The sequence below is a fragment of the Pseudomonas sp. Irchel s3h9 genome (genome assembly GCF_900187475.1).
Taxonomy (GTDB): domain Bacteria; phylum Pseudomonadota; class Gammaproteobacteria; order Pseudomonadales; family Pseudomonadaceae; genus Aquipseudomonas; species Aquipseudomonas neuropathica.
In genome coordinates this window covers 115344-172859 of sequence record NZ_FYDH01000014.1, presented here as the reverse complement: position 1 = coordinate 172859, position 57516 = coordinate 115344, and the positions used below count along the sequence as shown (strand labels likewise).

General features: G+C 58.6%; 55 protein-coding genes (2 of these 55 running past the window's edge). 18 read left to right on the top strand and 37 right to left on the bottom strand.

Annotated features, from left to right (window positions below; genetic code table 11):
* The 11 genes from CKW26_RS22535 to sdhC all read right to left on the bottom strand — a co-directional run.
* Positions 1 to 511, bottom strand: the 5' portion of a protein-coding gene (locus CKW26_RS22535) for a DUF599 domain-containing protein (protein WP_095050220.1). The gene continues 227 nt to the left of window position 1, outside the view; the window shows 511 of its 738 coding nt (coding positions 1-511); it begins with the start codon at positions 509 to 511; its stop codon lies beyond the left edge, outside the window.
* A 271-nt stretch (positions 512 to 782) separates the two neighbouring features.
* Positions 783 to 2096, bottom strand: a complete 1314-nt coding sequence (brnQ, locus tag CKW26_RS22530; RefSeq protein ID WP_093439927.1) for a branched-chain amino acid transport system II carrier protein — start codon at positions 2094 to 2096, stop codon at positions 783 to 785.
* A gap of 320 nt (positions 2097 to 2416) precedes the next feature.
* A complete protein-coding gene (gene sucD / locus CKW26_RS22525; protein ID WP_008082972.1) occupies positions 2417 to 3298 on the bottom strand; it encodes a succinate--CoA ligase subunit alpha in 882 nt (293 codons plus the stop codon).
* Positions 3298 to 4464, bottom strand: coding sequence for an ADP-forming succinate--CoA ligase subunit beta (gene sucC, locus CKW26_RS22520; RefSeq protein WP_007919879.1), 1167 nt, complete (start codon positions 4462 to 4464; stop codon positions 3298 to 3300). The genes sucD and sucC overlap by 1 nt, the downstream gene beginning before the upstream one ends.
* Before the next feature lie 182 nt (positions 4465 to 4646).
* Positions 4647 to 6083, bottom strand: a complete 1437-nt coding sequence (lpdA, locus tag CKW26_RS22515) for a dihydrolipoyl dehydrogenase (RefSeq protein WP_007919881.1) — start codon at positions 6081 to 6083, stop codon at positions 4647 to 4649.
* 98 nt (positions 6084 to 6181) lie between these two features.
* On the bottom strand, positions 6182 to 7402 hold the full coding sequence (gene odhB / locus CKW26_RS22510) for a 2-oxoglutarate dehydrogenase complex dihydrolipoyllysine-residue succinyltransferase (RefSeq protein WP_095050219.1): 1221 nt from the start codon (positions 7400 to 7402) through the stop codon (positions 6182 to 6184).
* Between the two features lie 42 nt (positions 7403 to 7444).
* Positions 7445 to 10276 (bottom strand): 2-oxoglutarate dehydrogenase E1 component, encoded by a 2832-nt coding sequence (locus CKW26_RS22505; protein ID WP_093439917.1) that lies wholly within the window; start codon positions 10274 to 10276, stop codon positions 7445 to 7447.
* 251 nt (positions 10277 to 10527) lie between these two features.
* Positions 10528 to 11232, bottom strand: coding sequence for a succinate dehydrogenase iron-sulfur subunit (locus CKW26_RS22500; protein ID WP_095050238.1), 705 nt, complete (start codon positions 11230 to 11232; stop codon positions 10528 to 10530).
* Between the two features lie 11 nt (positions 11233 to 11243).
* The gene (sdhA, locus tag CKW26_RS22495) at positions 11244 to 13016 is read right to left on the bottom strand and encodes a succinate dehydrogenase flavoprotein subunit (protein ID WP_093439913.1); all 1773 of its coding nucleotides are present in this window, start codon (positions 13014 to 13016) and stop codon (positions 11244 to 11246) included.
* Positions 13017 to 13019: 3 nt separating this feature from the next.
* Positions 13020 to 13388, bottom strand: coding sequence for a succinate dehydrogenase, hydrophobic membrane anchor protein (gene sdhD, locus CKW26_RS22490; protein ID WP_003222999.1), 369 nt, complete (start codon positions 13386 to 13388; stop codon positions 13020 to 13022).
* Positions 13382 to 13756 (bottom strand): succinate dehydrogenase, cytochrome b556 subunit, encoded by a 375-nt coding sequence (gene sdhC, locus CKW26_RS22485; protein ID WP_016773673.1) that lies wholly within the window; start codon positions 13754 to 13756, stop codon positions 13382 to 13384. The genes sdhD and sdhC overlap by 7 nt, the downstream gene beginning before the upstream one ends.
* Before the next feature lie 363 nt (positions 13757 to 14119).
* Between sdhC and gltA the strand changes: the two genes are divergently transcribed.
* Complete coding sequence (gltA, locus tag CKW26_RS22480; RefSeq protein ID WP_007919904.1) at positions 14120 to 15409, top strand: citrate synthase; 1290 nt, start codon at positions 14120 to 14122, stop codon at positions 15407 to 15409.
* Positions 15410 to 16413: 1004 nt separating this feature from the next.
* Here the strand turns inward: gltA and CKW26_RS22475 are convergent.
* The 3 genes from CKW26_RS22475 to CKW26_RS22465 all read right to left on the bottom strand — a co-directional run bounded on the left by CKW26_RS22475 (position 16414) and on the right by CKW26_RS22465 (position 19474).
* Positions 16414 to 18072, bottom strand: coding sequence for a cation acetate symporter (locus tag CKW26_RS22475; protein ID WP_095050218.1), 1659 nt, complete (start codon positions 18070 to 18072; stop codon positions 16414 to 16416).
* Positions 18069 to 18380: a DUF485 domain-containing protein gene (locus CKW26_RS22470; RefSeq protein WP_007919908.1), complete on the bottom strand. Its 312-nt coding sequence runs from the start codon at positions 18378 to 18380 to the stop codon at positions 18069 to 18071. Before CKW26_RS22470 ends, CKW26_RS22475 begins: the two co-directional genes overlap by 4 nt.
* Before the next feature lie 242 nt (positions 18381 to 18622).
* Positions 18623 to 19474 carry a glycine betaine ABC transporter substrate-binding protein gene (locus tag CKW26_RS22465; RefSeq protein ID WP_095050217.1) on the bottom strand — a complete coding sequence of 284 codons (852 nt, stop codon included), beginning with the start codon at positions 19472 to 19474 and terminating at the stop codon, positions 18623 to 18625.
* 286 nt (positions 19475 to 19760) lie between these two features.
* Between CKW26_RS22465 and CKW26_RS22455 the strand changes: the two genes are divergently transcribed.
* Positions 19761 to 21356 carry a beta (1-6) glucans synthase gene (locus CKW26_RS22455; RefSeq protein ID WP_095050216.1) on the top strand — a complete coding sequence of 532 codons (1596 nt, stop codon included), beginning with the start codon at positions 19761 to 19763 and terminating at the stop codon, positions 21354 to 21356.
* A 95-nt stretch (positions 21357 to 21451) separates the two neighbouring features.
* On the opposite strand, the gene CKW26_RS22450 is transcribed toward CKW26_RS22455, so the two are convergent.
* Entirely contained in the window at positions 21452 to 21820 is a 369-nt protein-coding gene (locus tag CKW26_RS22450; RefSeq protein WP_095050215.1) for a hypothetical protein, read from the bottom strand.
* A gap of 224 nt (positions 21821 to 22044) precedes the next feature.
* Here CKW26_RS22450 and CKW26_RS22445 point away from each other — a divergent pair, with 224 nt between their 5' ends.
* Together CKW26_RS22445 and CKW26_RS22440 are read left to right on the top strand one after the other, a co-directional pair.
* Positions 22045 to 23343, top strand: a complete 1299-nt coding sequence (locus CKW26_RS22445) for a serine protein kinase PrkA (protein WP_007919928.1) — start codon at positions 22045 to 22047, stop codon at positions 23341 to 23343.
* A complete protein-coding gene (locus CKW26_RS22440; RefSeq protein WP_034151542.1) occupies positions 23336 to 24124 on the top strand; it encodes a VacJ family lipoprotein in 789 nt (262 codons plus the stop codon). Before CKW26_RS22445 ends, CKW26_RS22440 begins: the two co-directional genes overlap by 8 nt.
* Positions 24125 to 24305: 181 nt before the next feature.
* Here CKW26_RS22440 and CKW26_RS22435 read toward each other — a convergent pair whose 3' ends face one another.
* Positions 24306 to 25220 carry a DUF808 domain-containing protein gene (locus tag CKW26_RS22435; RefSeq protein ID WP_095050214.1) on the bottom strand — a complete coding sequence of 305 codons (915 nt, stop codon included), beginning with the start codon at positions 25218 to 25220 and terminating at the stop codon, positions 24306 to 24308.
* Positions 25221 to 25355: 135 nt separating this feature from the next.
* Here CKW26_RS22435 and CKW26_RS22430 point away from each other — a divergent pair, with 135 nt between their 5' ends.
* Complete coding sequence (locus CKW26_RS22430; protein WP_007919931.1) at positions 25356 to 25961, top strand: TetR/AcrR family transcriptional regulator; 606 nt, start codon at positions 25356 to 25358, stop codon at positions 25959 to 25961.
* Positions 25962 to 26092: 131 nt separating this feature from the next.
* On the opposite strand, the gene CKW26_RS22425 is transcribed toward CKW26_RS22430, so the two are convergent.
* Positions 26093 to 26551, bottom strand: coding sequence for a transposase (locus CKW26_RS22425; protein ID WP_095050213.1), 459 nt, complete (start codon positions 26549 to 26551; stop codon positions 26093 to 26095).
* Positions 26552 to 26762: 211 nt separating this feature from the next.
* Positions 26763 to 27203, bottom strand: coding sequence for a heme-binding protein (locus CKW26_RS22420; protein WP_095050212.1), 441 nt, complete (start codon positions 27201 to 27203; stop codon positions 26763 to 26765).
* A 268-nt stretch (positions 27204 to 27471) separates the two neighbouring features.
* On the opposite strand from CKW26_RS22420, the gene gcl reads away from it, so the two are divergent.
* From gcl to CKW26_RS22380, 8 genes are all read left to right on the top strand, one after another.
* A complete protein-coding gene (gcl, locus tag CKW26_RS22415) occupies positions 27472 to 29247 on the top strand; it encodes a glyoxylate carboligase (RefSeq protein ID WP_007919935.1) in 1776 nt (591 codons plus the stop codon).
* A gap of 138 nt (positions 29248 to 29385) precedes the next feature.
* Positions 29386 to 30168, top strand: a complete 783-nt coding sequence (gene hyi, locus CKW26_RS22410) for a hydroxypyruvate isomerase (RefSeq protein WP_095050211.1) — start codon at positions 29386 to 29388, stop codon at positions 30166 to 30168.
* A 152-nt stretch (positions 30169 to 30320) separates the two neighbouring features.
* Positions 30321 to 31214, top strand: a complete 894-nt coding sequence (locus CKW26_RS22405) for a 2-hydroxy-3-oxopropionate reductase (RefSeq protein WP_007919937.1) — start codon at positions 30321 to 30323, stop codon at positions 31212 to 31214.
* Between the two features lie 163 nt (positions 31215 to 31377).
* Positions 31378 to 32652, top strand: coding sequence for a glycerate kinase (locus tag CKW26_RS22400; protein WP_095050210.1), 1275 nt, complete (start codon positions 31378 to 31380; stop codon positions 32650 to 32652).
* Positions 32649 to 34064, top strand: a complete 1416-nt coding sequence (pyk, locus tag CKW26_RS22395) for a pyruvate kinase (RefSeq protein WP_095050209.1) — start codon at positions 32649 to 32651, stop codon at positions 34062 to 34064. Before CKW26_RS22400 ends, pyk begins: the two co-directional genes overlap by 4 nt.
* A gap of 136 nt (positions 34065 to 34200) precedes the next feature.
* Complete coding sequence (locus CKW26_RS22390; protein WP_095050208.1) at positions 34201 to 35115, top strand: urea transporter; 915 nt, start codon at positions 34201 to 34203, stop codon at positions 35113 to 35115.
* Positions 35116 to 35136: 21 nt separating this feature from the next.
* Positions 35137 to 35961: an ion transporter gene (locus CKW26_RS22385; RefSeq protein ID WP_007919942.1), complete on the top strand. Its 825-nt coding sequence runs from the start codon at positions 35137 to 35139 to the stop codon at positions 35959 to 35961.
* A gap of 201 nt (positions 35962 to 36162) precedes the next feature.
* Positions 36163 to 37161: a sulfate ABC transporter substrate-binding protein gene (locus CKW26_RS22380; protein WP_007950301.1), complete on the top strand. Its 999-nt coding sequence runs from the start codon at positions 36163 to 36165 to the stop codon at positions 37159 to 37161.
* A gap of 238 nt (positions 37162 to 37399) precedes the next feature.
* Here CKW26_RS22380 and CKW26_RS22375 read toward each other — a convergent pair whose 3' ends face one another.
* Positions 37400 to 38020, bottom strand: a complete 621-nt coding sequence (locus CKW26_RS22375) for a DUF5666 domain-containing protein (protein WP_095050207.1) — start codon at positions 38018 to 38020, stop codon at positions 37400 to 37402.
* A gap of 241 nt (positions 38021 to 38261) precedes the next feature.
* Here CKW26_RS22375 and CKW26_RS22370 point away from each other — a divergent pair, with 241 nt between their 5' ends.
* Complete coding sequence (locus CKW26_RS22370; RefSeq protein ID WP_095050206.1) at positions 38262 to 39449, top strand: MFS transporter; 1188 nt, start codon at positions 38262 to 38264, stop codon at positions 39447 to 39449.
* Positions 39450 to 39518: 69 nt separating this feature from the next.
* On the opposite strand, the gene CKW26_RS22365 is transcribed toward CKW26_RS22370, so the two are convergent.
* The 12 genes from CKW26_RS22365 to ccmA all read right to left on the bottom strand — a co-directional run bounded on the left by CKW26_RS22365 (position 39519) and on the right by ccmA (position 47723).
* Positions 39519 to 39923, bottom strand: coding sequence for a type II toxin-antitoxin system HicB family antitoxin (locus tag CKW26_RS22365; RefSeq protein ID WP_064390887.1), 405 nt, complete (start codon positions 39921 to 39923; stop codon positions 39519 to 39521).
* Positions 39923 to 40135, bottom strand: a complete 213-nt coding sequence (locus tag CKW26_RS22360) for a type II toxin-antitoxin system HicA family toxin (RefSeq protein WP_095050205.1) — start codon at positions 40133 to 40135, stop codon at positions 39923 to 39925. The genes CKW26_RS22365 and CKW26_RS22360 overlap by 1 nt, the downstream gene beginning before the upstream one ends.
* 207 nt (positions 40136 to 40342) lie before the next feature.
* On the bottom strand, positions 40343 to 40747 hold the full coding sequence (locus CKW26_RS22355) for a hypothetical protein (protein ID WP_016987493.1): 405 nt from the start codon (positions 40745 to 40747) through the stop codon (positions 40343 to 40345).
* 25 nt (positions 40748 to 40772) lie between these two features.
* Positions 40773 to 41975: a c-type cytochrome biogenesis protein CcmI gene (gene ccmI / locus CKW26_RS22350; protein ID WP_095050204.1), complete on the bottom strand. Its 1203-nt coding sequence runs from the start codon at positions 41973 to 41975 to the stop codon at positions 40773 to 40775.
* Positions 41972 to 42442, bottom strand: coding sequence for a cytochrome c-type biogenesis protein (locus CKW26_RS22345; RefSeq protein WP_095050203.1), 471 nt, complete (start codon positions 42440 to 42442; stop codon positions 41972 to 41974). Before CKW26_RS22345 ends, ccmI begins: the two co-directional genes overlap by 4 nt.
* On the bottom strand, positions 42439 to 42975 hold the full coding sequence (locus CKW26_RS22340; protein WP_093439831.1) for a DsbE family thiol:disulfide interchange protein: 537 nt from the start codon (positions 42973 to 42975) through the stop codon (positions 42439 to 42441). The genes CKW26_RS22345 and CKW26_RS22340 overlap by 4 nt, the downstream gene beginning before the upstream one ends.
* On the bottom strand, positions 42972 to 44960 hold the full coding sequence (locus CKW26_RS22335) for a heme lyase CcmF/NrfE family subunit (protein WP_095050202.1): 1989 nt from the start codon (positions 44958 to 44960) through the stop codon (positions 42972 to 42974). The genes CKW26_RS22340 and CKW26_RS22335 overlap by 4 nt, the downstream gene beginning before the upstream one ends.
* 3 nt (positions 44961 to 44963) lie before the next feature.
* Entirely contained in the window at positions 44964 to 45419 is a 456-nt protein-coding gene (gene ccmE, locus CKW26_RS22330; RefSeq protein WP_085699419.1) for a cytochrome c maturation protein CcmE, read from the bottom strand.
* Complete coding sequence (ccmD, locus tag CKW26_RS22325; protein WP_003222944.1) at positions 45416 to 45592, bottom strand: heme exporter protein CcmD; 177 nt, start codon at positions 45590 to 45592, stop codon at positions 45416 to 45418. Before ccmD ends, ccmE begins: the two co-directional genes overlap by 4 nt.
* On the bottom strand, positions 45589 to 46344 hold the full coding sequence (ccmC, locus tag CKW26_RS22320; protein WP_095050201.1) for a heme ABC transporter permease: 756 nt from the start codon (positions 46342 to 46344) through the stop codon (positions 45589 to 45591). Before ccmC ends, ccmD begins: the two co-directional genes overlap by 4 nt.
* Positions 46345 to 46422: 78 nt before the next feature.
* Positions 46423 to 47091, bottom strand: coding sequence for a heme exporter protein CcmB (gene ccmB, locus CKW26_RS22315; protein ID WP_008083427.1), 669 nt, complete (start codon positions 47089 to 47091; stop codon positions 46423 to 46425).
* Entirely contained in the window at positions 47088 to 47723 is a 636-nt protein-coding gene (ccmA, locus tag CKW26_RS22310; protein WP_095050200.1) for a cytochrome c biogenesis heme-transporting ATPase CcmA, read from the bottom strand. The genes ccmB and ccmA overlap by 4 nt, the downstream gene beginning before the upstream one ends.
* Before the next feature lie 197 nt (positions 47724 to 47920).
* On the opposite strand from ccmA, the gene CKW26_RS22305 reads away from it, so the two are divergent.
* The 4 genes from CKW26_RS22305 (at position 47921) to CKW26_RS22290 (ending at position 52523) form a co-directional block, all read left to right on the top strand.
* Positions 47921 to 49495, top strand: a complete 1575-nt coding sequence (locus CKW26_RS22305; RefSeq protein ID WP_095050199.1) for a flagellar hook-length control protein FliK — start codon at positions 47921 to 47923, stop codon at positions 49493 to 49495.
* On the top strand, positions 49492 to 49821 hold the full coding sequence (locus CKW26_RS22300) for an EscU/YscU/HrcU family type III secretion system export apparatus switch protein (RefSeq protein ID WP_095050198.1): 330 nt from the start codon (positions 49492 to 49494) through the stop codon (positions 49819 to 49821). Before CKW26_RS22305 ends, CKW26_RS22300 begins: the two co-directional genes overlap by 4 nt.
* A 277-nt stretch (positions 49822 to 50098) precedes the next feature.
* On the top strand, positions 50099 to 51823 hold the full coding sequence (locus CKW26_RS22295; RefSeq protein WP_095050197.1) for a hypothetical protein: 1725 nt from the start codon (positions 50099 to 50101) through the stop codon (positions 51821 to 51823).
* A gap of 52 nt (positions 51824 to 51875) precedes the next feature.
* Complete coding sequence (locus CKW26_RS22290; RefSeq protein ID WP_095050196.1) at positions 51876 to 52523, top strand: hypothetical protein; 648 nt, start codon at positions 51876 to 51878, stop codon at positions 52521 to 52523.
* 77 nt (positions 52524 to 52600) lie between these two features.
* Here CKW26_RS22290 and CKW26_RS22285 read toward each other — a convergent pair whose 3' ends face one another.
* The 6 genes from CKW26_RS22285 to motD form a co-directional block, all read right to left on the bottom strand.
* Positions 52601 to 54247, bottom strand: a complete 1647-nt coding sequence (locus CKW26_RS22285) for a hypothetical protein (protein ID WP_095050195.1) — start codon at positions 54245 to 54247, stop codon at positions 52601 to 52603.
* Positions 54248 to 54465: 218 nt separating this feature from the next.
* Positions 54466 to 54861, bottom strand: a complete 396-nt coding sequence (locus tag CKW26_RS22280) for a DUF2802 domain-containing protein (RefSeq protein ID WP_095050194.1) — start codon at positions 54859 to 54861, stop codon at positions 54466 to 54468.
* Complete coding sequence (locus CKW26_RS22275) at positions 54862 to 55347, bottom strand: chemotaxis protein CheW (protein ID WP_095050193.1); 486 nt, start codon at positions 55345 to 55347, stop codon at positions 54862 to 54864. It lies immediately after the preceding gene.
* Positions 55348 to 55437: 90 nt separating this feature from the next.
* Positions 55438 to 56388 (bottom strand): CheW domain-containing protein, encoded by a 951-nt coding sequence (locus CKW26_RS22270; protein WP_095050192.1) that lies wholly within the window; start codon positions 56386 to 56388, stop codon positions 55438 to 55440.
* 116 nt (positions 56389 to 56504) lie between these two features.
* The gene (locus CKW26_RS22265) at positions 56505 to 57293 is read right to left on the bottom strand and encodes a ParA family protein (RefSeq protein WP_008077691.1); all 789 of its coding nucleotides are present in this window, start codon (positions 57291 to 57293) and stop codon (positions 56505 to 56507) included.
* Positions 57294 to 57336: 43 nt separating this feature from the next.
* Positions 57337 to 57516, bottom strand: the 3' portion of a protein-coding gene (gene motD, locus CKW26_RS22260; protein WP_093439795.1) for a flagellar motor protein MotD. 711 nt of this gene lie beyond the right edge of the window; 180 of the gene's 891 nt are visible here — the last part of the coding sequence; the start codon falls outside the window, past its right edge; it ends in the stop codon at positions 57337 to 57339.

Below are 57516 nucleotides of genomic sequence, written 5' to 3'. Positions count from 1 at the left end.
CCGCCCGCAAGGCAAAGGCTTTACGCTCCTGCTCCGACACCTGCCGCTCGCCGATCATAGGCGCCGAACCCACCAGTACGGCAGCAAAGTTGTACTGACGCATGCACCAGCTAAAAGTGAAGAAGGCGTAAACGAACACCATCGCCAGACACAGCAACTTGATCTCCGACATGCCCTGCGACGCCTGTTGCACCATCGGGATGTCCGCCAGCAACGAAACCGCCCGCTCTGACGCGCCAAGCACGGTGAGAATGCCGGCGAGAATAATCAATGTGCTTGAGGCGAAGAACGAAGCGTTGCGTTCAAGATTGCCAATCACGCTGGCGTCGGCGATGCGGTTGTCACGCAGCAACATACGGCGCATCCAGTCCTCGCGGTACAGGTGCAGCACACTGGCCAGACACGCTGTGTCGCGGGCTTTCCAGCCGGCATAACGGGTGTAACCACCCCAGCAGATGACAAACCAGACGGCGGCGAGCAGGTGGATCAGGTTGGCTTGAATGAACGACATGCAATTCCCTGTGGAGTATGGATGCTACCTGTGGGAGCGAGCCTGCTCCGGGCGGCGTTCCGACGAAAGCGGCGTATCACGCAACAGTGATGGCGGCTGACACAACGCTTTCGCGAGCAGGCTCGCTCCCACATTAGGACTTCGGCAACTCTTCGACGTTAGCCTAGGGAAAAAGACACTGCCTGACGCGCATAAAAAATGCCCCGTATCGATTGATACGGGGCATTTCTGTTTAAGCGTTGAAGACCCGCTTATGGCGGGTCAGGCAACGTCAGGCAACCGCTTCGCTGCGCTTGCCCAGCATGCGATCGCAAACCACTGCAACCACCAGCGTCATCACACACGGCACCAACCAGGCCAGGCCCTGCTCGCTCAGCGGCAGGTGGGACAGCTGCGATGGCATCCAGTCGGCCAGACCCGCGCCTTTCAGCGCGTCGATGGTGCCAAACACAAACGATACCAGCATCACCGGACCAAGAATGCGGCCGTGCTCATGCCAGAAGTCTTTGCAGAAGCTCAGCGCTACCAGCACGATGCACGGCGGGTAGATCGCGGTCAGCACCGGGATCGAGAAGGCAATCAGCTTGGTCAGGCCCAGGTTGGACACCAGCAGCGAGAACGCCGCCAGAATGATCACCAGGGTCTTGTAGGACAGTGGCAACACACGGCTGAAGTACTCAGCGCAAGCACAGGTCAGGCCGACCGCTGTCACCAGGCACGCCAGCGAGATCAACACCGCGAGGAAACCGCTGCCCAGCGAACCGAAGGTGTGTTGCACGTAGGCATGCAGTACCGCCGCGCCGTTGGTCGCGCCCACCGCCACTTCGTGGCTGCCGGAACCGAGGCGGAACAGGCTGACATACACCAGCGCCAGACCGACACCGGCAATCAGCCCGGCGATGATCGCGTAACGGGTGATCAGCGCGGGCGACTCGACGCCACGGGAGCGGATCGCGTTAACGATGACGATGCCGAACACCAGCGCGCCCAAGGTATCCATGGTCAGGTAACCATTGATGAAACCCTGAGAGAACGGTGCCGCCACGTATTCCGGCGTGCCTTGGCCGATGTCACCCGCCGGCAAGGCGAATGCGGCGATACCGAGCACCGCCAGTGCGATGATCTTCAGCGGCGCGAGGAAACGGCCAACGGTGTCCAGCAACCGCCCAGGGTAGAGCGAGATGAAGAACACCAGCAGGAAGTACACCGAGCTGTAGAGGAACAGTGCCAGCGGGCTTTCGCCAGTGAGCGGCGCTAGACCGACTTCAAACGATACGGTTGCGGTACGCGGGGTGGCGAACAACGGGCCGACCGCCAGGTAGCACGCAGCCGCCAGAATGCCGCCGGCAATCTTGCCGATCGGGCTGCTCAGCGTATCCATCGCCCCACCAACCTTGGCCAGTGCAACGACGGTGATCACCGGCAGACCGACCGCAGTGATCAGGAAGCCCAGCGCGGCCATCCAGACATGAGGTCCGGCCTGCAAGCCCACGATCGGCGGGAAAATAATGTTGCCAGCCCCAACGAACAGGGCAAATGTCATAAAGCCAAGTGCCAGGATGTCCTGACCTTTCAAAACTTTCATTAAGGTAATACCACACTACTGAAATCGGAATTTAGAGGGGGATTGCCCTGTGTAATTAGGGAAATGCTGTCGATCCGTATGGGACTGACCCTTAAAGCGCGTTGCATGCCTTGTGGGCGGCAGACGCAAAAATGGCTGCTAGCCTAACGAATTTGGCGTGTAAACGCACTGTTAGAGGGCGAACTATCCGATACGCGACGTTTCCGTGTCGCGTTTTTGCATGTAATTGGGCGAAAGCCTATAAATCAGCGGATGTCAGAAACGACAAAGGCCACCCGAAGGTGGCCTTTGTTTGGTAAAGCGTCAGTTAAGCGCGAGGCTTACTTGACAGCCCAACCAGTCAGCTCGGCCAGGGCCTTGCCGATGTCTGCCAGCGAACGCACGGTTTTCACGCCTGCGTCTTGCAGAGCAGCGAATTTCTCGTCTGCAGTGCCTTTGCCGCCAGAGATGATTGCGCCAGCATGGCCCATGCGCTTGCCCGGAGGAGCAGTCACACCAGCGATGTAGGAAACAACCGGCTTGGTCACGTGTGCCTTGATGTAGGCAGCCGCTTCTTCTTCAGCCGAACCGCCGATCTCACCGATCATCACGATCGCTTCGGTCTTCGGGTCTTCCTGGAACAGCTTCAGGATGTCGATGAAGTTCGAACCCGGGATCGGGTCACCACCGATGCCGACGCAAGTCGACTGACCGAAACCGGCGTCAGTAGTCTGCTTAACAGCTTCGTAGGTCAGGGTGCCGGAACGCGAAACGATACCGACTTTGCCTGGCAAGTGAATGTGACCTGGCATGATGCCGATCTTGCACTCGCCCGGAGTGATAACGCCTGGGCAGTTAGGGCCGATCAGGACTACGCCCAGCTCGTCGCACTTAACTTTAGCGTCCAGCATGTCCAGGGTAGGAATGCCTTCGGTGATGCAGACGATCAGCTTGATGCCGCCGAATGCCGCTTCCAGGATCGAGTCTTTGCAGAAAGGAGCCGGAACGTAGATCACGCTGGCGGTAGCGCCAGTGGCTTCTACTGCGTCTTTAACGGTGTTGAACACTGGCAGACCCAGGTGCTCGGTGCCGCCTTTACCAGGAGTAACGCCACCTACCATCTTGGTGCCGTATTCGATGGCTTGCTGGGTGTGGAAACTACCTTGCGAACCGGTAATACCCTGGCAGATAACTTTGGTGTCTTTATTGATCAGGACGCTCATTATTTGCCCTCCGCAGCTTTGACAACTTGTTGAGCAGCGTCGGTCAGGCTGGTAGCAGCGATGATGTTCAAACCGCTTTCTGCCAGTACTTTAGCGCCCAGCTCAGCGTTGTTGCCTTCAAGGCGAACAACAACCGGGATTTTCACGCCGACTTCTTTCACAGCGCCGATGATGCCTTCGGCAATCATGTCGCAGCGAACGATGCCGCCGAAGATGTTGACCAGTACTGCAGCGACGTTGGTGTCGGACAGGATGATCTTGAACGCTTCAGTTACGCGTTCTTTGGTAGCGCCACCACCTACGTCGAGGAAGTTGGCTGGCTTGCCGCCATGCAGGTTGACGATGTCCATGGTACCCATGGCCAGGCCAGCACCGTTGACCATGCAACCGATGTTGCCTTCCAGTGCTACGTAGTTCAGTTCGAACTTGGCAGCGTGCGCTTCGCGCGGATCGTCTTGCGACGGATCGTGGAAAGTCTTCAGCTTAGGCTGACGGTACATGGCGTTGGCGTCGATGTTGATCTTGGCGTCCAGGCAGTGCAGATCGCCGTCAGCCTTGATCACCAGCGGGTTCACTTCCAGCAGAGCCAGGTCGTGATCCTTGAACAGTTTGGCCAGACCTACGAAGATCTTGGCGAACTGAGCAACCTGCTTGCCTTCCAGACCCAGCTGGAATGCCAGCTCGCGACCCTGGAATGGCTGAGCGCCAACCAGTGGATCGATAGTGGCCTTGAGAATTTTTTCTGGAGTGTCGTGAGCGATTTTCTCGATGTCCACGCCACCTTCGGTGGAAGCCATGAACACGATGCGACGGCTCGAACGGTCAACGACAGCGCCCAGGTACAGCTCTTTAGCGATATCAGTGCACGATTCAACCAGGATCTTGGTGACTGGCTGGCCATTGGCATCAGTCTGGTAAGTCACCAGACGCTTGCCCAGCCACTGCTGTGCGAAGGCTTTGGCGTCTTCTTTGCTGCGAACCAGCTTAACGCCGCCCGCTTTACCGCGACCACCGGCGTGGACCTGGGCTTTGACAACCCACTCGCTGCCGCCGATTTTGTCGCAAGCTTCTGCTGCTGCTTCCGGGGTGTCTACTGCGTAACCAGTGGAAACTGGCAGGCCGTATTCAGCGAACAGCTGCTTACCCTGATACTCGTGAAGATTCATGCTTTTTACCGTCTTCGTTAGGTACTGCGCATTCGGCGCTGCGCTCGTTTGAGTGCCGCGCCACCTGTGACTGCTGCTTGCGTAGCTGAGCTACGCAAGACTGCGTCCAGCGGACATTCCGCGGTGAGACTTGCTCGCAAGGCTCACGACGGGCCGTTACCGCCGTGGTTTCTTATTGTGTCTTAACGCTTCTTGCGGTTGGCAATGTGGATGGCACCGCCATTCACAGCCAGAGCAGCTTCGTGCAAGGCTTCAGACAGGGTCGGATGGGAGAAAACCATCATGCCCAGGTCTTCAGCGCTGGTGCCGAATTCCATACCGATCGCGCCCTGCTGAACCAGTTCTGCAGCGCTCGGGCCAATCACGTGCACGCCCAATACGCGGTCAGTCTTGGCATCAGCGATGACCTTGACGAAACCACCGGTATCGTTGGCGGCCATGGCACGGCCGGAAGCGGCGAACGGGAAGGTGCCGACGTTAACTTCAACGCCTTCAGCTTTCAAGGCCTGCTCGGTTTTGCCAACCCACGCGATTTCCGGGTGAGTATAAATAACCGAAGGGATCAGGTCATAGTTCATCTGGGCTTTGTGGCCCTTGATGCGCTCGACAACCATGATGCCTTCTTCCGAAGCTTTGTGAGCCAGCATCATGCCGCGAACCACGTCACCGATGGCGAAAACGCCCGGTACGGTGGTCGCGCAGTGATCGTCAACGTGCACGAAACCGCGCTCGTCGAGGGTCACGCCACTGTCGGCAGCCAGCAGATCAGTGGTCACCGGACGGCGACCAACGGCTACGATCAGCTTGTCGAAAGTGATGGTCTGTTCGCCGTTGGCATCGGTGTAGTTCACAACGACTTCGTCGCCGTTCACTTTCGAGCCGGTTACGCGAGCGCCCAGTTTGATGTCCAGACCTTGTTTGGTCAGGGTTTTCAGCGCTTCCTTGGAAACAGCGGTGTCCGCTGCCATCAGGAAGGTGTCCAGTGCTTCCAGAACAACGACTTCGGAGCCCAGACGCGACCAGACCGAACCCAATTCCAGACCGATCACGCCAGCGCCGATCACGCCCAGACGCTTAGGTACGGACTGGAATTCCAGAGCGCCAGTCGAATCAACGATGACTTTCTGATCAACCGGAGCCGGTGGAATGTCGATCGGACGCGAGCCTGGAGCCAGAATGACGTTTTCAGCTTCGATGACTTCAACCGAGCCGTCTGGCTTGGTGACTTCGACTTTCTTGCCAGCCAGCAGTTTGCCGTGGCCCTGGATCGAAGTAACGCCGTTGGCCTTGAACAGGGTGGCAACGCCGCCGGTCAGGTTCTTGACGATGCCAGCCTTGCGGCCAACCATCGCAGCGACGTCCATTTTGACTTCGCCAGTCGAGATACCGTGAACGTTGAAGCTTTCTTTCGCTTCCTTGTATTTCCAGGAACTGTCGAGCAGCGCCTTGGAAGGAATGCAGCCCACGTTCAGGCAGGTGCCGCCCAGGGCTTGCTTGCCTTCAGCGTCGGTGTACTTCTCGATGCAGGCAGTGGTCAGACCCAGCTGCGCCGCCTTGATGGCAGCCACGTAGCCACCAGGGCCAGCACCGATCACTACTACGTCAAATTTCTGCGACATTCAAAAATCCTCTTTTTTGCAGCAAGCGTGAAGCCGCAAGCCTCAAGCCAAACTGCGGTTACTCGCAGCTTGCAGCTTGAGACTTGCAGCTGCTTCTATCAAATATCCAGCAACAGACGAGCCGGATCTTCCAGCAGGTTCTTGATGGTCACCAGGAAGGTCACAGCTTCTTTGCCATCGATCAGACGGTGATCGTAGGACAGTGCCAGGTACATCATCGGACGGATAACGACCTGACCATTGATGGCCATAGGACGCTGGATGATGTTGTGCATGCCCAGAATCGCTGCCTGCGGCGGGTTGACGATCGGGGTCGACATCATCGAACCGAAGGTACCACCGTTGGTGATGGTGAAGGTACCACCGGTCATCTCGTCCATCGACAGTTTGCCGTCACGGGCTTTCTTGCCGAAGGTGGCGATGCCGCCTTCGATTTCAGCCAGGCTCATCAGTTCGGCGTTACGCAGAACCGGAACCACCAGACCGCGATCGCTGGAAACAGCAACACCGATGTCAGCGTAGCCGTGGTAAACGATGTCGCCGCCGTCGATCGACGCGTTGACAGCCGGGAAGCGTTTCAGCGCTTCGGTGGCCGCTTTCACGAAGAACGACATGAAGCCCAGGCGTACGCCGTTGTGGGACTTCTCGAACAGGTCCTTGTACTTCGAACGCAGGGCCATGACTTCAGTCATGTCGACTTCGTTGAAAGTGGTCAGCATCGCCATGTTCGACTGTGCTTCAACCAGACGCTTGGCCACGGTGGCACGAACACGGGTCATCGGTACGCGCTTCTCGATGCGGTCGCCAGCGGCGAACACAGGAGCAGCAGCCGAAGGAGCAGCAGCCTTGGCAGGCGCGGTAGCCGGAGCGGCTTTCTTGGCAGCAACAGCAGCAACCACGTCTTCCTTGGTCACACGACCGCCCTTGCCGGTGCCGGCAACGGAAGCGATGTTGATGCCGTTTTCTTCAGCCAGCTTGCGCGCAGCAGGAGCAGCAACAGGATCGTCTTCGCCTTCGGCAGCAGCTGGAGCAGCGGCAGCGGCCGGAGCAGCAGCGGCGGCTGGGGCAGCGGCAGCAGCGCCACCTTCAACGATGGAGCCCAGCACTTCGTCGGACAGGACGGTCTCGCCCTCGCCCTTGACGATTGCGCCCAGCACGCCATCAGCGGTAGCCAGAACTTCCAGTACGACTTTGTCGGTTTCGATGTCGACGATCAGTTCGTCGCGCTTGACGGCGTCGCCCGGTTGTTTGTGCCAGGTGGCAACGGTGCCATCGGCAACCGATTCCGGGAAAGTGGGGGCTTTGATCTCGATAGCCATTATCTGTGGTTCCTTAAATTCGGTTTCAGGTGCGCGAAGGCGTTAAATGGTAAACGCGTCTTGCAGGAGTTTTTCCTGCTGCTCGGCGTGCATCGATGCGTAACCACAAGCTGGGGCAGCAGAAGCCTCACGGCCCGCGTACTCAAGTACGAGAGACTTGTCGAGGTTACCGATGCTGCGACGCAAGTGGTGCTGGCTGCAGTACCAGGCGCCCTGGTTCATCGGCTCTTCCTGACACCAAACGGCATTTTTGACGTTGGTGTATGGAGCCAGGACTTCTTTCAAGTCGTCCTCAGGGAATGGATACAGCTGCTCGATACGCACGATGGCGATATCTTCACGGCCTTCGGCACGGCGTTTTTCCAGCAGGTCGTAGTAGACCTTGCCGCTACACAGAACAACGCGCTCGACCTTTTTCGGGTCCAGAGCATCGATTTCCGGGATCACGGTCTGGAACGAACCTTCGGCCAGATCTTCCAGGGTCGAGATGGCCAGCTTGTGGCGCAGCAGCGACTTCGGCGTCAGCACGATCAACGGCTTGCGCAGCGGACGAATCACCTGACGACGCAGCAAGTGGTAGATCTGTGCTGGCGTAGTCGGTACGGCAACCTGAATGTTGTGCTCGGCGCACAATTGCAGGTAACGCTCAAGACGTGCCGAGCTGTGCTCAGGGCCCTGACCTTCGTAACCGTGTGGCAGCAACATGGTCAGACCGCAGAGACGGCCCCACTTGTGCTCGCCGCTGGTGATGAACTGGTCGATTACAACCTGTGCACCGTTGGCGAAGTCGCCGAACTGGGCTTCCCAGATCACCAGCGCATCCGGCGTGGTGGTCGAGTAACCGTATTCGAACGCCAGTACCGCTTCTTCCGACAGGAACGAGTCGTACAGGTCAAAGCGTGGCTGACCGTCGTACAGGTGCTGCAGCGGAATGTAGGTGCCCGCGTCTTTCTGGTTGTGCAGCACAGCGTGACGGTGCGAGAACGTACCGCGGCCGATGTCCTGACCGGTCATGCGGATCGGGTGACCTTCGAACGCCAGGGTCGCGTACGCCATGGTTTCGGCGTAACCCCAGTTGATCGGCAGGCCGCCGGCTTGCATCTTCTGACGGTCTTCGTAGATCTTCGAGACCTGACGCTGAACCACGAAGCCTTCCGGAATTTCCAGCAGCTTGGCGGACAGTTCTTGCAGGGTCTTCAGATCAAAGCGAGTGTCGTGACGCGCAGTCCAGGCATGGCCCAGATACGGACGCCAGTCCACGAACAGCTCTTTGTTCGGCTCTTTGACCAGCGATTTCACTACGTGCAGACCGTTGTCCAGCGCGTTGCGGTATTCATCGACTTTCGCCTGAACACGCTCTGCGTCCAGCACACCGCCCTGGGTCAGACGATCAGCGTACAGCTCACGGGTGGTGCGCTGTTTGGTGATCTGCTGATACATCAGAGGCTGGGTACCGCTTGGCTCGTCGGCCTCGTTGTGGCCGCGACGACGGTAGCAGACCAGGTCGATCACCACGTCACGCTTGAACTGCATGCGGTAGTCGATGGCCAACTGGGTCACGAACAGCACGGCTTCCGGATCATCCCCATTCACATGGAGGATCGGCGCCTGGATCATCTTCGCAACGTCGGTGGCGTACTCGGTGGAACGCGAGTCCAGCGGGTTGCTGATGGTGAAACCGACCTGGTTGTTGATCACGATGTGCACGGTACCGCCGGTCTTGAAACCGCGGGTCTGCGACATCTGGAAGGTTTCCATAACCACGCCCTGACCTGCGAATGCAGCGTCACCGTGGATGGAGATCGGCAGAACCTTCTCGCCAGTGGCGTCATTACGACGATCCTGACGGGCGCGCACCGAACCTTCGACCACCGGGGAAACGATTTCCAGGTGGGACGGGTTGAACGCCATGGCCAGGTGAACTTCACCGCCGGCGGTCATCACGTTGGACGAGAAGCCCTGGTGATACTTAACGTCACCGGAACCCAGCTCGACCTTCTTCTTGCCTTCGAACTCGTCGAACAGCTCGCGCGGGTTCTTGCCGAAGGTGTTGACCAGCACGTTCAGACGGCCACGGTGGGCCATGCCGATGACGACTTCCTTGGTGCCGTAGGAACCGGAACGCTGGATCAGTTCGTCGAGCATCGGAATCAGGCTTTCGCCGCCTTCCAGACCGAAACGCTTGGTGCCCGGGTATTTGGTGCCCAGGTATTTTTCCAGGCCTTCACCGGCGGTTACGCGCTCAAGCAGGTGGCTCTTGATGTCGGCGGAGTACGTCGGACGACCACGCACGCTTTCCAGACGCTGCTGGAACCACTGGCGCTGCTCGGAATCGGTGATGTGCGTAAATTCAGCGCCGATGGTGCGGCAATATGTCTGCTGCAACGCTTCGTGAATTTCGCGTAGGCTCGCTTCCTCTTTGCCGATGAACAGGTCGCCGGCACGGAAGGTCGTATCAAGATCGGCATTGGTCAAGCCGTAATGATTGATCGACAGGTCTGCAGGTGCAGGACGCTGCCACAGCCCCAGCGGGTCAAGCTGGGCTGCCTGGTGGCCACGCATACGGTAGGCCTGGATCAATCGCAACACTTCAACTTGCTTCTTCTCGTGCTCACTGCTCACGCTGCCGGCGGAAACCGGTTGGGCGCGGCGCTGGTTCTTTGCCAGCAGCACGAAATGATCGCGAATCGTGGAGTGCGAAACATCAGTGGCAGAGTTGCCGTCGGCAGGCAACTTCTGAAAGTAGGTGCGCCACTCTTCTGGCACAGCGTTAGGGTCGTGCAGGTAGAGCTCATAAAGCTCTTCCACATAGGCAGCGTTTCCACCTGAAAGGTAGGCGCTGTTCCACATGCGCTGCATCACGCTTTCTTGCATGCTTGGTCACCCTCGGTTAGGGGAACACCATCGATGTCGACACCGAGCAAACTTGCAGAAGTCCGAATGCAGCGACTAAAACAAGCCACTTAGGATCACACTGATAGTCCGGGTACCAGCCCGGATGCCCCTGCTTGTCTCATTTCTTCAAAATAAGAGCGGCAGCTTGTGGCTACTGCTCTGGTTATAGCCATGACGCGGGTTGAAGCCCGCGCCACAGCCTCTACGGTACAGCGGTTACAGCAGCTGAATCACACGCCGCTCGAAAGCAGCATGTTACGGATGTGACCGATGGCCTTAGTCGGGTTCAGGCCTTTCGGACATACGTTGACGCAGTTCATGATGCCCCGGCAGCGGAAAACGCTGAACGGGTCATCGAGCGAAGCCAGACGCTCGTTGGTCTTGGTGTCACGGCTGTCTGCCAGGAAGCGGTACGCTTGCAGCAGTGCAGCTGGACCCAGGAACTTGTCCGGGTTCCACCAGAAGGACGGGCAAGAGGTCGAGCAGCAAGCGCACAGGATGCACTCGTACAGACCGTCGAGTTTTTCACGCTCTTCTGGCGACTGCAGACGCTCGATGGCCGGAGCCGGCGTGTCGTTCTGCAGGTAAGGCTTCACCTTCTCGTATTGCTTGTAGAAGATGCTCATATCGACGACCAGGTCACGGATAACCGGCAAACCTGGCAGCGGACGAACGATCAGCTTGTTACCTTTTACAACGGCGGACAGCGGCGTGATGCACGCCAGACCGTTTTTACCGTTGATGTTCATGCCGTCGGAGCCGCAGACGCCTTCACGGCAAGAGCGACGATAGGAGAAACCCTCGTCCTGCTCTTTGATCAGGGCCAGCACGTCCAGCACCATCAGGTCTTTACCACCGGTATCGACCTGGAATTCCTGCATGAACGGCGCAGCGTCCTGATCAGGGTTGTAGCGATAAACACTGACATTCAACATGGCGGTCACCCTTAATAAGTCCGGACTTTAGGTTCGAAAGTCGGAACAGTCTTCGGCGAGAAGTTCACGGCACGCTTGGTGACGCGCTTGTCACCCGGGAAGTACAGGGTGTGGCACAGCCAGTTTTCGTCATCACGATCTTCAAAGTCTTCACGGGCGTGAGCACCGCGGGACTCTTTACGTACTTCGGCCGCGATGGCGGTAGCTTCAGCCACTTCCAGCAGGTTTTGCAGTTCCAGCGCTTCGATACGTGCAGTGTTGAACGCCTGCGACTTATCGTTGATCTTCACGTTGGCGATACGCTTGCGCAGATCGGCCAGCTGAGCGATACCCTTCTGCATGTATTCGCCAGTACGGAATACACCGAAGTAGTTCTGCATGCAGCTCTGCAGCTCGCGACGCAGGGTAGCGACGTCTTCGCCGTCAGTACGGTTGTTCAGTGCGTTCAGGCGCGACAGGGCAGCTTCGATGTCGGCTTCGGTAGCGTCGTCGTATTCGATGCCGTCGGTCAGGGCTTTTTCCAGGTGCAGGCCGGCAGCGCGGCCGAATACCACCAGGTCGAGCAGCGAGTTGCCGCCCAGACGGTTGGCACCGTGAACCGATACACAAGCCACTTCACCTACCGCGAACAGACCAGGAATGATCTGATCCACGCCATCGGCGTTCTGGGTGATCGCCTGGCCATGGATGTTGGTGGCAACGCCGCCCATCATATAGTGGCAAGTCGGAACAACCGGAACCGGCGCAACAACCGGGTCAACGTGGGCGAAAGTCTTCGACAGTTCGCAGATGCCTGGCAGACGGCTGTGCAGCACTTCCTCGCCCAGGTGGTCGAGTTTGAGCATCACGTGGTCGCCATTCGGACCGCAACCGTTGCCGGCGATGATTTCTTTAACCATCGAGCGAGCAACCACGTCACGACCGGCAAGGTCTTTGGCGTTCGGAGCATAACGCTCCATGAAACGCTCGCCGTGCTTGTTGATCAGGTAACCACCTTCACCACGGCAACCTTCTGTAACCAGTACACCGGCACCGGCGATGCCGGTCGGGTGGAACTGCCACATTTCGATGTCTTGTACCGGTACGCCAGCACGCAGAGCCATGCCGACGCCGTCACCGGTGTTGATCAGGGCGTTGGTGGTGGAAGCGTAGATACGACCTGCACCGCCGGTAGCCAATACGGTGGCTTTGGCGCGGATGTAGGAAGTTTCGCCAGTTTCGATGCAGATCGCGATCACACCGACGAAATCGCCTTCCTGGTTCTTCACCAGGTCGACAGCGTAGTACTCGTTCAGGAACGTGGTACCGGCTTTCAGGTTGCCCTGATAAAGGGTGTGCAGCAGGGCGTGACCGGTACGGTCGGAAGCCGCGCAAGTACGCGCAGCCTGGCCGCCTTTACCGTAGTCCTTGGACTGACCACCGAACGGACGCTGGTAGATACGGCCTTGTTCGGTACGCGAGAACGGCAGACCCATGTGGTCCAGCTCGAAAACCGCGGCCGGGCCTTCCTGACACATGTATTCGATAGCGTCCTGGTCACCGATGTAGTCGGAGCCCTTGACGGTATCGTACATGTGCCAGCGCCAGTCATCGTTCGGGTCAGCAGACGCGATCGCGCACGTGATGCCGCCTTGAGCGGATACAGTGTGCGAACGGGTCGGGAAAACCTTGGTGATCACGGCAGTCTTGTGACCACCCTGCGCCAGTTGCAGCGCAGCGCGCATGCCGGCACCGCCACCACCAATAATGATGGCGTCGAAAGAAATCGTTGGAATGTTAGCCATGACTCAGATACCCCAGAGAATCTGCACACCCCAGACGAAGTAAGCGAACATCGCAACGCCGCATACTGCCTGGAAAAGGAAACGTATCGCCGTTGCGGACTTGCCGAACGCCATCGGCGTCAGGTAGTCAGTCGCGATGGTCCACATGCCGACCCAGGCGTGAGCGCCCAGAGCAACAAGGGCCAGGAGGCTGAAAATACGCATCCCGTTGTGGGCGAACAGTTCATGCCACTGGGCATACTCGAGGCCAGGGTGGGCCACGACGTATCCGATCAGAAAGATGAAGTAAGCCGCGAGAACGACCGCAGACACACGTTGCGCCATCCAGTCATAGAGGCCCGAACGCGACAGGTTCGTGACGTTAGTTACCATATCCAAACTCCTGCCAGAACGATTACCACCACGGAAACGGCGATAACGATTTTCGAGCCCAGTTTGCCGCCTTCCAGCGTCTCACCGATGCCCATGTCCATGATCAAATGGCGCACACCGGCTACCAGGTGATACAGCAGAGCGGACAGGATGCCCCAAATCACTAGCTTGGCTAGCGGACTGGTCAGACACGCTTTCACCTGACCGAAGCCTTCCTCGGAGCTGAGCGACTTGTCCAATGCATAAAGCATGATGGCAAGGCACACGAAGAGGATGACACCGGAGATACGGTGAAGAATGGACGTGTAAGCAGTGACTGGGAGTTTGATGGTCCTTAGGTCTAGGTTTACAGGTCGTTGGCTTTTCACGGCTTTTTTTTCACACTGAAGAGCCCCTAACAATCAGGGCAAAGTTGTTGGGGAGTGCACTGGTCAGGTAACCACCACCCAGGGATGCGACCCCCAATGAAAGCAAGCCCAAAAGCCCTTGGCGGTCGGTGGCCGAGTATAGACAGTTAGGCTACTAATGACAACGCAATCACCTACCCCAAATAGCTGATTGCACAAGTCGTATAAAAGGCGTAAATGGCAGTCAATTTCGAGGAAAAAGTGCGCTTAAAGCCTTCTGGAGCAAGACTTTAGGCAAATTGACATTCGAATTTATCTCACTATAGTGGTGCGGGCCCTGCGTGGGGGGTCTGTCTGATGGTTCAAGCATAAATAGGAGGCCACATGGCTGACAAAAAAGCGCAGTTGATCATCGAGGGCGCAGCCCCCGTCGAGCTGCCCATTTTAACCGGCACCGTTGGTCCCGATGTAATCGATGTTCGGGGCCTGACGGCCACGGGCCGCTTCACTTTCGACCCAGGCTTCATGTCGACCGCCTCGTGCGAGTCGAAGATCACCTATATCGACGGCGACAACGGCATTCTGTTGCACCGCGGCTACCCGATCGAACAACTGGCTGAAAAGTCGGACTACCTGGAAACCTGCTACCTGCTGCTCAACGGCGAACTGCCGACTGCAGAACAGAAGGCCCAGTTCGTCAGCACCGTGAAAAACCACACGATGGTTCACGAGCAGTTGAAAACCTTCTTCAACGGTTTCCGTCGCGACGCCCACCCGATGGCCGTCATGTGCGGTGTAGTCGGCGCCCTCTCGGCCTTCTACCACGACTCCCTGGACATCAATAACCCGCAGCATCGCGAAATCTCCGCGATCCGTCTGGTTGCCAAGATGCCGACCCTGGCAGCGATGGTTTACAAGTACTCCATGGGCCAACCCATGATGTACCCGCGCAACGACCTGACGTACGCGGAAAACTTCCTGCACATGATGTTCAACACCCCGTGCGAGATCAAACCGATCAGCCCGGTGCTCGCCAAGGCCATGGACCGGATCTTCATCCTCCACGCCGACCACGAGCAGAACGCCTCGACTTCCACCGTGCGTCTGGCCGGCTCCTCGGGTGCCAACCCGTTCGCCTGTATCGCCGCCGGTATCGCCGCACTGTGGGGCCCTGCCCACGGCGGTGCGAACGAAGCCGTATTGACCATGCTTGACGAGATTGGCGATGTTTCGAACATCGACAAGTTCATCGCCAAGGCCAAGGACAAGAACGATCCGTTCAAACTGATGGGCTTCGGTCACCGCGTTTACAAGAACCGCGACCCTCGCGCGACTGTGATGAAGCAGACCTGCGACGAAGTACTGAAGGAACTGGGCATCAACAACGATCCGCAACTCGAACTGGCCATGCGCCTGGAAGAGATCGCGCTGACCGACCCGTACTTCATCGAACGCTCGCTGTACCCGAACGTCGACTTCTACTCGGGGATTATCCTCAAGGCGATCGGCATTCCAACCAGCATGTTCACCGTGATTTTCGCGCTGGCACGTACTGTTGGCTGGATCTCCCACTGGAAAGAAATGCTCTCCAGCCCTTACAAGATTGGCCGTCCGCGCCAGTTGTACACCGGCTACGAGTCGCGTGATATTTCCAAGCTGGAAGACCGCAAATAAGACCTGTCTTGCGATAACGTCTTAAGTTGTACCGGGAACGGCCTCTATTTATATAGGGGCCGTTTTTGTTTGTCTGGGATTTGGGGTTTTGGGATTGGGGGCATATCCGTTGCTGCGGGTGGTGCCGCTGGCGGTTTCGCTCTTACAGCGAGTCACCTTTTCCAAACGCCGAAAAGGTAACCCAAAAGGCTTTGCCCCGGCGTACGGCACTTCGCTGAGGCTCAGTGTTCCCTCGCTACGGTGTCCATCCGGGGGCATCGCCTACGGTTTGCTTCGCTGCACCTCCTCTCGATGTATGCGGCTACGCCGCACGGCGCTGCGCGCCTACCCCGGATGAACACCTCCGCTCGGCCTGCCGATGGGGCAAAAGATCAAAAGCCGAAGCCAGATCAAGAGCCCCTCACCCTAGCCCTCTCCCGGAGGGAGAGGGGACTGACGGTGGAGTTTGGGAGAGTTACGCCGACGTGCGATACCGCGGTGAACTCAGGCTCTAAAAAGCAAACAAATCGGCCCCCTCTCCCTCGGGAGAGGGCTGGGCGGGCGGCGTTCCGATGAGGGGCAAATCCAACACCGAACAAAAGCCGACCGCATGCTCTTCACCACTCAACAGGATGAGCGTTAGCTCGGCTGCAGCTCTTGATCTGTAAGGCGACGTCGGAAGGCTGAGTGGAGGGATTGATCCGGGGGTGGGAGCGCAGCGACCGTTTGGCGAAGCCAAACACAGCGAGAGGAGGTGCAGCGAAGCAAACCGTAGGCGCTGCGCCCGGATCGATCCCGGAGCGAAGGAACCCCGAGCCCCAGCGAGCGGGCCGCACGTAGGAGCAAGCCTTTTTGGTTACTTTTTCGGCGTCTGGAAAAAGTGACCCGCCGTAAGGGCGGAACCCTAAGCCGCCGTTACCGCAGCAACGGATATGTACACAGCTCTAGCCGATAACCGTCCAATAAAAATGCCCCGATCTCTCAACCGGGGCATTCAGCACAACATTTACAAAACCATCAAACCATCAATGCGAAACCGCCCCACTCGCCCCCAACCCAGTCTGCGAACGCACAAACTGCGGGAAGAACAGCGCCCGCTCGTTATCCGCAGCCGCCGACTTGTCAGTAATCGAGAAGAACCAGATCCCGACAAAAGCAATGATCATCGAAAACAGCGCCGGATACTCGTAAGGGAAGATCGCCTTCTCATGATGCAGAATCTGCACCCAGATGGTCGGGCCGAGGATCATCAGACCCACCGCACTCACCAGCCCCAACCAGCCGCCAATCATCGCACCACGAGTGGTCAGCTTCTTCCAGTACATCGAAAGCAGCAGCACCGGGAAGTTACAGCTCGCCGCGATGGAGAACGCCAAGCCCACCATGAACGCAATGTTCTGGCTTTCGAACAGAATGCCCAAGCCAATCGCCAACACTGCCAAGGCAATGGTGGTGATCTTCGAGACACGAATCTCGTCCTTCTCGTTCGCCTTGCCCTTCTTGATCACACTGGCATACAGGTCGTGAGACACAGCCGAAGCACCGGCCAGAGTCAGACCGGCCACAACCGCCAGAATGGTCGCGAACGCCACCGCCGAGATAAAGCCGAGGAAGATACTGCCACCGACCGCGTTGGCCAAGTGCACCGCCGCCATGTTGTTGCCGCCCAACAGCGCGCCAGCCGCATCTTTGAAGGCCGGGTTAGTGCTGACCAGCAGGATCGCGCCGAAGCCGATGATAAAGGTCAGGATGTAGAAGTAGCCAATGAAGCCAGTGGCGTAGAGCACACTCTTGCGGGCTTCTTTTGCGTCACTCACGGTGAAGAAGCGCATCAGAATGTGTGGCAGGCCAGCCGTACCGAACATCAGCGCCAGACCCAGCGAGAAGGCCGAAATCGGATCTTTGACCAGACCGCCCGGGCTCATGATCGCTTCACCTTTGGCGTGAACCTTGATCGCTTCGGAGAACAGCGTGTTGAAGTCGAAGCCTACGTGCTTCATTACCATCAGCGCCATGAACGAGGCACCGGACAGCAACAGCACAGCCTTGATGATCTGCACCCAAGTGGTCGCCAGCATGCCGCCGAACAGCACGTACATGCACATCAGCACACCGACCAGAATCACCGCAACGTGGTAGTCCAGGCCGAACAACAGCTGGATCAATTTGCCGGCACCGACCATTTGCGCGATCAGGTAGAACGCCACCACCACCAGCGAACCGCAGGCCGACAGGGTGCGGATCTGGGTTTGCCCGAGGCGGTAGGACGCCACGTCGGCAAAGGTGTATTTACCCAGGTTACGCAGGCGCTCGGCGATCAGGAACAGAATGATCGGCCAGCCCACCAGGAAGCCGATCGAGTAGATCAGGCCATCGTAGCCGGAGGTAAACACCAGCGCGGAAATGCCCAGAAAGGACGCCGCGGACATGTAGTCACCGGCGATCGCCAGACCATTCTGGAAACCGGTGATCTTGCCGCCCGCTGCATAGTAGTCGGCCGCCGAGTTGTTTTTCTTCGAGGCCCAGTAGGTGATGTAGAGCGTCGCACCGACGAACGCCACGAACATCAGGATCGCGGGAATGTTCAGCGGCTGTTTGGCCACCTCCCCCGTCAACGCGTCAGCCGCCCAGACACCCGGCGCGAAAGCCGCAACACTCAATAAAGCCAGTAGACGCCGGATCATTGCTGAGCCTCCTTGAGAATCGCATTGTTCAGGTCGTCGAACTCGCCATTGGCGCGGCGCACGTAGATAGCGGTGAGGATGAATGCAGAAAGAATGAGTCCGACACCGATTGGAATTCCCCAGGTAATCGAGGATTCCGGACTGAGTTTCGCGCCCAGAATATGCGGCCCGTAAGCGATCAGAAGAATGAAGCCAGAGTAAAGCCCGAGCATGATCGCCGAGAGTATCCAGGCGAACTTTTCCCTTTTTCGCACCAGCTCCTTGAATCGGGGACTGTTTTGAATCGAGAGGTAAATGCTGTCGTTCATTGTTTTTATCCTCGCAGCACAGATTATTGTTGGAACATAGCTAATGTATGCGGCTGCGGGAGCGGTAACAGACGACCTTAGTAGTAGAACGCCATGACACTTTTGCCAATTTCCGGTACGCCACAAAACAACTGTAGGAGTGAGCCTGCTCGCGATGGCGTTTTATCAGTCGATATTTTCATCAGCTGACGGGACGCTATCGCGAGCAGGCTCACTCCTACACGGGTATGGCGGGGTGGCGGTTATTTGGTCCAGTCAGCCACGCGATCCGGGTGTTTGGCGACCCAGTCTTTCGCCGCGGCATCAGGCTTGGCACCGTCCTGAATCGCCAGCATGACTTCGCCGATTTCGTCTTTCGACGCCCACTGGAAGTTCTTCAGGAACTTGGCCACTTCCGGTGCTTTGGTCGCGAGTTCTTTGCTGCCGATGCTGTTTACGGTTTCAGCTGCGCCGTACACGCCTTTCGGGTCATCGAGGAAGCGCAGTTTCCACTTGGCGAACATCCAGTGCGGCACCCAACCCGTGACGGCGATGGATTCGTTTTTCTTCTCGGCACGGGTCAGCTCGGCAATCATGCCGGCGCCGGAACTGGCCTTGAGGGAATACTTGTCGAGGCCGTAATCCTTGATCGCCTGATCAGTCTTGAGCATCACGCCCGAACCGGCGTCGATGCCGACGATGCGATTCTTGAAGGTGTCGTCGGTTTTCAGGTCTTCGATCGACTTGGCTTTCACATACTCCGGCACGATCAAGCCGATTTTCGCATCCTTGAAGTTCGGACCGTAATCGACGACCTGATCCTTGTTTTTTGTCCAGTATTCACCGTGGGTCACTGGCAGCCAGGCCGAAAGCATGGCGTCGAGTTTGCCGGTGGCCACGCCCTGCCACATGATCCCGGTGGCGACGGCTTGCAGCTTCACGTCGTAGCCGAGTTTCTGTTTGATGACTTCGGCCGCCACGTGGGTGGTCGCGACGCTGTCGGACCAACCGTCAACGTAACCGATGTTCAGGGTCTGTTTTTCTGCGCTGGCGAAAGTGGAACTCATCGCAAGCACCAGAGCGGCACCTGCGCCTAAAAGTCGTCGCATCTTCATCGTTACTTCCCCGAAATGCTGCGCCCGACGGATGCCGGGCATCGTCAACGTATTGTTATGGTGCACAGCGCCCCCATCACGCCTGACCGCAAACCAACTCGAACATCAGCGGAGTACTGATGCCCTGATCATCAACCTGACGCCGCAGGCGACCTGCTCTGTCAGCGACCTCAAGGCAACGAGAAACGACATCAGAAGGCCATTAATCGCGGCTATATAAATGACGCCAAATAATCCGCCCGAACTTTGCATGTCAAAATCATGCGGGCCACCAACCCCTCTATAAATGCAGGTAACATGCGTCGCTTTGCAGCCACTCGGCCTGACCATGTCCGCGACTTCCCGCTTTCCCTTTCTGCCCTATCTCTTCGCCTGCCTGCTGGGCCTGTTTGCACTCGCAGGCTTCTGGTACGGCCTCGGCCAACCGGTGATCCTGCCCGACGCCGCGACCCCGACGCATAAATTGCAGTGCGCCTCCTATACCCCGTTCGATAAAGACCAATCGCCGTTCGACGTGCCGTTCAAACTGCGCCCGGAGCGCATGGACGCCGATCTCGCATTGCTGGCGACACGCTTTGAGTGCATACGCACTTACTCGATGACAGGCCTGGAAGCGCTGCCGGATCTGGCGCGCAAACACGGCTTGAAATTGATGATCGGCGCGTGGGTCAACAGCAATCCGGTGGACACCGAGAAGGAAGTCGACCTGCTGATCAAATCGGCCAACGCCAACCCGGACGTGGTCAGCGCGGTGATCGTCGGCAACGAGGCGCTGCTGCGCAAGGAAGTCACCGGCGCGCAACTGGCCCGATTGATCAACAAGGTCAAAAGTCAGGTGAAGCAACCGGTCACTTACGCCGATGTCTGGGAGTTCTGGCTCAAGCATCCTGAAGTCGCGCCAGCGGTGGACTTTCTGACTATTCATTTGCTGCCGTACTGGGAAGATGATCCGTCGAACATCGACGTCGCCCTGCAGCATGTGGCGGATGTGCGCCAGGTGTTCGGTAATAAATTCGCGCCGAAAGACGTGATGATCGGCGAAACCGGCTGGCCAAGCGAAGGCCGCCAGCGTGAGACCGCCCTGCCGAGTCGGGTCAACGAGGCCAAATTCATTCGTGGTTTTGTCGCGATGGCCGAGAAGGAAGGCTGGCATTACAACCTGATCGAAGCCTTCGACCAGCCGTGGAAGCGCGGCAGTGAAGGCGCAGTCGGTGGCTATTGGGGCTTGTTCGATGCCGACCGTCAGGACAAGGGCGTGCTGGCAGGGCCGGTGACCAACGTCCCCTATTGGAAGGAATGGCTGGCGGTCGGTGGTTTGATTTTTCTTGGCACGCTGATTCTTGGCGGTCGCGTTCGCACCACGCGTTCGGCGCTGGTGTTGCCGCTGCTGGGTGCCCTCGCCGCTTGCTCGATTGGCGCCTGGGGTGATCTGGCACGGGTAACCACGCGGTTTGCCAGTGAGTGGCTGTGGGTCGGCTTGTTGACGGCGCTAAATCTGTTGGTATTGGCACACGCGGCGTTGACGCTGAGCGCCCGTACTGGCTGGCGTGAGCGGGCGTTCAATCTGCTGGAGCGCCGCGCAGGATGGCTGGTCGCGGCGGCAGGTTTTGCCGCAGCCGTGATGATGCTGGAGATGGTCTTCGATCCGCGTTATCGCAGCTTTGCGAGCATGGCGTTTGTGCTGCCAGCGCTGGTTTATCTGTGCCGGCCGGTCAGCGTGCCGCGTCGGGAGATTGCGTTGCTGACGTTTATTGTCGGCGCGGGAATTGCGCCGCAGCTGTATCAGGAAGGGTTGCAGAATCAGCAGGCATGGGGTTGGGCGTTGGTGAGTGTGTTGATGGTGGCTGCTTTGTGGCGCTGCCTGCGTGTTCGCAAGGACTGATCAAAAGCAAGATCAAAAGATCGCAGCCTTCGGCAGCTCCTACAAGGTGTACGCCATCTCAATGTAGGAGCTGCCGCAGGCTGCGATCTTTTCCATCAGGCAGTACGAGACTCGCGGACCAACCGCAACCCGGCAATCACCAACGCAAACACCGCAAACGTGGTGTTGTACAACGCCAGTGCCGGCACTCCGACCGCCAGCGCCAGCACCGCCAGCCACCACCCTGCCCGACCCGGCAATACAAACCCGATCAACGCCGCGCCCAGCGCCGTCCAGCCCAACACCTTGAAATGAATCATCAAGCCCAGGTTCGACCGCACCTGACATTCCCAGCGGCTGGCCTCGTCGACGCAGATGCCCACCCACTTTCCGTCTTCCATAAAGCCATAACGCGCGCCATAACTGGCGGCCAGCCACAACGGCAACAGAACGAGCAGCAAAATCACGGGCAAACGGCGGGACATGAAACACTCCAATCTTCGGAAATCGGCGGCCAGCTTAATCTGCCGCCAGCCGTGTGCAAGAACTAACAACTGTTAACTATTCATTCAGGGCGTGCAAAGTGTATCGTCCAGCTACTATTACTCCGAATTCTGCCTGTTTGGTGCCGCAGCATGGCACTTTGGCGCAACCCCGGTGGTCATAGCCTGCGAACTTCATTCGGCACCTTCCTCTAAGGGATCTAGTCATGCTCCGTTCCTTGCGCTTCGCCGCGCTGTTCAGCGGCCTTATTTTGAGTGCGTCCGCACTGGCGGTGGATATCGATGCCGCCAGTTATGGCTACCCCCTGACCAACCCGTTCGAGGCGACCATCGCCACGACGCCGCCGGACTTGCGCCCGGAATTGCCGCTGGACGACGACATCAATCAGTCGGACCGCAGCCTGACGTTGCGCCCGGAGCGAGAGTTCATCCTGCCAGACAACTTCTGGGCGGTGAAAAAACTCACCTATCGCATCGCCACCCAGGACAAACCGGCACCGCTGATCTTCCTGATCGCCGGCACCGGCGCGCGTTATGACAGCACCCTCAACGAATACCTGAAAAAGCTCTACTACAAGGCCGGCTATCACGTTGTGCAGCTGTCTTCGCCAACCAGTTTCGACTTCATCAGCGCCGCCTCCCGCTTCGCCACCCCAGGCGTGACCAAGGAAGACGCTGAGGACATGTACCGGGTGATGCAGGCTGTGCGCGCGCAGAACCCGAAACTGCCGGTGACCGAGTATTACCTGACCGGTTACAGCCTCGGCGCCCTTGATGCCGCCTTCGTAGCGCATCTGGACGAGACGCGCCGCAGCTTCAACTTCAAGAAAGTCCTGCTGCTCAATCCGCCGGTCAACCTCTACACCTCGGTGACCAACCTCGACAAGTTGGTGCAAACCGAGGTGAAAGGCATCAACACCAGCACCACGTTCTATGAACTGGTGCTGTCGAAGCTGACCCGCTACTTCCAGCAGAAAGGCTACATCGACCTCAACGATGCACTGCTTTACGACTTCCAGCAGTCCAAGCAGCACCTGACCAACGAACAGATGGCGATGTTGATTGGCACCTCGTTCCGCTTCTCGGCGGCCGACATTGCCTTCACCTCGGATCTGATCAACCGCCGCGGCCTGATCACTCCGCCGAAATTCCCGATCACCGAAGGCACCAGCCTCACGCCGTTCCTCAAGCGTGCGCTGCAGTGCGACTTCGACTGCTACCTGACCGAACAGGTGATCCCGATGTGGCGTGCGCGCACGGACGGCGGCAGCCTGCTGCAACTGATCGATCAGGTCAGTCTGTATGCGCTGAAGGATTACCTGCATGACAGCCCGAAAATCGCCGTGATGCACAACGCCGACGACGTAATCCTGGGCCCGGGCGACCTCGGTTTCCTGCGTAAAACATTCGGTGATCGCCTGACCGTTTATCCACTGGGCGGCCATTGCGGCAACCTTAACTACCGCGTCAACAGCGACGCCATGCTGGAGTTCTTCCGTGGCTAAATATCTCCTGCTGATGGCAGCGCTCCTCTGCGCAGGCGTGGCCCAGGCCGACAACAGTAAAGCCAACGCGCCGGTCGTCGTCGACAGCGACGGCTTCAAAGAGCCGCTGTCCAAACTCAAGTTCAACCCGGGGCTGGATCAGCGCGAGTTCGAGCGTTCGACGCTCAACGCGCTGAACGTCTACGACCCGCTGGAGTCGTGGAACCGCCGGGTTTACCACTTCAACTACCGCTTCGACCAATGGGTGTTCCTGCCGGTGGTCGATGGCTATCGCTACATCACGCCGAGTTTTGTGCGTACCGGGGTAAGCAACTTCTTCAACAACCTCGGTGACGTGCCGAACCTGGTCAACAGCCTGTTGCAGTTCAAAGGTCAGCGCTCGATGGAAACCACCGCGCGCCTGCTGCTCAACACCACCATCGGCATTGCCGGCCTTTGGGACCCAGCGACCGCCATGGGCCTGCCGCGCCAGAGCGAAGACTTCGGCCAGACCCTGGGCTTCTACGGTGTACCGGGCGGCGCCTACTTCGTGCTGCCAATCCTCGGCCCGTCGAACATCCGCGACACCGCCGGTCTTGCTGTGGATTACACCGCCGAATCAGCGATCAACTTCCTCAACGTCTCGGAAGTCAGCTCCAACCACCCGGAAATCTGGGCCCTGCGCGCGGTCGACAAGCGCTACCAGACCAGCTTCCGCTACGGCCAGATGAACTCGCCGTTCGAGTACGAGAAGGTGCGTTACGTGTATACCGAGGCGCGTAAGTTGCAGATCGCCGAGTAAAAACGGCAGGCACAAAAAAGGGCCATTCAATGAAAATTGAATGGCCCTTTTTATTGGCACAACACAAATCAACTGTAGGAGTGAGCCTGCTCGCGATAGCGGTGTACCAGCCACCATTTGCAGTGCTGACACACCGCTATCGCGAGCAGGCTCACTCCTACAAAGGGTTTTGTGTTGAATGTCAGTTTTTCAGGGCTTTCCAGATTTTGCCGACAACGGAAACCACCGCCAACACCACAGCACCAGCGATGATCCCCGCCACACCATTGAGCAACATCGGCACCGCAAACCCGGCACTCCCCGCCGCTGCGCCAACGCCTTCAATCCAGTGATGCACTACCGGCACACCGTGGGTGAGGATGCCGCCACCGACCAGGAACATCGCCGCCGTACCCACCACCGACAAGGTTTTCATCATGTATGGCGCGGCGCTGAGAATGGCGCTGCCGACTTTTTTCGCAAACTGCCCAGGCTTTTGCGTCAGCCACAGGCCGAGGTCGTCGAGTTTGACGATGCCCGCCACCAGGCCATAAACGCCCACCGTCATCACAATCGCAATGCCGGACATGACAATCACTTGCTGAGTCAGCGAGGCAGTTGCCACGGTGCCCAGAGTGATTGCGATAATCTCTGCCGAGAGAATGAAGTCGGTGCGAATCGCGCCTTTGATCTTGTCCTTCTCGTACGCCACCAGATCGGTCGCCGGATCCGCTACCGCCTCAGTCAGTTGCGCATGTTCGGCTTCATCTTCAGCCGCGCTGTGCAAAAACTTGTGCGCGAGCTTCTCGAAGCCCTCGAAACACAAGTACGCACCACCGACCATCAACAATGGCGTGACCAACCACGGCACGAACGCACTGATCGCCAGCGCCGATGGCACCAGAATCAGTTTGTTGACGAACGAGCCCTTGGCCACTGCCCAGACTACGGGGATTTCCCGTTCGGCACGCACGCCGGAGACCTGCTGGGCGTTGAGCGCCAGATCATCGCCGAGTACGCCGGCGGTCTTCTTGGCGGCCATTTTGCTCATCAACGCCACGTCGTCCAGCACGGTGGCAATATCGTCGACCAGCACCAGCAAACTGCTTCCTGCCATGAATCCTGTTTCCTTTTATGTATGAATGTTGCGAAGCATAACGCGACCTTAGACCACGCGGGGCATTCTTGAGCGCTGCGCGAGGCCGGTGCTACCATGCGCAACCGCCAGAACAGGCAAGGAACCACCGGGTTTATGAGCACAATCCGCGAGCGCAACAAAGAACTGATCCTGCGTGCCGCCAGTGAGGAGTTTGCCGACAAGGGCTTCGCTGCGACCAAAACCAGCGACATCGCCGCCAAGGCGGGATTGCCCAAGCCCAATGTCTACTACTACTTCAAGTCCAAGGAAAACCTCTACCGCGAGGTATTGGAAAGCATCATCGTGCCGATTTTGCAGGCCTCGACTCCGTTCAATCCGGACGGCGTACCGAGCGAAGTGCTGAGCGGCTACATCCGCTCGAAGATCCGCATCTCCCGCGACCTGCCCTTCGCCTCGAAAGTATTCGCCAGCGAAATCATGCACGGCGCGCCACACCTGAGCGCCGACCTGGTCGAGCAACTCAACGGCCAGGCCAAGCACAACATCGATTGCATCCAGAGCTGGATCGACCGCGGGCAAATTGCCCCGATCGACCCTAATCACCTGATGTTCAGCATCTGGGCCGCAACCCAGACCTACGCCGACTTTGACTGGCAGATTTCTGCGGTGACCGGCAAGGACAAGCTGGACGAGGCAGATTATGAAGCGGCGGCGCAGACGATAATCCGGTTGGTGTTGAAGGGGTGTGAGCCGGACTGAAGTTTTGCGGAGACGCCATCGCTGGCAAGCCAGCTCCCACAGGTTTTTGTGTTGAATTCAGATTTAGCAACCAACACAAATCCTTGTGGGAGCTGGCTTGCCAGCGATGGAGGCAACTCCATTCAAAATTGTTAAAGCCAGACTGCATCCCACAGCGGATAGTCGCCAATCTCTTCGACGAGTCCCGCCCGTAAAGGGTTAGCTACGACATATCGCGCCATTTTCACCAGATCCTCTTCCCGCCGCAGCGCACGGTCGTGAAAACCCTGCTGCCAAAGCGGTCCTTTCCGGTGGATGGACATATTCACTTCCCGCGTAACCAGCGACTTGGTTTCGCGCATCAGTTTTTTGAGCGAACAATTTTCCAGTTCGATCAGCCAGTGAAAATGATCCGGCATAACAACCCAGGCCAGTGATTTTGCTAGTCCAAGATTTTGCGCACGACGAAACTGATGAACGACCAATCTGCCCAAAGCGAAATCGGCAAAGATCGGTTCTCGACCAAGTGTGTTGGTAGTCAGTAAATAGATTCGATTCGGCTCGGCATAGCGGCCGGCTCGCAGGCGATGTGAAGCAGGAAGATCAGGCAATCCATTGCCCCTTCATGATGAGTTCATCAAAAGGCTAGACCTCAGCGATCTATTTGGCTGGATCTGTCTTTTTTCATGATGTGTCAGTCTAGCCGCCATCGCTGGCAAGCCAGCTCCCACAGGGTTTTGTATTGGTTACAAAATCTCAATACGACAGAGAACCTTGTGGGAGCTGGCTTGCCAGCGATGACTTTCGGTCAGACGCTAATGATCAAGCAGCCACCCCCGCATCCGCCCGCAACTCCAACGCCTCCACCGCCCTGATCGCCACCTGCTCATCAATATCCGACAAATCCCCGCTGATGCCGATCGCGCCCAGCACATTCCCCGCCTGATCCCGAATCAACACACCACCCGGTGCCGGCACGACGCTGCCTTGGCCCATGCTGTTGAGTGCGGCAATAAACGCCGGGCGTTGTTGTGCATCCAGTGCCAGCAGGCGTGAGCCTTTACCCAGGGCAATCGCCCCCCAGGCTTTGCCGATGGCGATGTTCGGACGTAGCAGGCTGGCGCCGTCTTCGCGTTGCAGGGTGATCAGGTGGCCGCCGGTATCGAGTACCGCGATGGTCAGCGGCGCGGCGTTGATGCCGCGCCCTGCAGTGATGGCTTGGTTGACCAGGTTGACTGCGACTTTCAAGGTTAAAGCGCTCATGGTGCCGTCCTCATTTTGTTATAGGGAAAGTCGTGGGCCTGCGGTTTTCTGCCGCAGCCCGATGCAACAAATAGAACACAATGAGTTATTTTTTTGTATACAATAATTCTCGAAAAGCGCCACATGCGACGAAAAGCCACAGTCAGACAGGCTTCCGACGAATGAAACAGGCGCTTGAGAAAATGGATTGACCTGCGCCGTCCGCCGTGAATACACTCTGCGCAAAGCCACTTGTATACAATTACAAAACGTAAAGAGGCACAAAACCATGAGCAAAATGAGAGCAATCGAAGCCGCCGTTCTGGTGATGCGCCGTGAAGGGGTTGATACCGCTTTTGGCATCCCGGGCGCTGCCATCAACCCGCTGTACTCCGCCTTGCAGAAGGTCGGTGGCATCGATCACGTCCTTGCTCGCCACGTGGAAGGCGCCTCGCACATGGCCGAGGGCTACACCCGCACCAAGGCCGGCAACATCGGCGTGTGCATCGGTACTTCCGGCCCTGCCGGTACCGACATGGTCACCGGGCTCTACAGCGCCTCGGCCGACTCGATTCCAATCCTCTGCATTACCGGCCAGGCACCCCGCGCCCGTATGCACAAGGAAGACTTCCAGGCTGTCGACATCACCAGCATCGTCAAGCCAGTCACCAAGTGGGCGACCACTGTTCTGGAACCGGGCCAAGTGCCTTACGCGTTCCAGAAAGCGTTCTTTGAAATGCGCTCCGGCCGTCCTGGCCCGGTGCTGATCGACCTGCCGTTCGACGTGCAGATGGCCGAAATCGAATTCGACATCGACGCTTACCAGCCGCTGCCATTGGCCAAACCGACCGCGACCCGCGTTCAGGTCGAGAAGGCTTTGGCTTTGCTGGATCAGGCTGAGCGTCCATTGCTGGTGGCCGGCGGCGGCATCATCAACGCCGACGCCAGCGATCTGCTGGTTGAGTTCGCTGAACTGACCGGCATCCCGGTGATCCCGACCCTGATGGGCTGGGGCACCATCCCGGACGATCACCCGTTGATGGTCGGTATGGTCGGTCTGCAGACGTCGCACCGTTACGGCAACGCGACCATGCTGAAATCCGACGTGGTGTTGGGTATCGGTAACCGTTGGGCCAACCGTCACACCGGTTCGGTTGACGTTTACACCGAAGGTCGCAAGTTCATCCATGTCGACATCGAAGGCACGCAGATCGGCCGCGTGTTCACGCCGGATCTGGGCATCGTTTCCGACGCCGCTGCTGCACTGACCGTGTTCATCGAAGTGGCCCGTGAATGGCAAGCCGCCGGCAAGCTGAAAAACCGCAGTGCCTGGCTGCAAGACTGCCAGCAGCGCAAAGCCAGCCTGCATCGCAAGACCCACTTCGACAACGTGCCGGTGAAACCACAGCGCGTTTACGAAGAAATGAACCAGGTGTTCGGCAAGGACACCTGCTACGTCAGCACCATTGGTCTGTCGCAGATTGCCGGCGCGCAGTTCCTGCACGTCTACAAGCCGCGTCACTGGATCAACTGCGGCCAGGCCGGTCCGTTGGGCTGGACCATTCCGGCAGCGCTGGGCGTGGTGAAGGCCGATCCGAGCCGGAAAGTCGTGGCCCTGTCGGGGGACTATGACTTCCAGTTCATGATCGAAGAACTGGCGGTCGGCGCTCAGTTCAAACTGCCGTACATCCACGTCGTGGTGAACAACTCGTACCTGGGTCTGATCCGTCAGGCGCAGCGCGGGTTCGAAATGGACTACTGCGTGCAGCTGTCCTTCGATAACCTGAACGCGCCGGAACTCAACGGTTACGGTGTTGACCACGTCGCAGTGGCTGAAGGCCTCGGCTGTAAAGCGCTGCGTGTATTCGAGCCCTCGGAAATCGCCCCTGCCCTGCGCAAGGCCGAACAGATGATCGAAGAGTTCAAGGTGCCAGTGATCGTCGAGATCATTCTGGAGCGTGTGACCAACATTTCCATGGGCACCGAGATCAACGCCGTCAACGAATTCGAAGACCTGGCGCTGGTCGGCAACGATGCGCCAACGGCGATTTCGCTGCTCGATTAACTGCTGACCGCTGATCGTTCCCACGCTCTGCGTGGGAACGCAGCCCGGGACGCTCTGCGTCCCAAAGCGGACGCAGAGCGTCCATTGAGGCATTCCCACGCAGAGCGTGGGAACGAGAATCTAGAACGGGAGACCACCATGCCGCGTTTCGCAGCCAACCTGTCCATGCTGTTCACCGAACAGGATTTCCTTGCCCGTTTCGACGCCGCCGCCAAGGCTGGTTTCAGCGGTGTCGAGTACCTGTTCCCGTACGACTTCAGCTCCGCTGAAATCAAGGCCAGGCTCGACGCCAATGGCCTGACCCAAGTGCTGTTCAACCTGCCGGCCGGTGACTGGGCCAAGGGCGAGCGCGGTATCGCGTGCCTGCCGGATCGGGTCGAAGAGTTCCGCGCCGGGGTCGATCTGGCGATTGCCTACGCGCAAGTGCTGGGCAACACCCAGGTCAACTGCCTGGCCGGTATTCGTCCGCAAGGCGTTGACGATGCCACGGTGGAAAAGACCTTCGTCGCCAACCTGAAATACGCCGCCGACAAGCTGCAGGCAGCGGGCATCAAACTGGTGATGGAAGCGATCAACACCCGCGACATTCCGGGTTTCTACCTGAACAACACGGCGCAAGCCCTGTCGATTCGCGAGCAGGTCGGCAGCGCCAATCTGTTCCTGCAATACGACATCTATCACATGCAAATCATGGAAGGCGATCTGGCCCGCACCCTGCAATCGCACCTGGGCGAGATCAACCATGTGCAGCTCGCGGACAACCCGGGGCGCAACGAACCAGGCACTGGTGAAATCAACTATCGGTTCCTGTTCGAACACCTCGATCGCATCGGTTATCAGGGTTGGGTGGGTTGCGAGTACAAGCCGCTGACTACCACCGAAGCAGGCCTCGGCTGGCTGAAAACCCACAACGCAATCTGACGCAGATCCCCTGTAGGAGTGAGCCTGCTCGCGATGAATTCACCTCGGTACACCTGATGTACCTCAGCGCCTGAATCGCGAGCAGGCTCACTCCTACATAAAAGCAGCTCCCTTTTTGCTTGAAGCAGCAATAAAAACAAGAGGATTTTCTCATGGCTAAAATCGGATTTATCGGCACCGGCATCATGGGCCACCCAATGGCTTCGAACCTGCAGAAAGCCGGTCACAGCCTGTTCCTGTCCGCGCACCACGACGCCGCCCCGGCCGACCTGGTCGCCGCTGGCGCCGTCGCCCTGGCCAACCCGCGCGAAGTGGCGCAGGAAGCTGAATTCATCATCGTCATGGTCCCGGATACCCCTCAGGTCGACGACGTACTGTTCCGCGCCGACGGCGTTGCCGCAGGCCTGAGCAAAGGCAAAATCGTCATCGACATGAGCTCGATCTCGCCAACCGCGACCAAGGCGTTCGCCGCCAAGATCAACGAGAAAGGCGCGCAGTACCTCGACGCACCGGTGTCCGGTGGTGAAGTCGGCGCCAAAGCTGCGACCCTGAGCATCATGATCGGTGGCGACGCCGATGCCTTCGAACGCGCGCTGCCGCTGTTCCAGGCCATGGGCAAAAACATCACCCTGGTCGGTGGCAATGGCGACGGTCAGACCGCCAAAGTCGCCAACCAGATCATCGTCGCGCTGAACATTCAGGCCGTTGCTGAAGCCCTGCTGTTCGCTTCGAAAAACGGTGCCGATCCAGCCAAGGTGCGTGAAGCACTGATGGGTGGTTTCGCCTCCTCGAAGATCCTTGAAGTGCACGGCGAGCGCATGATCAAAGGCACTTTCGATCCAGGCTTCCGCATCAGCCTGCACCAGAAGGATCTGAACCTGGCCCTGCAAGGCGCCAAAGAGCTGAACATCAACCTGCCGAACACCGCCAACGCCCAGCAAGTGTTCAGCACCTGCGCGGCCATCGGTGGCAGCAACTGGGACCACTCGGCGCTGATCAAGGGTCTGGAACACATGGCCAACTTCTCGATTCGCGACAACAAATAAGCCACTGCCCCGTCGCTCGTTCCCACGCTCTGCGTGGGAATGCAGCCCGGGACGCTCCGCGTCCCTGCCGAAGCGGACGCAGAGCGTCCATTGAGGCATTCCCACGCAGAGCGTGGGAACGATCATCAGCATTAACCAAGAACAATAAGATTGGGAGCCCGCCATGTCGGTCGATCCGCAACAACTGCTGCGCGAGCTGTTTGCCACAGCCATCGACGCGGCTCATCCGAACCAAGTCCTCGAAGCCCATTTGCCTGCTGATCGCAGCGGTCGGGTGATCGTCATCGGCGCCGGTAAAGCCGCCGCGGCGATGGCGCAAGTGGTCGAGCACTGCTGGGAAGGTGAAGTCACAGGCCTGGTGGTGACCCGTTACGGTCACGGCGCCCCGTGCGAAAAAATCGAAGTGGTCGAAGCCGCGCACCCGGTACCGGACGCTGCCGGTCTGGCCGTGGCCAAACGCGTGCTGGAACTGGTCAGCAACCTGACCGAGGACGACCGCGTAATCTTCCTGCTCTCCGGTGGCGGCTCTGCCCTGCTAGCGTTGCCGGCCGAAGGCATCACCCTCGCCGACAAGCAATCGATCAACAAAGCCCTGCTCAAATCCGGCGCGACCATCGGCGAGATGAACTGCGTGCGCAAGCACCTCTCGGCGATCAAGGGCGGCCGCCTCGGCAAGGCCTGCTGGCCTGCCACTGTGTACACCTACGCGATTTCCGATGTACCGGGCGACCTCGCCACGGTCATCGCTTCCGGCCCGACCGTGGCCGATCCAAGCACCTCCGCCGAAGCGCTGGCGATCATCAAACGCTACGGCATCGAGATTCCGGTTTCGGTACGCACCTGGCTGCAAAGCCCTGAGTCGGAAACCGTCAAACCCGGTGATCCAAGCCTCGCGCGCAGCCACTTCCAGTTGATCGCTCGCCCTCAGCAATCGCTGGACGCTGCGGCGGTGAAATGCCGTCAGGCCGGTTTCAGCACGCTGATCCTCGGCGACCTCGAAGGCGAATCGCGCGAAGTGGCAAAGGTCCACGCCGGTATCGCCCGCCAGATCATCCATCACGGCCAGCCATTGGCGGCACCGTGCGTGATTCTCTCCGGCGGCGAAACCACCGTGACCGTGCGCGGCAATGGCCGTGGCGGACGCAACGCCGAGTTCCTCCTTAGCCTCACCGACAGCCTCAAAGGCCAGCCCGGGGTTTACGCCTTGGCCGGTGACACCGACGGCATCGACGGCTCGGAAGATAACGCCGGCGCAATCATGACCCCGGACAGCTACGCCCGTGCCGCCGCCCTCGGTTTGAGCGCCAGCGACGAGCTGGATAACAACAACGGCTACGGCTATTTCGCGGCGCTTGATGCGCTGATCGTCACCGAGCCGACCCGCACCAACGTCAACGACTTCCGCGCCATCCTGATCCTTGAGAGCTGCAAATCATGACGCCTGATAAAAAGGTCAAAATCCTCGCCACCCTCGGGCCTGCTGTCGATGGCATCGAAGACATCCGTGAACTGGTCGAAGCCGGGGTCAACATCTTCCGCCTGAACTTCAGCCACGGTGATCACGCCGACCACGCCAAGCGCTATCAGTGGATCCGCGAAGTCGAGCGCCAGCTCAACTACCCGCTGGGCATTCTGATGGACTTGCAGGGACCGAAACTGCGCGTCGGCAAGTTCGCCGACGGCAAGGTGCAGTTGCATCGTGGTCAGGCGTTCCGTCTTGATCTGGACGCAACACCGGGCGATGAGCGCCGAGTGAATCTGCCGCATCCGGAGATCATTGCCGCGCTGGAAGCCGGCATGGATCTACTGCTCGACGACGGCAAACTGCGTCTGCGTGTGGTCACCAAATACGCTGACGCGATCGACACCACCGTGCTCAACGGCGGCGAGTTGTCGGATCGCAAAGGCGTCAACGTGCCGCAAGCAGTGCTCGACCTCAGCCCACTGACTGCCAAGGATCGTCGTGACTTGAGCTTCGGTCTGGAACTGGGTGTGGACTGGGTCGCGCTGTCGTTTGTGCAACGCCCGCAGGACATCATCGAAGCCCGCGCATTGATCGGCGACAAAGCCTTTTTGATGGCGAAAATCGAGAAGCCTTCGGCCGTTGAGCAACTGCGCGAAATCGCTGAACTGAGCGACGCGATCATGGTTGCCCGTGGCGATCTCGGCGTTGAAGTGCCGGCCGAAAGCGTGCCGCAGATTCAGAAGAACATCATCACCACCTGCCGCGAACTCGGCAAACCGGTGGTGGTGGCGACGCAGATGCTTGAGTCGATGCGCTTCTCCCCTGCCCCGACCCGCGCCGAAGTGACTGACGTTGCCAACGCCGTGGCCGAAGGCGCCGATGCGGTGATGCTGTCGGCGGAAACCGCGTCCGGTGAATACCCGCTCGAAGCGGTGCAGATGATGAGCAAGATCATTCGCCAGGTGGAAAACGGCCCGGATTATCAGACCCAACTCGACGTCAGCCGGCCGAAAGCTGAAGCGACCGTTTCCGATGCGATCAGCTGCGCGATTCGTCGTATCAGCAACGTGCTGCCGGTGGCGGTGCTGGTCAACTACAGCGAGTCCGGTGCGTCGAGTTTGCGTGCAGCGCGGGAACGGCCGAAAGCGCCGATCCTCAACCTGACGCCGAACCTGCAGACCGCACGGCGTTTGAGCGTGGCGTGGGGCATTCATTCGGTGGTCAACGATCGCCTGCGTCAGGTCGATGAGGTTTGCTCCACCGCGCTGGAAATCGCCCAGGCGCAGGGTATGGCCGAGCGCGGCGACACACTGCTGATCACTGCGGGGGTGCCGTTCGGGCAGCCTGGGTCGACTAACTCGCTGCGGATCGAAACATTGATTTAACCGCCCACCATGATCGTTCCCACGCTCCGCGTGGGAATGCGGCCCGGGACGCTCTGCGTCCCAAGAGCAGACGCAGAGCGTCCTATGAGGCATTCCCACGCAGAGCGTGGGAACGATCAGTATCGAATGACATGCCATGCCTGCCAATCACTTCAACACCCACTGCCCCGACTGGGCCGAGGCTTTGCTCAACGGTTTCAGTCAAATATTCCTCCAGCGCCATCCGCTGTGCGGCCTGCTGTGCCTGTTGGCGATCCTGCTGACCGCGCCGGTGCTGTTCGCCGGTGCGCTGCTCGGTGCCGTCGCCGGTTTGCTCACCGCACAACGGCGCAACTACGCCAAGGCTGATCGCCAGGCCGGACTGTTCAGCTACAACGGCGTGCTGCTCGGCCTGCTGCTGAGCCTGTATTTCCCCTGGTCGCCAATGCTGCCACCGCTGATTCTTGCCGCTGGCGGCTTGAGCGCAATGGTCACGCAGCAATGGCTCAAACACGTCTACAGCAGCCGCTCCATACCGGCCTACACCTCACCGTTCGTGGCCATGAGCTGGATCCTGCTACTGTTCGCCGAGCCGTCGGCGCCGATGGCGCACATCGAGATGAACACGCTGAACCTGCTCGCCGCTGAACTGCGCGGCTTGGGTCAGGTGATGTTCCTCGGTCATCCACTGGCCGGCGCATTGATCGCCGTCGGTTTGCTGATCGCTGATCGCCGTGCATTCTGCTGGGCGCTGCTGGCGTCGGCGATCGGCCTCGGCTCCAGTCTGCTACACCACGAAACCAGCGCTGCACTTTTAGGCCTCGGCAGCTATAACGCCGTGCTCGCCGCCCTCGCCTTCTCCGCGCAACGCCAACAACCGTGGCTGCCGCTGGTCGGCATCGTGTTAGCGCTGCTGGTTACACCGCTGTTTGCCGCCGTCGGCCTCGCCACGTTGACCGCGCCGTTCATCCTCGCCGGCTGGCTGATCCGCGCCGGGATTCAGATGCTCGGCAAAGCCAGCGTCGGGCGTGCGCCTTGCGCTCATGGGGAGAATCAACCTAGGCTGCGCTGATCTTCGATTCAGGCGTTATCCATGGACAGCAGCAACAGTTGGCGCGAACGGCTTTACGTGATGATTTTCCAGAGCGACACCCGCGCCGGGCGTCGCTTCGACGGCATCCTGCTGTTGATCATCCTCGCCAGTCTGGTGATCGTGATGCTCGACAGTATCGACAGCATTCACCAGAACTATGCCGACGTGCTGGCCTACATCGAGTGGGGCTTCACGATCATCTTTCTCGGCGAGTACATCCTGCGTCTGTACTGCTCGCCCAAGCCGTTGCGCTACGCCTTCAGCTTTTACGGGCTGGTGGATTTGCTGGCGATCGTGCCGGGCATCCTCGCCCTGTATTACAGCGATGCGCAGTACCTGCTGATTATCCGGATCATCCGCATGCTGCGGATTTTCCGCGTGCTCAAGCTCAGCCCGTACCTCAAGCAAGCCAATTATCTAATGTCGGCGCTGCGCGGCAGCAAGCAGAAGATCGTGGTGTTTCTGGTCAGCGTCTGCACCCTGGTGACGGTGTTCGGCACCTTGATGTATGTGATCGAAGGCCCCGAGCATGGCTTCACCAGCATTCCCAAAGGCATCTATTGGGCGATCGTCACGCTGACCACCGTGGGCTTCGGTGACATCGTGCCGAAGACCCCGCTGGGCCAGGTGATTTCGTCGCTGGTGATGATCACCGGTTACTCGATCATCGCCGTGCCGACCGGGATTTTCACCGCCGAACTGGCCAACGCCATGCGCGGCGAACAGCTGCAACACGATTGCCCGGTGTGCAAGAAAAACAGCCATGAACATGGCGCCGCGTTTTGCTCGCGATGCGGCAATGCGCTGTTTAAGAAACTGGAATAAGCAAAGAGCTTTTTAATCTTTAAACGACTATGCGCGCGCCGTTATAGTCAGTGGCAATTGAACATCACCCCCGAACCTGTAGGAGCTGCCGCAGGCTGCGATCTTTTGATCTTGATGTTGTAAAAACAAAATCAAAAGATCGTCCGAACGCGGCCCGAGCCTTCGGCAGCTCCTACATAAATAGACAACAAGGAATGCGCAGTGAAAAAACTCTTTGGCGCCTCACTTCTCGCCGCCGGCCTGGCCTTGGCCAACATCGCTCAGGCAGCCCCGACGCTGCTCAACGTTTCCTACGACGTGATGCGCGATTTCTACAAGGACTACAACACTGCGTTCCAGAAACACTGGCAAGCCGAGCACAACGAAAACATCACCGTACAGATGTCCTTCGGCGGCTCGAGCAAGCAAGCGCGTTCGGTGATCGATGGCCTGCCGGCTGACGTCATCACCATGAACATGGCCACCGACATCAACGCCCTCGCCGACAACGGTAAACTGGTCCCGGAGAATTGGGTCACGCGTCTGCCGAACAACAGCGCACCGTTCACCTCGGCCACCGTATTCATCGTGCGCAAAGGCAACCCGAAAGCCCTGAAAGACTGGCCGGATCTGCTCAAGGATGGCGTGCAAGTGATCGTGCCAAACCCGAAAACCTCGGGCAATGGCCGCTACACCTACCTGTCGGCCTGGGGTTATGTGCTGAAGAACGGTGGCGACGAAAACAAGGCCAAAGACTTCGTCGGCAAACTGTTCAAGCAAGCGCCGGTGCTGGATACCGGTGGCCGCGCCGCCACCACGACCTTCATGACCAACCAGATCGGCGACGTGCTGGTGACCTTCGAAAACGAAGCGGAGATGATTGCCCGCGAGTTTGGTCGTGATCAGTTCGAAGTGGTTTACCCGAGCGTTTCGGCTGAGGCTGAGCCGCCGGTATCGGTGGTCGACAAAGTGGTCGACAAGAAAGGCTCGCGTGCAGCGGCGGATGAGTACCTGAAGTACCTGTGGTCGCCGGAAGGTCAGGAGATTGCGGCGGCAAACTACCTGCGTCCGCGTGATCCGGCGGTGCTGGCGAAGTACACCGATCGTTTCCCGAAAGTTGATTTCCTTTCGGTGGAGAAAACGTTTGGTGACTGGCGTACGGTGCAGAAGACTCACTTCAATGATGGTGGGGTTTTCGATCAGATTTATAGCGGGCAGTAAGGCTTGAGCTGACATAAAAAGGCGACCCACAGTGGTCGCCTTTTTTGTGGCCGCCTTACCCTCACCCCAGCCCTCTCCCGGAGGGAGAGGGAGCCAACCGAGGTGTCTGGCGAATTACATCGACCTGAAAGACCTTATCGATTATGGATTCACCACAGCACGTTCAGGTCGGTGTACCTCTCAAGCATCCCCCAATCAGTCCCCTCTCCTTTTGGGAGAGGGTTAGGGTGAGGGGCTTTTACATCGGCGGCGTCACCCCATCCTTACCCGCAGAAATCGACTGCGCCGTCAGCGTGCCATCCGCACTCTGCGTGACGAACGTAACAATCTTCACCCCAACCTTCAGCAAACTCCGATCCCCGGGCACCAGATTGACGATCGGCACATCCTCCGGCACTAGAATCTTCTGCTGCCCGCCCTTGTAGTTCACCGTCAGCACCCGCCCGTTGCTCACCACCAGGTCGCCGACGCTGCCATTGGTCATGCTGCTGCCCTTGGCCAGATCGAACGACCGATGGCCGTCGCCGCTGCCCGCCAGTTCCGGCGGAAACACATGCACCTCCAGTGCCTTGAGCGTTCCATCCTCCTGAGGCATCGCCGCCGAACCAATGTAACTGCCGGGTTTGATGTCCTCGATATTGGCCAGGGTGACCGCGCGAACTTTGGTGTCACCAGTCAACTGGATCACCACGTTCTCACCGCTGTTGACGTGGACTTTGAGGCTGTCGGCGCTGACCCCGGTGATCTCGCCGCGCACGCCGAGGCGCATCCCCGGTGCGTCGGCGGCCTGTGCGCTCATCGCGCCGAGCAGGCTGATCAGGGCAATCGTTGCGGTGTGGCGAAGCGTCTGTCGAAACATTGCAATCCTCCGGTCATGAATGTTGAACAAGCCAATGCAAACATAAGCACGCTATCGAACAGGATGTAAGTGAATGTATCATCGACCCGCAACGGTCGGACGCAAGGTCCGCCGATGGATGACACGCCGCTAGCACCCCGTCATTGCGCAACGGAATAACTGATATCAACCGAAGGCGTCTTCTGCCCATCCGGTTTGCCCCATAGCCTTAGCGCATTCTTTCGCTGGATCGAGAAACCTTATGACCACCACCACTCACGCAATGACCCGAGGCATGGTGCTGCTGTTCGCCTTTTGCTGCGGCGCCATCGTTGCCAACATCTACTACGCACAGCCGATCATCGGCCTCATCGCGCCCGATATCGGCCTGAGCGACACCATGGCCAGCTTCATCGTCTCGCTGACGCAGATTGGCTATGCGCTGGGCCTGTTCTTTCTGGTGCCGCTGGGTGATCTGCTGGAGAACCGCCGGTTGATGATCATCACCACCGTGGTGGCGATTGCCAGCCTGTTGGCGGCGGCGTTTACCGATCAGCCGAATGTGTTTCTGCTGATCTCGTTGTTGGTGGGCTTCAGTTCGGTGTCGGTGCAGATTCTGATTCCTTTGGCGGCACACTTGGCGCCGGAAGAATCCCGTGGCCGAGTGGTCGGCGGGATCATGGGCGGTCTGCTGCTGGGTATTTTGCTGGCACGGCCGGTGTCGAGCGTGGTCGCCGACCATTTGGGTTGGCGCGCGATGTTCATGATTGCTGCCGCACTGATGGCGGCGATCAGCGTGGTACTGGCGTTGACGGTGCCCAAGCGCCAACCGGATCATAGCGCCACCTACGGCCAACTGATCGGTTCGCTGTGGACGTTGCTGCGCCAGCAACCGTTACTGCGCCAACGGGCGTTTTACCAGGGCTGCATGTTCGCCACGTTCAGCCTGTTCTGGACTGCCGTGCCGCTGGAACTGGCGCGTAACCATGGTCTGTCGCAAAGCGAGATCGCGATCTTCGCCTTGGTCGGCGCCATCGGTGCCATCGCCGCGCCAATCAGCGGACGTCTGGCTGACGCTGGCCACACCCGCATCGCCTCGCTGCTGGCCATGGTCTTCGCCAGCCTGAGCTTCCTGCCCGCCTTCATCCACCCGGCCTACAGCGTGATCGGTCTGGCCGTGACCGGCGTGGTCCTCGATTTCTGCGTACAGATGAACATGGTCCTCGGCCAGCGTGCGGTCTATTCGCTGGATGCGAAAAGCCGTGGTCGCTTGAACGCGCTGTACATGACCAGCATCTTCATAGGCGGCGCCTTCGGCTCGTCGGTGGCCAGTGCGGTGTATGAACATGGCGGCTGGTTGTGGATCGTGATTGTGGGAAGTGCGTTCCCGCTGTTGGCGTTGTTGCGGTTTTTGAGTGTTTCGCAGCGTGGTTCATTGGCGACGGCATAAGGCGCCAAAAGCTTCGCGAGCAGGCTCGCTCCCACAGGTTATTGATTGAACCTGGAGGAGCGATGAAGCTTAATAGCGAACCAGTTTCTCCATCGCCGCGTCTGCCAGAAAGGAGGAGCGGCTTTTGACGTTGTGTTCGCGCACATAACGATCGATGCGCTGAATCACATAACCGGGCAGCGTTACGTTGACCTTCTCGGTCTTGCCGAGATAGGGCGAAATGTCCAGCTCGAGCATGCCCCATCCCATGTCGGCAAAGTCCGGATTACTGCGATGAGCGGATGCCGAAGTCGGCATAGGAATCGACTCCCCGTCCGCCGCAATCTCCTGCAGCATGATGTGGGCGACTTCAACTGCCGCCTTGTAGGCATCTTCAAAGCTATCCCCTGCTGTAACGGCGCCGGGAATATCGGGGATCTGAATACCGATGGCAGTGTTCTCGTCTCCCCACTCGATACAGATTGGATATTGCATTATGGATCTCCTTCGAAACTGGCTGGCGGGTTGTACAACCCGGCACGTCTCCTGATGCTTTTGACTGTCCCCAACGGCAAATCCTTTTTCGGATGAGGAACGGGAATCGTGTAAGGGTTGTAACGGTGCCTGAAAATGTGATGACTGCCGGTAATCCGGTCCAGCGTCCAACCCGCCTCCTCCAGCTCCTTGATCAATAACCTGCTTTGCACCAATCGCCTCCTTGCCCCGGCCCATTAAAAGTAACCCTAGAGTTATCTTTACTCAAGCACGAAAATCCACAGAGCGACGTCCGGTTGTTTTACAGAGTGTGATTGAAACGCTAGATCCTGAGCTTTACGCAGCACTTCCTTGAGCAATTTCTGTGCGAACCCAACAGGCACACAGCAAAACGGCGATCCGAAGATCGCCGTTTGCATTCACTGCCCGAACTGCTTGCCCAATCCCGGTGGCACGCCGTGGATGTTGGTGTCTTCCCACGGGCCATTGGGGCTGACGGAGCGGCTCCAGCCGTTGTTCCAGCGGTAGTAGGTGCGCTGGCGGTAGAAGGTGTTGGTCTGGTCGTCGAGGACGTAGACGCCGAGTTTCTGGTCCCAGTGGCTGTTGCCGCCCGGTGGTGGGGCGAAGCTGGCTGAGGTGCGCGGGACGGGTTTTGCCGGTTTCGCCGGGATGCTTTTGCCCGGGGTTGGCGAGGTCGACGGCGTCGGGCTCGGTTGTGACGGCGGAATCGGCGGCAGGTTGGTCGTCGGTTCCGGTCGTTGCACCGCACATGCACTCAAGCCCAGGGCCAGTGTGAGGACTGTGATTCGGGCGATGGTGTGCATGGCGGTGCTTTCCTGTTGTGTCCGGCTATTTGTCCGGGCTGTCGATGGTCAGTTTTTGTAGCGCAGTGGTGCTGCTGGCCAGAGGGCCGCTGCGACCGACCCACTCACCGGCGGTCGGTTGACCAGCCCGTGAGATGCGCGCAACCAGTTGGACTTCAGGGAAGTTCGACAGTTTCAACTGCGGCATCATTGCGTCGGCATCGCCCAGTTCGACGGTCACCGGTAGATCGGCCACGGTTAGACGCTTGGCGGCCAGCGGTGCCGGCGGGCCAGAGGTGGCGCGGGCGAAGATAAACACGCTGTCACCCGGTTGCACTTTGCTTCTGAGTTCGCTGGCCAGATTGACGCTGACTTTCAAGAGCGCGGCTTTCGCGGCTACGGGCGCCTGAGCAACCTTGCCACCGCTGGCTTCCAGACGCTCGGCGGCGCGTTTGATCCCGCCTTGCAGCGCGGCGCGGGAGTTGTCGTCCGGCGGCAATTGCGCCAGCAAGCGGTTCCAGTAATCGATGGCTTCCTGATAACGCTCGCCTTCGAACGCAGCGATGCCGAGCAGACCAAGGCTGGTGACCTCTTTCGGATCGGCCTTCAGCGCCTCGTCAGTCAGGGCCTGAATCTTCGCCGACCACTTTTTGCCATCAGCAAAATACTGCGCCTGCGCCCACTGGCCGAGCAGTTCCGGTTGACGACCGGCCAGATTCGCGGCGCGTTCAAACATCTTCGCTGCGTCCGCCGGACGCTCCTGAGCCATGTAAGTACGACCGAGGAAATACAGGCCTTCCGCAGAGTCCGGTTGCGCCGCGACAGCACGTTCCAGACGCTGGGTCATCTCTTCCATGGACTGCGGTGCCTGGGCGAATTCGCGGGTCAGTTCGACTTTGTCGGCAGCGCCGAAATGCAGATAGAGACCCAGGCCCAACACCGGAACCAGCACAGCCGCCAACAACGGCAAGGGTTTACCCAGCTTGGACACACGCGGTGCGGCAACGCCTTCGGTATCCGCCAGCAACTCACGCGCCGCCTCGGCACGGCCGCTGTCCATTTGTGCCGCGTCGAGTACACCTTCAGCCTGTTGCGATTGCAACTCGGCGACACGCTCCTGATACAGCGCGACGTTCAGGGCAGTGCGATCCTCTTCACGCTGGGCGCGACGCTCACGCAAAACCGGGATCAGCAGAAAACTCAGGGCGACCAGAAGCAACAGCCCTGCGGCAAGCCAGAAATCAATCATTCTTGGTTTTTATCCAACAGTTGGTCGAGGCGCTGACGCTCTTCGCTGGACAGCGCTTGCGGGGTTTCGGCGCGCTGGCCGCGACGACGACGGACAATCACCGCGATCACCACCAAACCACCGAGCAACAGCCCGGCCGGGCCGAACCACAGCAGTGCGGTCTTGGCGTTGAGCGCCGGTTTGTAGCGGACGAAATCACCGTAGCGATCAACCATGAAATCGATGATCTGCTGGTTGTCCTTGCCCTCGCCGAGCATGCGGAAAATCTCTTTACGCAGGTCCGCGGCAATCGGCGCGTTGGAGTCGGCGATGTCCTGGTTCTGGCACTTGGGGCAGCGCAGTTCCTTGGTCAGTTCACGGAAACGCTCGCGATCACCTTCTTTGGCGAACTCATACGTATCGATCGCGGCATGGGCGACGCCGGCCAGACTCAAGCCCAAAACCACGGCAGCCAGAAAGCGCTTCATGGCTTGGCCTCGTCGACCAGCGCCTGATACTTGGCGGCGAGTTTTTCGCGCCAGACCTGCTCGTCGATCACGCCAACGTACTTGTCACGAATGATGCCCTTGGCGTCGATGAAGAAGGTTTCCGGTGCACCGTACACACCCAGATTGAGGCCCAGCGAGCCCTCTTCGTCGCGGATATCCAGCGCATACGGATTGTGGAACTCGGCCAGCCACTTCAAGGCATCGGCGTTGGTGTCTTTGTAGTTGATGCCGTAGATCACCACGCCACGCTCGGCGAGTTTGTTCAGCACCGGATGCTCGACCCGGCAGGAAATGCACCAGGTGCCCCAGACATTGACCAGCGCCGGTTTGCCGAGAATGTCAGCCTTGGTCAGGGTCTTGTCGCCCTGCACTGCCGGCAACGAAAACTCCGGGAACGGCTTGTTGATCATCGCCGACGGCAGTTCCGCCGGATCGAGGTACAGACCGCGATAAAGAAATACCGCCACCAGCAGGAAAATCGCCAGTGGCACCAGCATCAACCAACGTCTCATGCAGCCGCTCCCGTCATGCCCAGTGCTTCACGCACCTTGGCTTTCACCTTGACCCGATAACGTCGATCCAGCGCCGCCAGCAAACCACCCAAACCTGTGAGCAAACCGCCGAACCAGATCCAGCGCACAAACGGTTTGACGTGCACGCGCACCGCCCATGCGCCATTGTCCAGCGGCTCGCCGAGGGCAACGTAGAGGTCGCGAGTGAAACCAGCGTCGATCCCGGCTTCGGTCATCATCGAACTCTGCACGGTATACAGGCGTTTTTCCGGGTGCAGCACGCTGATTTCCTTGCCGTCGCGGATCACCCGAATGGTGCCCTTGTCGGAGGTGAAGTTCGGCCCTTCGAAGTGCTTGGCGCCTTCAAAGATGAAGTGATATCCGGCCAAGTCCATCGACTCGCCCGGCGCCAGACGCAGATCGCGCTCGGCACTGTTCTGGCTCGACAACACCACGCCCAACGCACACACGGCGATGCCGAGGTGGGCGATCTGCATGCCCCAATAGCTGCGAGTCAGCGTCGGCAGACCTTTGATCAAACCTTTGTGGCGAGTCTTGTCGACAATGTCGCGCGCACCGGCGAGCAACACCCACGCGGCGAGCAGGAAGGTCGCGATCACTGCCCAGTTGAAATCGCCGTAAGCGACACCAGCCACCACGGCCAGCGCGACGCTGCCGAGCAATACCGGGGTCAGCATGCCGGCCAGCCATTTCACCGGCGTGTCTTTCCAGCGCACGATCACGCCGATCGCCATCACCACCATCAGCAATCCCATCAACGGGATGAACAGCGCGTTGAAGTACGGCGGGCCAACCGACATCTTGGCGCCGCTCAGGGCATCGAGAATCAGTGGATAGAGCGTGCCGAGCAGGATCATCGATGCAGCAACGACCAGTACCAGGTTGTTACCCAGCAGCAGGGTTTCCCGCGACCACAGGTTGAAACCGACCTGACTCTTGACTACTGGTGCGCGCAGGGCGAACAGCGTCAGCGAGCCGCCGACCACAAACAACAGGAAGATCAGGATGAACACGCCGCGCTCCGGGTCAGAGGCAAACGCATGCACCGAGGTCAGCACGCCGGAACGCACGAGGAAGGTGCCGAGCAGGCTCAGCGAGAACGCGGCAATCGCCAGCAACACCGTCCAGCTCTTGAACACGCCACGTTTTTCCGTGACCGCCAGCGAGTGAATCAGCGCGGTGCCGACCAGCCAAGGCATGAACGAGGCGTTCTCCACCGGGTCCCAGAACCACCAACCGCCCCAGCCGAGTTCGTAATAGGCCCACCACGAACCGAGGGTAATGCCGATGCCGAGGAAGGCCCAGGCGACGATGGTCCATGGACGCGACCAGCGTGCCCACGCCGCATCAAGGCGACCGCCCATCAATGCCGCGATGGCAAAAGCGAACGCCACCGAAAAGCCGACATAACCCATGTACAACATCGGCGGATGCACGATCAGGCCGATGTCTTGCAACAACGGATTCAAGTCGGCGCCATTGCTGGGCATTTGCGGCAGGATGCGTTTGAACGGGTTGGACGTCAGGATCAGAAACAGCAGGAAACCGGTGCTGATCATGCCCATCACCGCCAGTACACGAGCGAGCATGACTTGCGGCAACTGCCGCGAGAACACCGACACGGCAAAGGTCCAGCCACCGAGAATCAGTGCCCACAGCAGCAACGAACCTTCGTGGGCGCCCCACACCGCGCTGAATTTGTAATACCACGGCAACGCGGTATTGGAGTTGTTCGCCACATACGCGACGGAGAAGTCATCGGTCATGAACGCGTAGGTCAGAATGCCGAACGCGAACAGCAGAAAAGCAAACTGGCCCCACGCTGCCGGCTGGGCCAGGCTCATCCAGAAACGGTCGCCACGCCAAGCACCGACCAATGGCACCACGGCCTGCACCAGGGCAAAACACAGGGCCAGAATCATCGCCAGATGGCCGAGCTCAGGAATAAAAATCGTCGACGTCATCGATCAACCCTCCTTCGCAGGCGTTGGTGCCGATTGACCACTGTCTTTCAAGGCTTTGGTCACTTCCGGTGGCATGTACTTCTCGTCGTGCTTGGCCAGCACTTCATCGGCCACCACCACGCCATCGGCGTTGAGCTTGCCGAGGGCGACAATGCCCTGCCCTTCGCGGAACAAGTCCGGGAGGATGCCGCGATAGGTGATGGTCACGGATTTGTTGAAGTCGGTGACGACGAATTTGACGTCGAGCGAATCCGGCGAGCGTTGCAGCGAACCCTTCTCGACCATGCCGCCAGCGCGGATGCGCGTGTCTTGCGGCGCTTCGCCGTTGGCAATCTGGGTCGGGGTGTAGAACAGATTGATGTTCTGCTGCAGGGCGCTGAGCGCCAGGCCGACGGCAGCGCCGACCCCGACCAGAATGGCCAGAATGATGATCAGACGTTTCTTGCGCAGCGGATTCACTTGCCGTTCTCCCGGCGCAGACGACGCGCCTCTTGTTGCAGATAGCGCTTGCGGGCCGCGATCGGCGCCACCACGTTGAGGATCAGCACCGCCAGACAGATGCCGTAGGCCGACCAGACATACAGGCCATGATGGCCCATGGCGAGGAAGTCGCCGAATGAAGCAAAACTCATCGAGCGGCCTCCAGACTGTGCTGCACTTCTTCTTTCACCCAACTGGCGCGGGCCTCACGCTTAAGCACTTCAAGACGCATGCGCAGCAACAGCACGGCGCCGAAGAAGCAGTAGAAACCCAGCACCGTCAGCAGCAGTGGCAGCCACATTTCGGCAGGCATTGCCGGTTTTTCAGTCAGGGTGAAGGTCGCGCCCTGGTGCAGGGTGTTCCACCACTCCACCGAGTATTTGATGATCGGGATGTTGATCACGCCGACGATGGCCAATACCGCACAGGCCTTGGCGGCACTGTCACGGTTGCTGATGGCATTGCCCAGCGCGATCACGCCGAAATACAGGAACAGCAGAATCAGCATCGAGGTCAGGCGCGCATCCCAGACCCACCACGAACCCCAGGTCGGTTTGCCCCAGATCGCCCCGGTGACCAGCGCCACGGCGGTCATCCACGCGCCGATCGGAGCAGCGCATTGCAGGGCGACGTCGGCCAGTTTCATCTTCCACACCAGCCCGACCACACCGCACACCGCCAGCATCACGTAGATCGACTGAGCGAGCATCGCGGCGGGTACGTGGATATAGATGATGCGAAAGCTGTTGCCTTGCTGATAATCCGGCGGCGCGAAGGCCAGGCCCCAAATTACGCCGACGCCGATCAGCAGCAACGCTGCGATGCTCAGCCATGGCAAGAACTTGCTGCTGATGCCGTAGAACCACTTGGGCGAGCCGAGCTTGTGAAACCAGGTCCAGTTCATACTGTTTCCATCACGGGTGCCGCTCATCGGTGTGAGCAGTCTCAGGGTCTTTGCTGGTTAAATTTTAACCAGACCTCATTATTCGCCGACGCTGATCTTCAGGCCAGCAGCTATTGCAAACGGTGTCAGGGTGATCGCCAGAGCGGTCAGGCTACCAAGCCACAGCAGATACCCGGTCGCCGGCATGCCTTGGAGGGCTGCCTGCAAAGCGCCACTGCCGAGGATCAACACCGGGATGTACAACGGCAGAATCAGCAGCGCCAGCAACAGGCCGCCACGTTTCAAACCGACCGTCAGTGCCGCGCCCACCGCGCCGAGTAAGCTCAACACCGGTGTTCCCAGCAGCAACGAAAACAGCAAAACCGGCAGGCAGGCGGCAGGTAAACCGAGCATCAACGCCAGCAACGGTGAGAGCAAAACCAGCGCAAGACCGGAGAAAAGCCAGTGTGCCAGCACCTTGGCCAAGACCAGAAGTGGCAACGGGTGCGACGAAAGGACCCACTGTTCCAGGGATCCGTCTTCGAAATCACTGCGGAACAGCCCGTCCAGTGAGAGCAGGACCGACAACAGCGCCGCCACCCAGACTAACCCGGGGGACAGGTTTTGCAACACTTGAGTTTCCGGGCCGACGGCCAGCGGGAACAACGCGATGACGATGGCGAAGAAAATCAGCGGATTGGCCAGTTCCGCCGGGCGGCGAAACAGCAGTCGGGATTCACGGGCAACCAGCAGGCCAAACACACTCATACTGCCCAGTTCCCCAGATCGATATCGCGATAACCGGCCGGCATCCGGCTCAGCGTGTGATGCGTGGTCAACACCACCAGGCCACCGCGTTCGCAGTGTCCAGCCAGATGCTCTTCGAGCTGCGCCACACCCTGTTTGTCGAGGGCGGTGAACGGTTCATCGAGAATCCACAGCGGCGGGCTGTCCAGATACAAGCGCGCCAGCGCCACGCGGCGTTGCTGGCCGGCGGAAAGGCTGTGGCAGGGAACATCTTCGAAACCGCGCAATCCTACAGCTGCCAGCGCTTGCCAGATGGCCTCGCGTTCGGCGGGATGATGCAGGGCGCAGAGCCACGACAGGTTCTCTTCCGGGGTCAGTAGATCCTTGATCCCGGCGGCGTGGCCGATCCACAGCAGGTTGCGTGCGAGTTCGCTACGTTGTTCGGTCAGCGGCTGGCCATTGAGCAGGACGTGCCCGGCGGTCGGCTGCATCAGCCCTGAAAGCAGACGCAACAGGCTGGTCTTGCCGCTGCCGTTGGGCCCGCTGATCTGCACCATATCGCCACTGGCGAGTCTCAATTCGAGGTTTTCGAAGAGCAGCCGCAGATCACGTTCACACGCGAGGGCAACGGTTTGCAGGACAGGACTGGTCAAGGGATCACGGGCCTTATACGGTTCAAGTCGGCTCTGGCGCGGCCGTTAAAGAGATGCAGCATAGATGCATTGACGGCTCGATCTAGAGAGCTGGGTCAAACAATTGCTATGTTTTTTATTCGAAGCGCAAGACGGGCGGCATTATACATGTCGTGCCTTACTCTCAAGAGTGCATTTTCCTCAGGTTGTGTCCGCGTATGACAGGCGAAATAAACATCCTCCCGCTCCCGCCCACCCCCCCGGCGACCGTTCGCCCGCAGGTCGGTGAGCTGCTCAAGCTGCTGACCCCGGTCGAAGGCCTGATCGGCGCCGGGCAAAGCGCCAAGGCCGAGGTGTTATCGCTCAAGCAGGCGGATCAGACTTTTCAGTTATTGCTCAAGGTGACCGTCGACGGCGGACGTCAGACCACCGTGCAAGCGACCAGCAATCTGCCGCTACCCCAAGGCACCAGTCTGGCGATCACTCAGCCCTCGGCGGGCAATCTGGCGATTACTGTGCAACAAGCCATTGCCAACAGCGTCGCCGCCCTCACCCGCATCGACACCGCACAATTGCCGGTCGGCACCCTGCTGCAAGGCAAGGTGCTGACCTCGCAGGCGCTGCCGCAGACGCCGGGGCAGGCAGCGGTGTTCCGCTCGCTGGTCAGTTTGCTCAACACCGCGCAGAGCGGCAGCACACTGACCATCGACAGCCCGCAGCCGCTGCGCATCGGCACTTTGCTGTCGGCGTTGGTCGAAGACGCACAAACCCTGAAATTCCTGCCGATGAGCAGTCGCCAGGAACAACTGGCCGTGAGTCAGCAACTGCTCGGCCAGCAAAGTCGTCAGGCGTCGCTGAGCGGGTTGTTGAACGCGCTGCAAAACCTGCCACCCGCCACCGACCAAACCTCTGCGGATCTACGCGCGGTGGTCGACAAGCTCCTTGCCAGCCTCCCGGACGTGCAACAACTGAGCACCGCCAAAGGCGTGGCCCTTGCCCTGGCCAACAGCGGCGTGTTCCTCGAAGGCAAACTGCTGACCGGGCAGAACCCGACGCTGGCACCGGACATGAAAGCCGATCTGCTCAAGCTGATCGCACAACTGACCCCCGGTTTGCCGAGCAGCACCAGTTTCAACGCAATCATCGCCGCCAACACCCTGGCGCAAGCGCTGCCGAGTTTCGTCCGTAACGCCCTCGGCATGCTCGGCCAGGTCAGCGCCAAACCTGTACCGAGCAGCTTCCCGCTGCCCGACCGCCTGCTGCAAAGTCTGGACGGCGAAGGCGATCTGGAACAGTTGTTGCGCCTCGCTGCTGCCGCTGTTTCGCGCCTGCAAAGCCATCAGCTGTCGAGCCTGGAGCAGACCGGCGTCACCGACGATGGGCGCCTGCTCAGCACCTGGCAACTGGAAATTCCCATGCGCAATCTGCAGGACATCGTGCCGTTGCAGGTCAAGTTTCAGCGTGAAGAAGCGCCGGAGCGAGAACCGCAACCCAACGAACGCCGCGACGAGCGCGAGCCCAAGCAGCAACTGTGGCGCGTCGATCTGGCGTTCGACATGGAACCGCTCGGGCCGATGCAGATTCAGGCGCAACTGATCGCCGGCAGCCTGTCCAGCCAACTGTGGGCCGAACGGCCATACACCGCCGAACTCATCGAAAACAACCTGTTTGCCCTGCGCCAGCGCCTGCTCGATCGCGGGCTGAACGTCGGCGACATCGACTGCCACCATGGCACCCCGCCGCAAGGCAACCAAACCCGTCTTGAACATCGCTGGGTCGACGAAACCGCATGAACGACTCCACTGCCCCACGCCAGGCCATCGCCCTCAAATACGACGGCAACCACGCGCCAACCCTCACCGCCAAAGGTGATGACGAACTGGCCGAAGAAATCCTGCGCATTGCTCGCGATTGCGAAGTCCCAATCTACGAGAACGCCGAGTTGGTGCGCTTGCTGGCGCGGATGGAACTGGGCGACAGCATTCCCGAAGAGTTGTACCGCACCATCGCCGAAATCATCGCGTTTGCGTGGAACCTGAAGGGCAAATTCCCCGAGGGGCAGGACCCGAATGCGCCGATGGTCGAGAAGGATGTTACCGAGCGTGGGGATGATTATTAAGCCCTGAAAGCAAAAGATCGCAGCCTTCGGCAGCGCCTACAGGGGAAACGCTAATCCTGATGTAGGAGCTGCCGAAGGCTGCGATCTTTTGATTTTGCTTGCCGCTTGAATCTTCTAGCGACGCGATCGCCCCGGCTCTGACTCGAAGCCCCACCCAGTTATACCGTTCATCGCAACTGTCAGATCTGACAGTTGCGCGAAAAGTCGCGGTTGTCGCCTGATGAAGTGACAGCTCCGATGGAATAGTTCTCGGCGCTGCCCTGACAGGAGCACTCCGATGACTTTGCCCCCCGAGACCGATGAGAACTCCACGGACAGCAATACGCTGGCCCTAGGAGCACCAGATATTCCCGCATGGATTTCACCGATTGGTGGTAATGAGGGTTACCACGGCGGCATTGGCGCCGCCCCCCTTAATGCCGATCTGCTCGTCAGCGTTGATCCGTGGCTCGATAACGCAATAGGCCAAAGGTGCCAGCTCTTCTGGGGCGACGACGTAACTCCCGTACTGACGGAAATCCTCGACACCTCCGAAAAACTTACAGCCCCCGTTTTTTTCCATGTACCGGCGGGCCAGATACTGGATGGAAGGGCGTTTCCGGTTTTTTATCGTATTATCCGTTCGAGCCACAACGAAGCCGACTCGTTCAAGCTCAACATTCTGATCAAGCGAACACTTCCGGGTGGTGTGCTCGATAAACCCGAACCACAAGGTCATCCCCGCCTGTTGTATAGCTTCATTCCCGATATCGGGAAGGGTGTCGATGCCGCAATGGCAAAAAACGGCATTGTCATGCTTATCGAACCTTATCCGAACATCACGCCATTCGACCGCATAATGGCGCGATGGGGCAATGAAGAACAGGTGATGTTTTATCCCGTCACTCCTGAGCAAATAAGTGACCCGAAAAACCATCCGATTTTAATCTTGTTCGATGAGAAGCTGATCAAGCGTGCGGGGGATGGTAAGCACTCAATTACCTTCCAGGTGATTGATCGCTGTGGCAACCGTCCACATGCCTTTGCCCCTTGGGCCATTCCCACTGAAGTCAGCGTAAACGTGAATCGCATACCTGCACCCACGGTTACAGGCGAACAAGGAGATGTACTGGATCCTGCTTACCTTTCCAGCATTCAGGTTGTTGCCTCAGGTGCCGGTCTATTGGCCGACGACAGCGTCCGCGTTCATTGGCAGGGGCGAATAGAGCGCGAGACTACGCCCAAGACCTATTCAGGAAACGGAGCACTAGAGTTCCCTATACCGTTGGCTTGGGCCAACGAAAGCGACCAAAGCGCGGTCGATGTCACCTTGCGCGTGGCTCGTGGAAGTGCATCGCCCGAGTCCGAGGCTAAATCCTTCACAGTCAAAACCACAATCATCTTGAAGCCCGCCAAAGTCCTGGAAGCCTATGGCGCGCAAGGTGATCGCCTGAAAATGTCCGACATCTACACTGCCAGGCACATAACAGTTCAGATTGAACAATATGTAGGAATGGCGATTGGGCAGACCATTCGTGTCCGTTACGCGTCCGCGCGGCATGTCTACGACAGTGCAATCACACCGGTGACGGCCGTTGGCGCAATGAACCTGAACGTTCCACGCATGGAAGTTGTGGATTCCATAGGCAGTACCGTTCCCGTCAGTTTCACGGTACGTACCTACCCGAACGGCCCATTGCACCGATCCGATCCGCTTAGCCTGGCGGTAGACGCCCAGGAATTCGTGCTGCCCCCTCCAAGGCTTACCCCCGACCAAACCACAGTGACGGTGCGATATCCGGCAATGGCCAACGGATATCAGGCACGCGTCCGTTTCGGCGGAATCATCACCCGCCGGACGCAATGGCAGGATATGAAAACAGGGGTCACTGCAGAGTTTTCAATCCCCGCGGACTGGGTATCAGAAAACAAAGGAAAAACCGTATTGATCAACTACAGCGTGAATCAGATCGGTATCGATGAGCAAAGCCAGTTCTCTCAGGTGTTGAGAGTAGAGCTGTAAGCAGTGCAGGCAATCCGCCGCGCACTTGATGTCCCCAAAAGGAGTTAAAGAGATGAGTACTGAACTCAATGCATTGGACCTTACTGCCCCCAAAGTTCTGGAGGCCTACGGTGTTGACGGTAAACGTCTGAACTTCAACGACGTTTATAACAGCACACATGTCAATGTGCAGGTGCCACACTACGTCGGCATGCTCGGCGGGCAAACCGTGAGGGTACGCTGGACAAATGGCCGTTATAAATATGACACCGAGACACTGACCGTAGGCATCCCCGGAAAGCTGAACTTTAGAATTCCTCGCCTGGAAGTTATCGATTCCATTGACAGCCTTGTCACTGTCAACTATAGCGTCCGCCCGACCCCTGGCGCGCCGCTGCTCATTTCCAAATCACTCTCATTGAGTATCGACCCACAACTATTTGATCTCAGTCAGCCGCGACTTTCTGCAGACAGAAAAAATGTAACCGTCAAGTTCTTGAACATGACTTCCGGTTATACCGTAAGAGTAAGGTGGCATGGCGTGGTGGTCCGGGATACCGAGAGCCAGCCGATTCAAAACAGTTCGTCGATGACCTTTAACATTCCGGCACACTGGGTAACAGAAAACGCGGGCAAGGTCGTGCCGATAAACTACAGCGTTCACCGCTCAGGCTCTAACGATAATCTAATGTTTTCTCGTGTATTGCGCGTCACGCTTTGAATCCCCCCGAAAAAAAAGGCATAAAGTGCAGATAATCCACACCTTATGCCTTTCAACCTCAATCGCGACGAGCGCGCTTAACGTCCTTTCACCGCTGTGGCCTGATCTGCTTCATGAAAACTGAACGCGGCCGCTGCCCCGGGTGCAAGATCCACTCTGATAACAGGCAACACATCACCGGTCATGTTGAAATAGTCCTGCTGGATGTACTTGGCCCCCGTCACCCCTGAACCACCGTCTTGGCGTTGAAGATAGAAAAACGCGTAAAGCGGTAGTTGCTTCGGAATATCCTGGGGCCAAAGAGACATGATTATCTCGTTGTGCTGTGGGCGCTCACCCGCAGGCGGCTCAAAATGAGCTCGCGCTTCAAGGCTGATGGCAAACTGTTCAACACTAGAAGTGAATCCACATTGATGTCTATTTCTGTTTGAAAAAGATCCGGAACCCGCCACTGATCGATAATGTGTTTTCCACTTCTCTAGAGTGGTGACACCTTCTTCGGGGCAGGAACGACTGTTGGCGGGATAGGAACTGTGCGCTCCACAACCACCAACGCCTGCGCGGTACCAACTCGCGGCATCCGTAGGAAACGAGCACAGTAGGCTGATCGGATAGGTGCCCAGCCGCTCTGCAGTGGCGAAGTCCTTGAAAATAAAACCGTGAAGATCTCCCCACGCCAGTGTTGTGATGCCTAAATCCTTACGCAGGTAAGAAAAAGGAACCCCTTTCTTGTTGATTGCCGTAGGGCTTGGATTCCAGGAATGGTAAGACGGCTTGGCCCCAGTGGTACGCACTATCACACCACTGCAATAATACGCAGGCTTTGCGCTACAGTTATTTGAAACATTGTTGTATCGGCTGTTCAGCCTTTCCGCGACCAACTGACCGAATCGTTGATCTTTCGCATCAAAACTGAATATCTGCTTGTTGGCTGCGGCCATATTGATTTTCACAATAGGGACGTACAAAGACGTCTCAAGATAATACTCACGTTGAAATTTCTGTGCGTCCGCCAATTTAGCCGGTGATGAAGCCTCGTAAAACACGGCCTCGACTGGAAGTTTCTCAGGCTTGCTTTCATCCCAGGTTTCAACCAGGACCTCAGTGGGCTTGGCCGTCCACGTTGCATCCATGAGCTTGTGTGCTTCCAGACTGGCCTTGAATTGCGCAGCGACAACCGTACTTAACGAACATTGGTTCTTTGGCAAAGAATCATGTTCCTTGAAATTTTTCAACCATGCCGCAGCCGTAGTGGGAGAGCCCCATAACTTTGCACAATTGGCAAGATCAGGATCCGCTTGTGCCACTTTCGGTGCAAATCCACAACCGTGGTCTGCCCGTTCATTGAGTGATTCGGTCGGAAAAGGGAAAATACAACGCAGACTCACGGCCTTACCCACCGCCAATGCTGAAGTCTGGTCCTTCAAGATAAAGCCGCTTTTTCTGTTCCCATTAAATGTAGTACTACCGACATCCGAGCGGATATAAGTGAATGCAACGGATCCAAGTTTTGTGGCCTGTGAACCATAATCCCAGAATTTGAAAAATGTGCTGTAGTCTACCGCCCGCAAAAGAACACCGGAACAATAATAGGCAGGAGTGCCATTTGAACACTGCGCAACATTGTTTTGATATTTTGCATTCAAGTCTGCCACTAACGCCGGACCAGACATGGCATTAACAGCAGCGGAAAAAACTAAAGTCAAGAACAGTAAGAGTTTCATATTCACACCCTGATGAAGTTGATTTCATCTTGAGTATGTTGAGCATCAAAGATTGTTATCTACTGTCAGATCTGACAGTCCCGACAGGCGGTACTTTATGCATAAATGAAAAGATCGCAGCCTTCGACCGCTCCTACATCAGGATTAGCGTTTCCCCTGTAGGCGCTGCCGAACGCTGCGATCTTTTGATATTGCTTGCCGCTATAAGCTCGAAGCTCTTAGCTGCCCTTATGTAACTTGCGCATCAACTCCGCCTCAGCCTGGGTCAACCCACACGACTGAGTCAGTTCATCCACGCTTGCGCCCATGCCCACCAGTTTCGCCGCCTGGGCGAATGACAGGCTCGACGGGTCGCGTTGTTCAAGCGCGACAATCTTGTCCGGCAACGGATTCACCACCGCGCGCAACTCGTGCAGGGCGTCGCCCATGCGCACGTTGCCGTTCTGGTAGTCGTCGACACGCTTGGCCAAGTCTTTGATGCGCTGGTCACGCAACGCATCGCCCTGAGCCTGTTGCGCAGCGATCACCCGCTGCGCCTTGATGTACGTCACAAACATTGCCAGTGTGCCTGCCCAGAAGAGGAACAGGACAATGACCGCGACCTCGAGAATCAATCAGATGCTCTCCAGTTCCGACCATTCTTCTTCGCTCATCATCTTGTCCAGCTCGACCAGGATCAGCAACTCGTTGTTCTTGTTGCACACGCCCTGGATGAACTTGGCCGACTCTTCGTTGCCAACGTTCGGCGCCGTCTCGATTTCCGACTGACGCAGATAAACCACTTCGGCCACGCTGTCGACCATGATGCCGACGACTTGCTTGTCGGCTTCGATGATGACGATACGGGTGTTGTCGCTGATCTCACCGGTGCTCAGGCCGAAGCGCTGACGGGTGTCGATCACGGTGACCACGTTACCGCGCAGGTTGATGATACCCAGCACGTAGCTTGGCGCGCCCGGCACCGGAGCGATCTCGGTGTAGCGCAGCACTTCCTGAACGCGCATTACGTTGATGCCGTAAGTCTCGTTGTCCAGTTTGAAGGTCACCCATTGCAGGATCGGATCTTCAGAACCTTTTGCATTCGTCGCCTGACTACTCATACCCTGACCCCTCGAAAAAACCGCTCTGAGCGGTGTGTGTTCTGTGTGGCGGCATTCAACAATGCCGTCGCCTGATTGTTATGTCGGCTGCTATGTCGGTTTATGTAGCGGCTTGTGGCCGCCGAGGTGCTTTGCCCCACCGCTGGCGATCAACTCGGCCAGTGCGGAAACGTCAAGCAATGCACACATGTGCTCAATCACGGTGCCGGCGAGCCATGGCCGCTGACCCCGGTGACTTCTCCATTTGATTTCATTCGGGTCCAGACGCAACGAGCGGCTGACCTGATGCACCGCCAGCCCCCACTCGTAACCTTGTACCGAAATCACGTACTGCAGGCCCTGACGGAAGTCATCGCGGTAGCGATCCGGCATGACCCAGCGCGCGGTGTCCAACACTTTCAAATTACCGGCCTGGCTCGGCAGGATGCCGAGGAACCATTCCGGCTGACCGAACAGCGGCGTCAGCTCGTGGCCGGCCAGCGAGTAGATCGAGCCGAGGCACACCAGCGGCACCGCGAGGGTCAGCCCGGCGACGTCGAACAGCAGGCATTCGAACGCTTCCGAGGCCCAGGCCGGGCGACCATCGGTTTCCACCGGTGGCGGCGTATTGCTCGGCGGCAGATGTACCTCCACCAGCGGTGGAACCAGCGTCTGTTCGACAGGCGCGGGTGCAACCGGAGCTGGGGCCGGTTCGACCACTGCCGGTTCCGGCGCGGTTTTCAGCAATTGGGTTTGCAGCAGCGGTGCCAATGTCGAGACCGGCGCGCGAACCGGCTCGGCTTCTTCAATCAATGTAACCGATGCCTTGGCGACCGGTGCGGCGGCAGGCGCAACAACCGGTGCGACAGGTTTGGCAGCCTTCTGCGCGTCACGCGCCTGCTCTTCCAGCACTGCGGCCTGAAACTCGTCCAGCGCCTCGGTACTTTCTTCGACAACTTCGACTGGCGTCGGCAACGCGTCAGGAATTTCCTGGAGCAAACTGTCCAGATACGACTGCAAGGCCAACTGCGGCTTCGACGTCAACTTCAAAGGCCGGTTCATGCACAGTCCCCTGTAGGAGCTGCCGCAGGCTGCGATCTTTTGATCTTTTCAGGAGCGCCACTAAGCAAGATCAAAAGATCGCAGCCTGCGGCAGCTCCTACAAGGTTCAACGTCATTCAAGCCACCTGCGGAACAAGTTGTTGCGCCAACAGATGCTTGAGCAGCGCGCGATACGCCAGCACGCCACGGCTCTTGCCGTCGAATTGCGAAGGCGTGACACCGGCACGGCTGGCGTCGCGCAGACGGGTGTCGACCGGGATGTAACCCTGCCAGATCTCGTCGGGGAATTTGTCGCGCAGCACGCGCAAGGTATGCATCGATGCCTGGGTACGACGATCAAACAGGGTCGGCACGATGCTGAACGGCAGCGCCTGTTTGCGCGAGCGGTTGATCATCGCCAGGGTGTTGACCATGCGTTCCAGGCCTTTGACGGCCAGGTGTTCGGTCTGCACCGGGATCACCAGTTGCTGGCTCGCCGCGAGGGCGTTGACCATCAGCACGCCGAGCAACGGCGGGCTGTCGATGACGGCGTAATCAAAGTCCTGCCACAGCTGCGCCAGACTCTTGGCGATCACCAGACCCAAGCCACTCTGTCCCGGCGACTGCCGCTCAAGGGTTGCCAACGCGGTGCTCGATGGCAGCAGGGAAATGCGTTCGTCGCTGGTCGACAACAGCAACTGCCCCGGCAGGCCTTGCGGCACGCTGCCCTTGTGCAGAAACAGGTCGTAATTGCTGTGTTCCAGGCTGTCGGGGTCATAGCCGAAATAGCTGGTCATCGAGCCGTGCGGGTCGAGATCGACCACAACCACGCGCTTGCCCGCCTCCGCCAGCAATCCGGCTAAAGCGATGGAAGATGTGGTTTTACCGACACCACCCTTTTGATTGGCGACTGCCCAGACTCTCATTCGGTTCGTTCCTCCCGGCCGATATGCTCGACCGAGACATAGCTCAGCGTGTTAATGCGGGTGACGGAGAATTGACGGCACTCTCGCGTCCCGGCGTCTTGACCGGGGTCGGTGCAGTTTGTGTGCCAGCACGCTTCAACGCAGCATCCGGTTGCGCATGGGCGGTTCCAGTGCCGGTCAGGCTGCGGCGCACATCGAGGTTTCGCGACACCACCAGTACGAC

Coding starts and splice junctions, on each gene's coding strand:
- hyi (WP_095050211.1), top strand. CDS start 29,386: ATGCCGCGTTTCGCAGCCAACCTGTCCATGCTGTTCACCGAACAGGAT.
- CKW26_RS22430 (WP_007919931.1), top strand. CDS start 25,356: ATGAGCACAATCCGCGAGCGCAACAAAGAACTGATCCTGCGTGCCGCC.
- CKW26_RS22465 (WP_095050217.1), bottom strand. CDS start 19,474: ATGAAGATGCGACGACTTTTAGGCGCAGGTGCCGCTCTGGTGCTTGCG.
- CKW26_RS22275 (WP_095050193.1), bottom strand. CDS start 55,347: ATGAGTAGTCAGGCGACGAATGCAAAAGGTTCTGAAGATCCGATCCTG.
- gltA (WP_007919904.1), top strand. CDS start 14,120: ATGGCTGACAAAAAAGCGCAGTTGATCATCGAGGGCGCAGCCCCCGTC.
- CKW26_RS22400 (WP_095050210.1), top strand. CDS start 31,378: ATGTCGGTCGATCCGCAACAACTGCTGCGCGAGCTGTTTGCCACAGCC.
- CKW26_RS22270 (WP_095050192.1), bottom strand. CDS start 56,388: ATGAACCGGCCTTTGAAGTTGACGTCGAAGCCGCAGTTGGCCTTGCAG.
- CKW26_RS22390 (WP_095050208.1), top strand. CDS start 34,201: ATGCCTGCCAATCACTTCAACACCCACTGCCCCGACTGGGCCGAGGCT.
- CKW26_RS22290 (WP_095050196.1), top strand. CDS start 51,876: ATGAGTACTGAACTCAATGCATTGGACCTTACTGCCCCCAAAGTTCTG.
- sdhD (WP_003222999.1), bottom strand. CDS start 13,388: ATGGTAACTAACGTCACGAACCTGTCGCGTTCGGGCCTCTATGACTGG.
- CKW26_RS22445 (WP_007919928.1), top strand. CDS start 22,045: ATGCTCCGTTCCTTGCGCTTCGCCGCGCTGTTCAGCGGCCTTATTTTG.
- CKW26_RS22385 (WP_007919942.1), top strand. CDS start 35,137: ATGGACAGCAGCAACAGTTGGCGCGAACGGCTTTACGTGATGATTTTC.
- CKW26_RS22505 (WP_093439917.1), bottom strand. CDS start 10,276: ATGCAAGAAAGCGTGATGCAGCGCATGTGGAACAGCGCCTACCTTTCA.
- CKW26_RS22335 (WP_095050202.1), bottom strand. CDS start 44,960: ATGACGTCGACGATTTTTATTCCTGAGCTCGGCCATCTGGCGATGATT.
- pyk (WP_095050209.1), top strand. CDS start 32,649: ATGACGCCTGATAAAAAGGTCAAAATCCTCGCCACCCTCGGGCCTGCT.
- CKW26_RS22470 (WP_007919908.1), bottom strand. CDS start 18,380: ATGAACGACAGCATTTACCTCTCGATTCAAAACAGTCCCCGATTCAAG.
- CKW26_RS22305 (WP_095050199.1), top strand. CDS start 47,921: ATGACAGGCGAAATAAACATCCTCCCGCTCCCGCCCACCCCCCCGGCG.
- CKW26_RS22455 (WP_095050216.1), top strand. CDS start 19,761: ATGCAGGTAACATGCGTCGCTTTGCAGCCACTCGGCCTGACCATGTCC.
- CKW26_RS22435 (WP_095050214.1), bottom strand. CDS start 25,220: ATGGCAGGAAGCAGTTTGCTGGTGCTGGTCGACGATATTGCCACCGTG.
- CKW26_RS22355 (WP_016987493.1), bottom strand. CDS start 40,747: ATGCACACCATCGCCCGAATCACAGTCCTCACACTGGCCCTGGGCTTG.
- CKW26_RS22300 (WP_095050198.1), top strand. CDS start 49,492: ATGAACGACTCCACTGCCCCACGCCAGGCCATCGCCCTCAAATACGAC.
- ccmB (WP_008083427.1), bottom strand. CDS start 47,091: ATGAGTGTGTTTGGCCTGCTGGTTGCCCGTGAATCCCGACTGCTGTTT.
- CKW26_RS22475 (WP_095050218.1), bottom strand. CDS start 18,072: ATGATCCGGCGTCTACTGGCTTTATTGAGTGTTGCGGCTTTCGCGCCG.
- CKW26_RS22340 (WP_093439831.1), bottom strand. CDS start 42,975: ATGAGACGTTGGTTGATGCTGGTGCCACTGGCGATTTTCCTGCTGGTG.
- CKW26_RS22295 (WP_095050197.1), top strand. CDS start 50,099: ATGACTTTGCCCCCCGAGACCGATGAGAACTCCACGGACAGCAATACG.
- ccmC (WP_095050201.1), bottom strand. CDS start 46,344: ATGAACTGGACCTGGTTTCACAAGCTCGGCTCGCCCAAGTGGTTCTAC.
- CKW26_RS22370 (WP_095050206.1), top strand. CDS start 38,262: ATGACCACCACCACTCACGCAATGACCCGAGGCATGGTGCTGCTGTTC.
- CKW26_RS22345 (WP_095050203.1), bottom strand. CDS start 42,442: ATGAAGCGCTTTCTGGCTGCCGTGGTTTTGGGCTTGAGTCTGGCCGGC.
- CKW26_RS22375 (WP_095050207.1), bottom strand. CDS start 38,020: ATGTTTCGACAGACGCTTCGCCACACCGCAACGATTGCCCTGATCAGC.
- lpdA (WP_007919881.1), bottom strand. CDS start 6,083: ATGTCGCAGAAATTTGACGTAGTAGTGATCGGTGCTGGCCCTGGTGGC.
- ccmI (WP_095050204.1), bottom strand. CDS start 41,975: ATGATTGATTTCTGGCTTGCCGCAGGGCTGTTGCTTCTGGTCGCCCTG.
- CKW26_RS22285 (WP_095050195.1), bottom strand. CDS start 54,247: ATGAAACTCTTACTGTTCTTGACTTTAGTTTTTTCCGCTGCTGTTAAT.
- odhB (WP_095050219.1), bottom strand. CDS start 7,402: ATGGCTATCGAGATCAAAGCCCCCACTTTCCCGGAATCGGTTGCCGAT.
- sucC (WP_007919879.1), bottom strand. CDS start 4,464: ATGAATCTTCACGAGTATCAGGGTAAGCAGCTGTTCGCTGAATACGGC.
- CKW26_RS22365 (WP_064390887.1), bottom strand. CDS start 39,923: ATGCAATATCCAATCTGTATCGAGTGGGGAGACGAGAACACTGCCATC.
- ccmD (WP_003222944.1), bottom strand. CDS start 45,592: ATGAGTTTTGCTTCATTCGGCGACTTCCTCGCCATGGGCCATCATGGC.
- CKW26_RS22420 (WP_095050212.1), bottom strand. CDS start 27,203: ATGAGCGCTTTAACCTTGAAAGTCGCAGTCAACCTGGTCAACCAAGCC.
- brnQ (WP_093439927.1), bottom strand. CDS start 2,096: ATGAAAGTTTTGAAAGGTCAGGACATCCTGGCACTTGGCTTTATGACA.
- sdhA (WP_093439913.1), bottom strand. CDS start 13,016: ATGGCTAACATTCCAACGATTTCTTTCGACGCCATCATTATTGGTGGT.
- gcl (WP_007919935.1), top strand. CDS start 27,472: ATGAGCAAAATGAGAGCAATCGAAGCCGCCGTTCTGGTGATGCGCCGT.
- CKW26_RS22500 (WP_095050238.1), bottom strand. CDS start 11,232: ATGTTGAATGTCAGTGTTTATCGCTACAACCCTGATCAGGACGCTGCG.
- CKW26_RS22405 (WP_007919937.1), top strand. CDS start 30,321: ATGGCTAAAATCGGATTTATCGGCACCGGCATCATGGGCCACCCAATG.
- sucD (WP_008082972.1), bottom strand. CDS start 3,298: ATGAGCGTCCTGATCAATAAAGACACCAAAGTTATCTGCCAGGGTATT.
- CKW26_RS22450 (WP_095050215.1), bottom strand. CDS start 21,820: ATGTCCCGCCGTTTGCCCGTGATTTTGCTGCTCGTTCTGTTGCCGTTG.
- CKW26_RS22265 (WP_008077691.1), bottom strand. CDS start 57,293: ATGAGAGTCTGGGCAGTCGCCAATCAAAAGGGTGGTGTCGGTAAAACC.